General features: G+C 72.7%; 49 protein-coding genes and 1 pseudogene (1 of these 50 running past the window's edge). 16 read left to right on the top strand and 34 right to left on the bottom strand.

The genetic code is table 11. From position 1 onward, the window contains the following. Together ACFYW7_RS33950 and purB are read left to right on the top strand one after the other, a co-directional pair. Positions 1–35, top strand: partial view of a glutamine synthetase gene (locus ACFYW7_RS33950; protein WP_389509550.1) — the end only. The gene continues 1,459 nt to the left of window position 1, outside the view; 35 of the gene's 1,494 nt are visible here — the last part of the coding sequence; the start codon falls outside the window, past its left edge; its stop codon occupies positions 33–35. Positions 36–130: 95 nt separating this feature from the next. Then, entirely contained in the window at positions 131–1,420 is a 1,290-nt protein-coding gene (gene purB, locus ACFYW7_RS33945) for an adenylosuccinate lyase (protein ID WP_389509548.1), read from the top strand. An 18-nt stretch (positions 1,421–1,438) separates the two neighbouring features. Here purB and ACFYW7_RS33940 read toward each other — a convergent pair whose 3' ends face one another. Next, positions 1,439–2,671 carry an RNA-guided endonuclease InsQ/TnpB family protein gene (locus ACFYW7_RS33940; protein WP_389509546.1) on the bottom strand — a complete coding sequence of 411 codons (1,233 nt, stop codon included), beginning with the start codon at positions 2,669–2,671 and terminating at the stop codon, positions 1,439–1,441. Between the two features lie 28 nt (positions 2,672–2,699). Here ACFYW7_RS33940 and ACFYW7_RS33935 point away from each other — a divergent pair, with 28 nt between their 5' ends. The 4 genes from ACFYW7_RS33935 to ACFYW7_RS33920 all read left to right on the top strand — a co-directional run bounded on the left by ACFYW7_RS33935 (position 2,700) and on the right by ACFYW7_RS33920 (position 5,756). Further along, complete coding sequence (locus ACFYW7_RS33935) at positions 2,700–2,861, top strand: Arc family DNA-binding protein (protein WP_389509544.1); 162 nt, start codon at positions 2,700–2,702, stop codon at positions 2,859–2,861. A gap of 185 nt (positions 2,862–3,046) precedes the next feature. Then, positions 3,047–3,655 carry a GNAT family N-acetyltransferase gene (locus ACFYW7_RS33930; RefSeq protein WP_389509542.1) on the top strand — a complete coding sequence of 203 codons (609 nt, stop codon included), beginning with the start codon at positions 3,047–3,049 and terminating at the stop codon, positions 3,653–3,655. Next, on the top strand, positions 3,652–4,695 hold the full coding sequence (locus ACFYW7_RS33925; protein WP_389509540.1) for a C45 family autoproteolytic acyltransferase/hydolase: 1,044 nt from the start codon (positions 3,652–3,654) through the stop codon (positions 4,693–4,695). Before ACFYW7_RS33930 ends, ACFYW7_RS33925 begins: the two co-directional genes overlap by 4 nt. A gap of 137 nt (positions 4,696–4,832) precedes the next feature. Next, on the top strand, positions 4,833–5,756 hold the full coding sequence (locus tag ACFYW7_RS33920; protein WP_389509538.1) for a winged helix-turn-helix domain-containing protein: 924 nt from the start codon (positions 4,833–4,835) through the stop codon (positions 5,754–5,756). A gap of 133 nt (positions 5,757–5,889) precedes the next feature. On the opposite strand, the gene pcaB is transcribed toward ACFYW7_RS33920, so the two are convergent. The 4 genes from pcaB to ACFYW7_RS33900 form a co-directional block, all read right to left on the bottom strand. After that, positions 5,890–7,305 (bottom strand): 3-carboxy-cis,cis-muconate cycloisomerase, encoded by a 1,416-nt coding sequence (gene pcaB, locus ACFYW7_RS33915; protein WP_389509536.1) that lies wholly within the window; start codon positions 7,303–7,305, stop codon positions 5,890–5,892. Further along, positions 7,302–9,329: an FAD/NAD(P)-binding protein gene (locus ACFYW7_RS33910; protein WP_389509533.1), complete on the bottom strand. Its 2,028-nt coding sequence runs from the start codon at positions 9,327–9,329 to the stop codon at positions 7,302–7,304. Before ACFYW7_RS33910 ends, pcaB begins: the two co-directional genes overlap by 4 nt. 365 nt (positions 9,330–9,694) lie before the next feature. Next, positions 9,695–11,167, bottom strand: coding sequence for an FAD-dependent monooxygenase (locus ACFYW7_RS33905; protein WP_389509531.1), 1,473 nt, complete (start codon positions 11,165–11,167; stop codon positions 9,695–9,697). Between the two features lie 124 nt (positions 11,168–11,291). Continuing rightward, positions 11,292–12,785: an FAD-dependent monooxygenase gene (locus ACFYW7_RS33900; protein WP_389509529.1), complete on the bottom strand. Its 1,494-nt coding sequence runs from the start codon at positions 12,783–12,785 to the stop codon at positions 11,292–11,294. A 621-nt stretch (positions 12,786–13,406) separates the two neighbouring features. Here ACFYW7_RS33900 and ACFYW7_RS33895 point away from each other — a divergent pair. Continuing rightward, positions 13,407–14,489, top strand: a complete 1,083-nt coding sequence (locus ACFYW7_RS33895) for a methyltransferase (protein WP_389509527.1) — start codon at positions 13,407–13,409, stop codon at positions 14,487–14,489. 146 nt (positions 14,490–14,635) lie between these two features. On the opposite strand, the gene ACFYW7_RS33890 is transcribed toward ACFYW7_RS33895, so the two are convergent. The 10 genes from ACFYW7_RS33890 to ACFYW7_RS33845 all read right to left on the bottom strand — a co-directional run bounded on the left by ACFYW7_RS33890 (position 14,636) and on the right by ACFYW7_RS33845 (position 25,280). Beyond that, on the bottom strand, positions 14,636–16,156 hold the full coding sequence (locus ACFYW7_RS33890) for an FAD-dependent monooxygenase (RefSeq protein WP_389509525.1): 1,521 nt from the start codon (positions 16,154–16,156) through the stop codon (positions 14,636–14,638). Positions 16,157–16,283: 127 nt separating this feature from the next. Next, the gene (locus ACFYW7_RS33885; protein WP_389509523.1) at positions 16,284–17,810 is read right to left on the bottom strand and encodes an FAD-dependent oxidoreductase; all 1,527 of its coding nucleotides are present in this window, start codon (positions 17,808–17,810) and stop codon (positions 16,284–16,286) included. Positions 17,811–17,812: 2 nt separating this feature from the next. Continuing rightward, a complete protein-coding gene (locus ACFYW7_RS33880; protein ID WP_389509520.1) occupies positions 17,813–18,757 on the bottom strand; it encodes an aromatase/cyclase in 945 nt (314 codons plus the stop codon). Positions 18,758–18,857: 100 nt separating this feature from the next. Next, positions 18,858–19,646 carry a 3-oxoacyl-ACP reductase FabG gene (gene fabG / locus ACFYW7_RS33875; RefSeq protein WP_389509518.1) on the bottom strand — a complete coding sequence of 263 codons (789 nt, stop codon included), beginning with the start codon at positions 19,644–19,646 and terminating at the stop codon, positions 18,858–18,860. Positions 19,647–19,658: 12 nt separating this feature from the next. Next, positions 19,659–19,928 (bottom strand): acyl carrier protein, encoded by a 270-nt coding sequence (locus ACFYW7_RS33870; protein ID WP_389509516.1) that lies wholly within the window; start codon positions 19,926–19,928, stop codon positions 19,659–19,661. Between the two features lie 63 nt (positions 19,929–19,991). Further along, positions 19,992–21,206 (bottom strand): ketosynthase chain-length factor, encoded by a 1,215-nt coding sequence (locus ACFYW7_RS33865; protein WP_389509514.1) that lies wholly within the window; start codon positions 21,204–21,206, stop codon positions 19,992–19,994. Beyond that, the gene (locus tag ACFYW7_RS33860; RefSeq protein ID WP_389509512.1) at positions 21,203–22,474 is read right to left on the bottom strand and encodes a beta-ketoacyl-[acyl-carrier-protein] synthase family protein; all 1,272 of its coding nucleotides are present in this window, start codon (positions 22,472–22,474) and stop codon (positions 21,203–21,205) included. Before ACFYW7_RS33860 ends, ACFYW7_RS33865 begins: the two co-directional genes overlap by 4 nt. Next, complete coding sequence (locus ACFYW7_RS33855; RefSeq protein WP_389509510.1) at positions 22,471–22,800, bottom strand: TcmI family type II polyketide cyclase; 330 nt, start codon at positions 22,798–22,800, stop codon at positions 22,471–22,473. The genes ACFYW7_RS33860 and ACFYW7_RS33855 overlap by 4 nt, the downstream gene beginning before the upstream one ends. A 258-nt stretch (positions 22,801–23,058) precedes the next feature. Continuing rightward, a complete protein-coding gene (locus ACFYW7_RS33850) occupies positions 23,059–23,757 on the bottom strand; it encodes an antibiotic biosynthesis monooxygenase family protein (RefSeq protein ID WP_389509508.1) in 699 nt (232 codons plus the stop codon). A gap of 50 nt (positions 23,758–23,807) precedes the next feature. Then, positions 23,808–25,280: an FAD-dependent monooxygenase gene (locus tag ACFYW7_RS33845; protein ID WP_389509506.1), complete on the bottom strand. Its 1,473-nt coding sequence runs from the start codon at positions 25,278–25,280 to the stop codon at positions 23,808–23,810. Positions 25,281–25,446: 166 nt separating this feature from the next. Here ACFYW7_RS33845 and ACFYW7_RS33840 point away from each other — a divergent pair, with 166 nt between their 5' ends. After that, positions 25,447–25,917, top strand: coding sequence for a nuclear transport factor 2 family protein (locus ACFYW7_RS33840; RefSeq protein ID WP_389509504.1), 471 nt, complete (start codon positions 25,447–25,449; stop codon positions 25,915–25,917). Between the two features lie 89 nt (positions 25,918–26,006). Here ACFYW7_RS33840 and ACFYW7_RS33835 read toward each other — a convergent pair whose 3' ends face one another. The 11 genes from ACFYW7_RS33835 to ACFYW7_RS33785 all read right to left on the bottom strand — a co-directional run bounded on the left by ACFYW7_RS33835 (position 26,007) and on the right by ACFYW7_RS33785 (position 37,676). Beyond that, complete coding sequence (locus tag ACFYW7_RS33835) at positions 26,007–26,426, bottom strand: pyridoxamine 5'-phosphate oxidase family protein (protein WP_389509502.1); 420 nt, start codon at positions 26,424–26,426, stop codon at positions 26,007–26,009. Between the two features lie 298 nt (positions 26,427–26,724). After that, entirely contained in the window at positions 26,725–26,883 is a 159-nt protein-coding gene (locus ACFYW7_RS33830; protein WP_389509500.1) for a hypothetical protein, read from the bottom strand. Between the two features lie 34 nt (positions 26,884–26,917). Further along, a complete protein-coding gene (locus tag ACFYW7_RS33825) occupies positions 26,918–28,405 on the bottom strand; it encodes a condensation domain-containing protein (protein ID WP_389509498.1) in 1,488 nt (495 codons plus the stop codon). A gap of 195 nt (positions 28,406–28,600) precedes the next feature. Beyond that, entirely contained in the window at positions 28,601–29,422 is an 822-nt protein-coding gene (locus ACFYW7_RS33820) for a 4'-phosphopantetheinyl transferase family protein (RefSeq protein WP_389509496.1), read from the bottom strand. Positions 29,423–29,558: 136 nt separating this feature from the next. After that, positions 29,559–31,349: an acyl-CoA dehydrogenase gene (locus tag ACFYW7_RS33815; protein WP_389509494.1), complete on the bottom strand. Its 1,791-nt coding sequence runs from the start codon at positions 31,347–31,349 to the stop codon at positions 29,559–29,561. Continuing rightward, positions 31,346–32,302, bottom strand: coding sequence for an aromatase/cyclase (locus ACFYW7_RS33810; RefSeq protein WP_389509491.1), 957 nt, complete (start codon positions 32,300–32,302; stop codon positions 31,346–31,348). The genes ACFYW7_RS33815 and ACFYW7_RS33810 overlap by 4 nt, the downstream gene beginning before the upstream one ends. Before the next feature lie 545 nt (positions 32,303–32,847). Beyond that, entirely contained in the window at positions 32,848–33,096 is a 249-nt protein-coding gene (locus ACFYW7_RS33805) for a hypothetical protein (RefSeq protein ID WP_389509488.1), read from the bottom strand. 324 nt (positions 33,097–33,420) lie between these two features. Then, on the bottom strand, positions 33,421–34,686 hold the full coding sequence (locus ACFYW7_RS33800; RefSeq protein WP_389509485.1) for a ketosynthase chain-length factor: 1,266 nt from the start codon (positions 34,684–34,686) through the stop codon (positions 33,421–33,423). Next, complete coding sequence (locus ACFYW7_RS33795; RefSeq protein WP_389509483.1) at positions 34,683–35,957, bottom strand: beta-ketoacyl-[acyl-carrier-protein] synthase family protein; 1,275 nt, start codon at positions 35,955–35,957, stop codon at positions 34,683–34,685. The genes ACFYW7_RS33800 and ACFYW7_RS33795 overlap by 4 nt, the downstream gene beginning before the upstream one ends. Next, positions 35,954–36,760, bottom strand: a complete 807-nt coding sequence (locus tag ACFYW7_RS33790) for a thioesterase II family protein (RefSeq protein ID WP_389509481.1) — start codon at positions 36,758–36,760, stop codon at positions 35,954–35,956. Before ACFYW7_RS33790 ends, ACFYW7_RS33795 begins: the two co-directional genes overlap by 4 nt. A 94-nt stretch (positions 36,761–36,854) precedes the next feature. Then, the gene (locus ACFYW7_RS33785) at positions 36,855–37,676 is read right to left on the bottom strand and encodes a BTAD domain-containing putative transcriptional regulator (protein ID WP_389509479.1); all 822 of its coding nucleotides are present in this window, start codon (positions 37,674–37,676) and stop codon (positions 36,855–36,857) included. 305 nt (positions 37,677–37,981) lie between these two features. On the opposite strand from ACFYW7_RS33785, the gene ACFYW7_RS33780 reads away from it, so the two are divergent. Both ACFYW7_RS33780 and ACFYW7_RS33775 read left to right on the top strand, forming a co-directional pair. Then, positions 37,982–38,200: a hypothetical protein gene (locus ACFYW7_RS33780; protein ID WP_389509477.1), complete on the top strand. Its 219-nt coding sequence runs from the start codon at positions 37,982–37,984 to the stop codon at positions 38,198–38,200. 195 nt (positions 38,201–38,395) lie between these two features. Then, positions 38,396–39,328 carry a BTAD domain-containing putative transcriptional regulator gene (locus tag ACFYW7_RS33775; protein WP_389509475.1) on the top strand — a complete coding sequence of 311 codons (933 nt, stop codon included), beginning with the start codon at positions 38,396–38,398 and terminating at the stop codon, positions 39,326–39,328. A 115-nt stretch (positions 39,329–39,443) separates the two neighbouring features. Here ACFYW7_RS33775 and ACFYW7_RS33770 read toward each other — a convergent pair whose 3' ends face one another. From ACFYW7_RS33770 to ACFYW7_RS33760, 3 genes are all read right to left on the bottom strand, one after another. After that, complete coding sequence (locus ACFYW7_RS33770) at positions 39,444–40,298, bottom strand: BTAD domain-containing putative transcriptional regulator (protein ID WP_389509473.1); 855 nt, start codon at positions 40,296–40,298, stop codon at positions 39,444–39,446. A 618-nt stretch (positions 40,299–40,916) separates the two neighbouring features. Next, positions 40,917–42,527, bottom strand: a complete 1,611-nt coding sequence (locus ACFYW7_RS33765; protein WP_389509471.1) for an acyl-CoA carboxylase subunit beta — start codon at positions 42,525–42,527, stop codon at positions 40,917–40,919. Positions 42,528–42,651: 124 nt separating this feature from the next. Then, the gene (locus ACFYW7_RS33760) at positions 42,652–42,864 is read right to left on the bottom strand and encodes an acyl-CoA carboxylase subunit epsilon (protein WP_389509469.1); all 213 of its coding nucleotides are present in this window, start codon (positions 42,862–42,864) and stop codon (positions 42,652–42,654) included. Between the two features lie 284 nt (positions 42,865–43,148). Between ACFYW7_RS33760 and ACFYW7_RS33755 the strand changes: the two genes are divergently transcribed. Next, positions 43,149–44,144: a ScbA/BarX family gamma-butyrolactone biosynthesis protein gene (locus tag ACFYW7_RS33755; RefSeq protein ID WP_389509467.1), complete on the top strand. Its 996-nt coding sequence runs from the start codon at positions 43,149–43,151 to the stop codon at positions 44,142–44,144. Positions 44,145–45,346: 1,202 nt separating this feature from the next. Here the strand turns inward: ACFYW7_RS33755 and ACFYW7_RS33750 are convergent. Beyond that, entirely contained in the window at positions 45,347–45,985 is a 639-nt protein-coding gene (locus tag ACFYW7_RS33750) for a ScbR family autoregulator-binding transcription factor (RefSeq protein WP_389509465.1), read from the bottom strand. 782 nt (positions 45,986–46,767) lie between these two features. Here ACFYW7_RS33750 and ACFYW7_RS33745 point away from each other — a divergent pair. Then, positions 46,768–47,763: a ScbA/BarX family gamma-butyrolactone biosynthesis protein gene (locus ACFYW7_RS33745; RefSeq protein ID WP_389509463.1), complete on the top strand. Its 996-nt coding sequence runs from the start codon at positions 46,768–46,770 to the stop codon at positions 47,761–47,763. 79 nt (positions 47,764–47,842) lie between these two features. Here the strand turns inward: ACFYW7_RS33745 and ACFYW7_RS33740 are convergent, their stop codons facing one another. After that, complete coding sequence (locus ACFYW7_RS33740) at positions 47,843–48,694, bottom strand: NAD(P)H-binding protein (RefSeq protein WP_389509750.1); 852 nt, start codon at positions 48,692–48,694, stop codon at positions 47,843–47,845. A 199-nt stretch (positions 48,695–48,893) separates the two neighbouring features. Between ACFYW7_RS33740 and ACFYW7_RS33735 the strand changes: the two genes are divergently transcribed. Beyond that, positions 48,894–49,583, top strand: coding sequence for a ScbR family autoregulator-binding transcription factor (locus ACFYW7_RS33735; protein ID WP_389509461.1), 690 nt, complete (start codon positions 48,894–48,896; stop codon positions 49,581–49,583). On the opposite strand, the gene ACFYW7_RS33730 is transcribed toward ACFYW7_RS33735, so the two are convergent. Next, on the bottom strand, positions 49,576–51,105 hold the full coding sequence (locus ACFYW7_RS33730) for an FAD-dependent monooxygenase (protein ID WP_389509459.1): 1,530 nt from the start codon (positions 51,103–51,105) through the stop codon (positions 49,576–49,578). The two genes, ACFYW7_RS33735 and ACFYW7_RS33730, sit on opposite strands and share 8 nt — an antisense overlap. A 679-nt stretch (positions 51,106–51,784) precedes the next feature. Here ACFYW7_RS33730 and ACFYW7_RS33725 point away from each other — a divergent pair. After that, positions 51,785–52,366, top strand: a pseudogene (locus tag ACFYW7_RS33725) (IS6 family transposase); the annotation flags it as partial. Between the two features lie 19 nt (positions 52,367–52,385). Beyond that, complete coding sequence (locus ACFYW7_RS33720; RefSeq protein ID WP_389509748.1) at positions 52,386–53,279, top strand: IS5 family transposase; 894 nt, start codon at positions 52,386–52,388, stop codon at positions 53,277–53,279. A 25-nt stretch (positions 53,280–53,304) separates the two neighbouring features. On the opposite strand, the gene ACFYW7_RS33715 is transcribed toward ACFYW7_RS33720, so the two are convergent. After that, positions 53,305–53,712, bottom strand: coding sequence for a contact-dependent growth inhibition system immunity protein (locus ACFYW7_RS33715; RefSeq protein ID WP_389509457.1), 408 nt, complete (start codon positions 53,710–53,712; stop codon positions 53,305–53,307). An 18-nt stretch (positions 53,713–53,730) separates the two neighbouring features. Between ACFYW7_RS33715 and ACFYW7_RS33710 the strand changes: the two genes are divergently transcribed. Further along, positions 53,731–53,925 (top strand): hypothetical protein, encoded by a 195-nt coding sequence (locus tag ACFYW7_RS33710; protein ID WP_389509455.1) that lies wholly within the window; start codon positions 53,731–53,733, stop codon positions 53,923–53,925. 25 nt (positions 53,926–53,950) lie between these two features. Here ACFYW7_RS33710 and ACFYW7_RS33705 read toward each other — a convergent pair whose 3' ends face one another. Beyond that, complete coding sequence (locus ACFYW7_RS33705; RefSeq protein WP_389509453.1) at positions 53,951–54,472, bottom strand: hypothetical protein; 522 nt, start codon at positions 54,470–54,472, stop codon at positions 53,951–53,953. Positions 54,473–55,286 lie beyond the last annotated feature (814 nt).

Here is a 55,286-nt window from a genome sequence, read left to right as displayed (position 1 = left end):
AGTGGGAGCAGCGCGAGTACTTCGCGGCCTTCTGACGCCCGGCAGGCCACGACCGGACCGCCGCCCGCCCCCGACCACCGCAACCGCAACCGCAACCGCAACCGCAACCGCAACCGACGAAGGCTGTCCCATGATTCCTCGTTTCACCCTGCCGGAGATGGCACACCTCTTCTCGGACGAGTTCCGGTACGAGACCTACGTCCGCGTGGAGATCCTCGCGACCGAGGCACAGGTGCGGCTCGGCCGCGTACCGGCCGCGGTCCTCGACGACATGCGCGCGGCCACGGCCCCGCTGCCGTCCCGGGTCGTGGAGATCCAGAAGGAACGCGACCACGAGGTGATCTCCTTCCTGACCGCGTACACCGAGCAGATGCCGGAGTCCTCCGCTCGCTGGGTGCACCTGGGCATGACCAGCTACGACCTGGTCGACACGGCCCTCGGCCTCACCCTGGCCAGCGCCACGGACGTGCTCGCCTCTGCCGCCCAGCGGCTGCGCAAGGTGCTCGTCGACCGGGCCTTCGAGCACTGGGACACGGTGATGGTGGGCCGCACCCACGGCGTGCACGCCGAGCCCACCACGCTCGGCCACAAGCTGGGCGGCTACGCCTTCGCCGTGGAGCGGTCCCTGCAGCGGCTGGCCGCCGCCCGCGAGGCCGTCGCCGTGGGCACCGTGTCGGGCGCGGTCGGCACGTACTCGCTGATCGACCCGGCCGTGGAGGCGTACGTGTGCGAGCAGTTGGGGCTGGGCGTCGAGCCCTCCCCCAGCCAGGTCGTGGCCCGCGACCGGCACGCCCAGCTGATCCAGGCGGTGGCCGTGCTGGGTGCCTGCATCGAGCAGATCGCCCTGGAGCTGCGGCTGCTGCAGCGCACCGAGGTGCGCGAGGTCGAGGAGCAGCGCGTCGAGGCCTACCAGGGTTCCAGCGCGATGCCTCACAAGGCCAACCCGACGGGCAGCGAGCTGCTGTGCGGACTGGCGCGGCTGCTGCGCGGGTACGCCGGCACGGCGCTGGAGAACGTGGCGCTGTGGCACGAGCGGGACCTGGCCCACCAGGCGGTCGAGAAGGTGCTGCTGCCGGACGCTTTGACGGTGGCGCACTTCCAGACGGTCAAGGCCGCGGACCTGCTGGAGAACCTGCGTATCGACACGGACCGCATGCGGGACTCGATCGCCGCCACGAACGGGCTGGTGTGCTCGTCGTCGGTGCTGGTGGAGCTGCTGGAGGCCGGCGTCGAACGCGACCAGGCCTACCGGGCGGTGCAGGCGGCGGCCAGGCGCACCGCGGAGTACGGGCAGAACTTCGGCGAGGCCCTGGCCGAGGAGGGTGTGCGGAGCAGCCCGCGCGAGCCCGAGGACTTCCTCGTCCACCACGACGTGGTGCACAGCCGGTTGGAGAAACTCCTTGACTCCTCCCCCAGCTGAAGCAGGGGGATTCCTGGCTCAGGCTGCCTCCGGGAGCGGCGCTCCCAGAGGGCTTCTGCCATCAGCACCAACCGGGTTGAGACCAGCCCGGACGAGCATCACGCGGGCGGAGTTCTTGTCCCTGGGGGACACGGCTCCGCACGCGGTGCACGCGTAGGTTCGTTCGGAGAGGGGAAGTGCGTGCTTGGTTCTCGCATCACACTGTGCACAGTCCATGGTGGTGTGGGCCGGGTGCACCAGGTGCACGATGCGGCCGTGCTTGCGGGCCATCTCGGTCAGCGCGGTCTTTGTCGCGCCGATCGCGGCGTCGGCGGCCTTGCGGGCCATCGTGGACTTGGCGAGGAACCTGGGGCGGAAGTCCTCGACGGCGAACTGGTCGAAGTCGCGGGCGATGGTCTTGGCCCACTTGCGGCCGGTGTCCTGGCGCTGCCGGGCGACCTTCTTGTGGACCTTGGCCGCCGCACGGGACGCTGCCCGGTAGCCCTTCGACGCGGCTCTCCCGCGCGCGGGCTTCCGCCTGGCCATCTGCTTCTGGTATCGGGCCAGTTTCGCGGCGGCACTCTTCCCGTACTGCCGGTGGGGGAGGTCGTGTGCGTCGCTGGTGGTGGTGGCTGTCTCCTTGACGCCCCAGTCGACACCGATCACCCGGCCGGTCTCCGGCAGCGGCTCGACGGCCCTCTCGACGACGAACGAGGCGTACCAGTGGCCGAGGCTGTCCCGGTAGACGCGTACCGACGTGGGGCCGGCGGGCAGGTCGCGGGACCACACCACGGTCAGCGCGATGCCGCCCGCGAGGTGCAGGCGTCCGTCCTTGAGACGGAAGCCGCGCCGGGTGTAGTTCATCGACGGCAGCGCGTCGCGCTTGCGCTTGATGCGGGGCATCCCGGCGCGCTGACGCATCGGCAGTTTCGCCTTGATGTCCTTCAGCGCCTTCGCGCGGGACTTGCCGAAGTCGCGGATGGTCTGCTGCTGCGGCACCGAGGAGCCCTCGCGCAGCCATCCCAGGGCGGTACGGGCCTCGGTCAGCAGCTTGTCGAGCTGCGCCGGACCACACGTCACCTTGTCGGCATCCTCGGGAAGTCCCTTGTTCAGGTCGTTGACCTTGCGGGACATGGCCACGCACTCGTTCCACACCCACCGGCACCGCGCCCACTCGGCATCCAGGCCGGCACGGGCGGCCACCGACACGCGAAGGCGGTAGGTGTACCGGGCGTGCCCGGACTCCTCACCCGTTCCCTGTCGTGTCGTCATGCCACCACGGTACCACTACGATTGGGGTATGAATCATGAAGAAACACGCATCACGCTGCGCCTGCCCACCGACCTCCACGCCTGGCTCACGGCTCAGGCCAAGGACAACCGACGGTCCCTCAACTCGGAGATCCTGCACCGCATCGAGGGCGAGTACCGCGCCGCCGCGGCGGACGCCGAATCGCCCTGACGGCGATCCGACGTTCCCTGCCCTGCTCCGCAGGAGTCCTATCCCTCCCCGTCCTGAAGGCCAGGGCATCCTCGGAGGAACCCAGTGAGCTGACGGACTGATCCCGGAAAAGACCGACCCTGCTGTCCAGACCCGCCCCGCCCTCCTCCTGCCATCCCCTTCTTCGCCCTAGGGAGTCACCGACCATGAGCTGGTCCGAGAAAGCCGCCACCACGCTGGAGAACGAGCACGTCCTGCTGACCCCGCTCAGCGAGGCGGACCGCGAGGGCATCCGCGCCGTGGCCCTCGACCCCGAGATCTGGCGCTACTTCACCGTCGTCGTCGGCGACGACGCGGACTTCGAGGCGTTCTTCGACTCGAACCTCGCCGAGCACACCGCCGGCCGCCGCGCCGTCTACGTGATCACCGACAGGAAGAGCGGCCGGATCGCGGGCAGCATGAGCCTGCTGAGCTTCGCCGAGAAGGACCGCCGACTGGAGATCGGGGCCTCCTGGCTGGGCCACGACTTCCGCGGCAAGGGCATCAACCACTGGGCGAAGCTGCTGCTGCTGCAGCACTCCTTCGAGGTGCTGGAGGCCGAGCGGGTGGAGTTCAAGACGGACGAACTCAACGTCCAGGCCCGCAAGGGCCTGCGCAACATCGGCGCCACCGAGGAGGGCACCCTGCGCTCCTTCAACTACATGCCGGGCGGACGCCGCCGCGACGCGGTCTTCTACAGCATCCTGCGCGCCGAGTGGCCGCAGGTGCTCGACGCCCTCTCCCGGGGCCCGAAGAAGGCGGCCGCCTCCGCATGAGCGTCGCGTACGTCAAGGCCGCCGGCACCCCCTTCGAACTGGGCCGCGCCCACGGGGCGGCACTCGCCGGCCCGCTGCGCGGCTTCCTCCGCGACGGCCTGGCACGGCTGGAGCCCCTGGCCGACCGGCCGCTGACGTTCGCCGGGCTGCTGCCGTCGATCACCACGTACCGCGCGAAGATCACGGCGGCGGTCCCGGACCTCGCCGAGGAGGTCGCGGGGCTGGCGGCGGGGGCCGGGATCTCCGAGGACGAGGCGTGGCTGCTGCAGCTGCGCCGCGAGGTCATGGGGTACACCGGGGTGCCGAGCGCCGGGGACTGCACGGCGTACGCGCGCACCGGGCCGATCGCCCGGCCGGTGCTGGCGCAGACGGTGGACCTCAACGCGGACATCGACAGCCACATCGCGGTGCTGTCGCTGGCCCGGGCGGGCGGGCCGCGCCGGGTGACGGTGCTCAGCTTCGCGGGCCTGCTCGGGTACCTCGGCATGAACAGCGACGGGCTCGCGATCGGGCTGAACCTGGTGACCGACGGCCTGTGGCGGCCCGGCGTCACGCCGTACCTGACCATCCGCCACCTGCTGGACCGTGCCGGGAGCGTGGACGAGGCCCTGGAGATACTGGCCGGGCTCACCCTGTCCAGCTCGCGCAACCTGGTGCTGTGCGACCGGCGGCGCGCGGTGTACGCCGAGGTGTGCGGGACCGGGCTGCGGGTGACCGAGCCCGCCTCGCGGGAGGCCGTGCACACCAACCATTACCTGCACGAGGACTTCACCCCGTTCGACCGGCAGTCGGCCCCCGACCGCGTCAACTCCGACGACCGGCTGGAGGCCGTGACGAAGGGGCTGGCCGGACTCGGCCCACAGGCCACTGCGGAGGAGCACTTCGCGGTGCTGTGCCGGCCACCGGTGTGCATCGCCGACCACGGCATCTACCGCCTGGAGAGGACGGTGGCCTCGGTGGTCATGCTGCCCGGGTCGGGCGAGCTGCACCTGCGGGCGGGCGACCCGAACCACGGCGCCACCGAGGTGTTCGCGGTGTAGGGGGCGGCCTGCCGCGGACGGCGAGCGGCCGGGCGGACCCTGGACCGGCCCTGCACCAGGATTCGACCGCACACCGCTAGCGTCGGCGCGGGAGGCGGCCGAACCGGTCCGGCCCCGCCACGACCCCCGGGGGAGGCATGAGTCAGGTTCAGGCGCAGGCACTGCCGGAGCACCCGACGTCCGCTCCACACCCCGAGCACGATGAGCCGCGGGCCCGCACGCCGGTGCGGGAGGCGTGGCCGCCGCGCCCCGGATCCTCCGGCGCGTGGCCCCCCGGCCAGCACGCGCCCGGCCACAGGAGCCCCGTCCAGGGCGTGCCCGGACCGGGCACCCCCGGTCGGACGTCGCCCCGTGACGGACTGGGCAGGGCCGCGCCCCGGCCGGCGCCCGCGGTCTCCGGTCGGCACATCCTGGTCGTGGGCGCCGACGCCGGGGACGGGCTGTCGCATCAGCTGCGCCGACACGGCCACACCTGTACCAGGGCGGCCCACGGCGGTGCGGCCCTGCAGGCCTACGGCAGCGCCGACCTCGTCCTGCTCGACCTCGAACTGCCGGACCTGGACGGGCTGGAGGTGTGCCGGGCGATCCGGTCGGTCAGCCGGGTGCCGCTCATCATCGTCACCTCCCGCGAGTCCGAGATCGACTGCGTGCTCGGGCTCCAGGCGGGTGCGGACGACTACGTCACCAGACCCTTCGGGATCCGCGAGCTGATGGCCCGGATCGAGGCCGTCGTGCGCCGCACGCAGTGGCAGCCGGCGGCGGCCGCGGGCCCGGCCCGGGAGATCCGGCACGGCCGGCTGCGCATCGAGGTCGGCTCCCGCGAGGTGACCGTCGACGGCACGCCGGTCACCCTCACGCGCAAGGAGTTCGACCTGCTGTGCCTGCTGGCGCAGCATCCCGACACCGTCGTCCCGCGCAGGCAACTGCTCCAGCAGGTGTGGGGCGACTCCTGGTCGCGCCGCACCGTGGACACCCACGTCAGCAGCGTTCGCGGCAAGCTGGGCGACCCGGGCTGGATCATCACCGTCCGCGGCGTCGGCTTCCGCCTCGGCACCGGCTGACGCCTCGCCCCCCGCGCCCGTGGAGCGGATTCTCCGGTACCAGAGGTCCGGGATCCGCGCTGCTCCTGCGTCGTTTCGACCGTCCAGGAGGAACAGCCGGGCGCGGGGCGGGCGGGACCGTGCGGACAGTCCCTCAGGTATCGGCGTCGAAGCGGCCGAGGGCCAGCGCCCGGTCGACCAGCGGCCCGGCCGCACCGGTGTAACCGGCCGGGTCGAGCAGCGCGGTCAGTTCCGCGGGCGTGAGCACCCCCCGCAGCGCGTCGGACTCCGCCAGCACGGCGGCCAGCGGGCGGGCCGTCCGGGCCGACTGCAGCGACGCCCGCGTCAGCAGTTCCTTCGCGGCCACCTTGCCCAGCCTCGGGGCGAGCACGGCGGAGACGCGCTCGGAGACGAGCCGCCCGCCGGTGGCCTCCAGGTTGGCCGCCATCCGCTCGGGGCGCACGGTGAGCCCGCGGACCAGCTCCACGGCGGTGTGCGCGGCCCCGCCGGTCAGCCGCAGCGCCTCGCGCAGCGGCTGCCACTCGGCGTGCCAGACCCCCGCCGACCGCTCGTCCTCGTGCGGCAGGCACTGCACGAGGACGGCGGCCAGCGCCGGGACCTGGAGGGCGGCGGAGCGGATCAGCGTCGAGAGCACCGGGTTGCGCTTGTGCGGCATCGCCGAGGAGGCGCCCCGCCCGGCCACCGCCGGCTCGGCCAGCTCCCCGATCTCGGTGCGGGCCAGAACCAGCACGTCGACGGCGATCTTCCCCAGTGCCCCGGTGGTGTGCGCGAGGGCCGCGCCCAGGTCGGCGACCGGCGTGCGCAGCGCGTGCCAGGGCAGCACCGGTGCGGCCAGCCCGGTCTCGTCCGCGAAGGCGTCCACCAGCTCGGCCAGGACGGTCGCCGCCTCGGCGCCGTCGCCCGCGTACTGGAGGTAGCCGGCCAGGGTGCCGGCCGCGCCGCCCAAGGAGACCGGCAGGCCGCCCTCGGCCAGCCGCTCCAGGCGCTCGATGGATTCCAGGACCAGCTGGCGCCAGCCCGCCGCCTTCAGCCCGAAGGTGGTGGGTACGGCGTGCAGGGCGAGGGTGCGTCCCGCCATCGCCGTGTCCCGGTGGTCGGCCGCCAGGCCGGCGAGGGCGTCGGCCACCGTCCTGAGGTCCGCGACGATCAGCCGCAGGGCCCGGGTGGCCACCAGCATCGCGCCGGTGTCGAAGACGTCCTGGCTGGTGGAGCCGCGGTGCACGTACTCGGCCGCCTCCGGTGAGCGGGCCGCGACCCGCGCGGTGAGGGCCGCGACCAGGCCCACCACCGGATTGGCGGTCTCCCGCGAGGCCAGCGCCAGCTCCCTGGTGTCGAAGTCCGAGGCCCGGGCGGCGGCGGTGATCGCGGCGGCCGCCGCCGGCGGGACCGTGCCGCACCGCGCCTGGGCGCGGGCCAGCGCGGCCTCGGCGTCGAGCATCGCCTGGACCCAGCTGCCGTCGGCGACGGCAGCCTCGACGGGCGTGCCGGCCCGGACCGGGGACAGCAGCCCCGTGTCCGGGCCCGCGGTGCGGACGGCGACCCGGTTCACGCAACCGCTCCCGCACCCGCGTTGCCGGACATCGCCGGCCCCGCCGCGGCCTGCGGCGTCCCGGGCAGCCGCAGCGCGGGGCGCGGCTCCGGCAGCGCCAGCACCGCCGCCGCGATGGCGTCGGAGTCCTCCAGCGTCACCGAGCCCACGCCCGGCCGGATGCCGGCCGCGGTCACCCAGTGCACGCCCTCGGTGGGCACCCCGTACGCGAACCGTCTGAGGTGCGGCACCCCCTGCCCCTGGAGCAGGTGGTACGGGCGCTGCGAGACGGCCAGGCCTCCGGTCTCGTAGGACGAGCCGTCCGCGCCCGCGATGCGGTGGATCCGGGCCTGACCGGTGCTCAGCAGCCGGTCCATGAGCGGATCGGCGGTGCGCCGCACGTCGATCTCCGGCAGTCGGGCCTCGATCAGCACCGTGGCCCGCACCCGCAGGTCGGCCAGGTCCGGGGAGGTGCCGACGAAGGCCGCGCCCGCGGGGTCGAGGGGGTCGGTGGCCACCCGCAGCCCCGGACCGGTCACGTCGAGGATGCCCGCGTCGATCAGGGCGGCCATCTCCTCGATGCGGGAGGCCGGCGGGCCGATCGACAGGTAGGCGTTGAGCGGCGTGTACCAGCGGTCGAGTTCGTCGCGGTGCGAGTCGGCGTCGAGGCCGCCGTGGTCGATGGCCAGGCGCAGCTCGTTGCGCAGGTCCCGCAGCAGGTCCAGGGCCGCCTTGAACGGGCCGCCGACGTTGCCCTCCCGGGCCCGGCGCACGTCCTCGTCGAGGTAGCCGCGCAGCCAGCCGCGGAAGGAGGCCAGGTCCCGCAGGACCTGCTTGTCGTACGGCCGGGCGACCGTGTCCCAGTCCCAGCGTTCGCCGTTGCCGATACCGGCCGCGCCGAGCAGCAGGTCCTCGGCCTCGTCGTCCGCTGCCTGCAGGAACGCCTCTGCGAAGGCGGCCACCGCGGCCGGCTCCGCGCGCTGCGCGAGGAGCGTCTCGTAGTAGAGGGTGCGTACTTCCTTGGAGATCAGCGGCCACAGTTCGGTGCCGAAGCGGATCGGCTCCCCGCCCCGTGCCCGGGCGCGCAGGGACGCCACGAAATCGGTGGTCAGCAGCCGCGGGTGGTGGCGGCCGTGCGCGCCCTTCTCGTTCTCGCCGCGCGCCTGGTACGGCACGCCGCGGCGGGAGCCCGCGTACAGCCGCGGCTCGCGGCCCGAGGGGCGGTACACCAGGCGGCCGTCGACGCGTTCGAACAGCCCGCCGCGGGCGTGCGTGAACAGCGCCATGTAGTCGAAGAAGTTCAGGCCCAGGCCGCGCAGCAGCACCGTCTCGCCGGGGGCGACGGCGGACAGGTCGACGTCCGCCGGGTTGCTCGGCGCGATGTAGGTCAGTGCGTGCCGGGCGGCGTACGCGGCGAACTCCCGCTCCCCGTCGGTCGGCCGCACCTGCACGTGGCCCTGCGCGAGCACCACCGCGCCCAGGCCCGTCAGCCGGGTGCCGTCCTCCAGGAGCACGGTCTGCGCCCCGCCGGGGCCCGTGCCGGGCTCGGCGTCCTCCAGGGCCACGGCGCGCGAGGCGTGCACACGGACGGTGGTGTTCGTGGACGCGCTCGCGGTGACCCGGCCGAACACCCAGGTCAGGTACTGGCCGTACAACGCGCGGGTGGGGTAGGTGTCCGGCCCCAGGTCCCGGGCCTCGGCGAGGGTCTCGTCGTCGTACGGCGTGCCCGTTCCGGGCGTCAGGGCGCTGGGGCCCAGCGCCTTGGCCCACTGGTAAAGGCTCGGGCCTTCCTCCAGCGGCCCTTCGATGGCCACACTGGCGTCGGTGTAGACCGTGACCTGGCAGGAGACGGTGTTCATCAGGAGGTGCCGGGACTGGGAGGGCCGCCAGACCCGGCCGGAGCCCGGTGGGTCCGGTTCCACGATGTGCACGGTCAGCCGGTCCCAGCGGGGGGACTTCCGCTCCTGCGCACAGAGTCGTTCCAGTACGGACAGCCCGCGGGGTCCGGCGCCGACAAGGCACACTTCCATACGTCCGCTAGTCACGAAGCACTCCGCTCAGGAGACGGGGGACGGCTGGACCGCGGGGCCGACGCGTCGGCCCCGCCGGTGTGCCTGCCCGGCCTGCCCCGGGGGTCAGGGTGGTGTCCGCCAACGGTCGGTCCCGCCGCTCAACCAGTGCTCGGATCCGGGTGGAAGACCGGTCCTGGACCGGTCTCGGACGCCGTCCGGGCCGGTCGGGCACGCGGACGGGCGCCGTGACACGCGAGGAACACCCCTCGCGTGGAGCGGGGGGTGCTCTCGGGCCGGGCCGGGGCCGCGCCTGGGTGCCGGGGCCGCCTGGGTGCCGGGGCCGCGCCGGGGCCGCCGCCTCCAGCGTGCAGACGGCGGATCGCCGCCGGAGAACTCGCTCAGACGGCTCCGAACCAGCGCTCCAACGCCTCGTGCGGGCCGGCCTCGTCGGGGGCGGCCCAGGCGATGTAGCCATCGGGGCGGACCAGCAGCGCGTGCGGGGCGTCCGGTGCGATCTGCTCGCCCTGGGCCCAGTCGCCGGTGACCGTGTCCACCCGGTCGCCCCAGCGCGCCGCGGTGGCGCGCAGCGCGTCGGAGTCGGCCGCCGCGGGGGTCACGAACAGCACGCCGCGGGCCGGCTTGAGCAGGTCCCGCACGGTGGCGGGGCTGCCGTCGGTGAGCTTGAGCGGGGTGTCGGGGCGCAGCCGCAGGCCGAGCCGCGGGTGGCTGCCGGGGCCGACGTCGTAGCGCACGTCGAGGCCGGAGACCTGGCCGGCCAGGTGGCGGGCCACCGCGGCGTCCTGGACGAGTTCCTGCATGACCGCGCGCAGCGGTTCCATCTCCTCGCCGGAGAGGTAGAGCTTGGTCTGGGCGCGGGTGTTGCGCATGAGCAGCTCCCCGACCGGGTGCCGCTCGGACTGGAAGGTGTCGAGCAGTCCCTGGGGCGCCCAGCCGTTGATGGTGGCCGCCAGTTTCCAGCCGAGGTTGACCGCGTCCTGCACGCCCACGCTCATGCCCTGCGCGCCGGCCGGCATGTGGATGTGGGTGGCGTCGCCGGCCAGGAGGATCCGGCCCTTGCGGTACTGGGCGGCCTGGCGGGTGGTGTCGGTGAAGGAGCTGACCCAGCGGACCTCGGCGTCGTGCAGGCGCTCGCCGGTCATGTCCTGCCAGGCGTCGGCGATGGTCTCGAAGGTGAGGCCGCTCTTGTCCTCCGGCGGCCGCAGCGATTCGTTGTGGATGACGATCCGGTGGACGCCGTCCTCCAGGTCGAAGGCCATGACCATGCCGCCGGGCACGCGCTCGCCGATGGGGCGCTGGCGTACGTCCGCCCCGACGATGTCGGCCATGTACATCCCGCGGGTGGGCTCCCAGCCGGGGAAGTCGATGCCGGCGAGTCGGCGGACGATGCTGCGCGCCCCGTCGCAGCCGACCAGGTAGCCGGCGCTCTCCTCGCCGCGGCCGGCGGGGCCCTCATACTCGACGACGACGCCGTCCTCGTTCTCGCGAAAGCCGAGCACCTCGTGTTCGCGGCGGATCTCGACGCCCAGTTCCTTCAGCCAGCCTTCGAGGATCTCCTCGGTGCGGAACTGCGGGATGCCGCGGACGCTGAAGTGGTTGTCGTCCAGTTTGGAGAAGTCGATGTGGACCCCGCCGAAGTGGCCCTGGGCCCATTCGACGTCGCCGAAGCGCTCCAGCAGGCCGCGCTGGTCGAAGACCTCGGCCGCGCGGCGGGTGAAGCCCACGCCGCGGGACTCGCCGCTGGGCGCGGGGAGTTTCTCGAGGACGACGACGTCCACGCCGCCCAGTTTCAGTTCGCCGGCGAGCATCAGCCCGACCGGCCCGGCGCCGACGATGATCGCGCCCTTTGCCATGTCCTACTCCTCAAACATCAGAGCTGCCGCGCAGGGGGCAGCGCCAGGTCGGCGGTGGCCGGCCGAAGAAGACCGGCAGGTACCGGCCGATCGGCTCCGGCCCGGTGCGGGGTGGAGCGGGGTGTCATGCGGCGGGCTGTCGAACGGCCGCGGGCGTCCCGAACCAACGGGTGAGGGCGGCTTCGAGGTCGCCGCCCGCCGGCGCCGCCCAGGCGATGTGGCCGTCGGGGCGGACCAGCACGGACTGTGGGGCGCCCGGGTGGTCGGCCTCCTGGTCGGCCCAGGCGCCGGTGATGACGTCCACGCGGTCGGCCCAGCGGGCGGCGAGTTCGGCCGGGCCGCCGTCCCCGTCCGTGACGATGAGCACGCCGCGGCCCTGGTGCAGGAGTTCGGCGACCTTCGTGCGGCTGCCGTCGGCGCGCTCGACGGCTCGGTGCGGGTCCAGCCGCAGCCCCAGGAAGGGGTGTCCCCCGGCGCCCATGTCGTACTTGATGTGCAGGCCGGAGACGCGGCCCGCGAGCCGCCGGGCGGCCTCGGGCAGGGTGACGAGTTCGCGCACGACGGCGCGCAGTGGCTCCATCTCCTCGCCGGCGAGGTACAGCATCGACATGGAGTGCACGTCGCGCATCAGCTGCTCACCGATCGGGTGGCGCTCGGTGTGGTAGGTGTCGAGCAGGGACTCGGGCGCCCGGTCCCCGAGCACGGCGGCGAGCTTCCACCCGAGGTTGACGGCGTCCTGGAGACCGACGCTGACGCCTTGGGCGCCGAGCGGGGCGTGGTCGTGGGCGGCGTCGCCGGCGAGCAGGACGCGGCCCTTGCGGTACTGGGCGGCCAGGCCGGTGGCGTTGGTCAGGGCGCACATCCAGGAGGCGGAGGCGCCGTGGATGTCCTCGCCGGTCATGCGCTGCCAGGCGTCGGCGAGTTCCGAGAACTCCAGCTCGCCCTCGCCGTGGTGCGGGCGGACGCCGGGCTCGTGGATGACGATGCGGTCCACCCCCGGCTCCAGGGTGACGGACAGCACCATGCCGCCGCCCTCGATGCGCTCGCCGATGGGCCTCATGCGCAGGTCCGCGCCGACGACGTCGGCCAGGTACATGCCGCGGGTGGCCTCGTCGCCGGGGAAGTCGATGTCGGCCAGGATGCGCACGGTGGACTTGCCGCCGTCGCAGCCGATGACGTACGTGCCGGTGGCCTCGGTGTACCCGTCGGGGCCCTGGAAGCCGAGGACCACGCCGTCCTCGGTCTCGGTCAGGGTGGTCAGGTCGTAGCCGCGGCGCACCTCGACGCCGAGCTCGTCGACCCAGCGGCCGAGCATGTCCTCGGTGACGGACTGGGCCAGGCCCATGATGCCGAAGTGGCTCTCGTCCAGGAGGGAGAAGTCGATGCGGATACCGCCGTAGTGGCCCTGCTTGCCCCAGCGGATGTCGCCGAGCCTGCCGAGCAGCCCGCGCTGGTCGAGGACCTCCGCGGTACGGCTGGTGAACCCCAGGCCGCGCGACTCGCCGCTGGGGGCGGGCAGCCTGTCGTAGACGACGACGTCCGCGCCGCCGAGCCGCAGCTCACCCGCGAGCATCAGACCGACCGGCCCGGCGCCCACGATGATCGCGCTCTTTGCCATTTCGATTCCTCCATGCAGACGGTTTGATCCTCAGAAAAGACCAGGGGGGTCGAGGGGCGGTGCAGCGGGACCGCAGGATCGCTCAGGCGATCCTCGAGGTCCGTTTCTCACCCGCGTGAGGCGACTGCCGGTGTGCGGCGGGGCCGCCTGCGGGGCGGTGGGGACGGTGGTCACGGCAGCTTCTTCGGGCCGTGCTCCGTCAGCAGGTGGCGGGCGAAGGCGAGTTCGGCGGCCGTGGCGTCGGCGGGCCGGCCGGGGAGGGTGTTCCGGGGCGGGGTGCGCACGGCGCGCCGGTCTTTGGCGAGGGGGGCTCGGTACGGACGGACACGGACGGCCTCCAGGGGCGTCGGACTGCGCAACGCGGTGCCGGGCCCAGGATGCCGAGTGCCTCGTCCTGAACGAACCGGTCTCCGGTCCACGTCGAGCGGGCGCCGAGCGGTTCTGGGCCAAGGCCGTCCGGGGCCGTGGCGGAACTCCCGGGGCGTGCGAGGCGTCCGCCCCGCTCCAGACAGGTACAAGTCGCTTTCCAGGGCGGGTCCATCCCTCGTCCTTACCGTGGCGGGACGGGTCCCTTCCGGCGGTTGGGACGGAGTTCTCGCTCTTCTGTCATGGAGGAACCACATGTCCGCTGTACCGCCCCCCGAAGTCGTCCGCGCCGCGGAGAAGGCCCGGGCGGACCTGCAGAAGCAGGTCCGGGAGCTGGCCCCGCCCCCGTTCGCCCTGCTCGAACTGGCCATGGGCTCCATGGTGACCCAGGCCCTGTACGCCGCCGCCGAACTGCGCGTGGCCGAGGCGCTGCAGGCCGGTCCGCGACCGATCGAGGACCTGGCCGCCGAGGTCGGCGCGGATGCCGAGGCGCTGGGCCGGGTGCTGCGCCTGCTCGCCTCCCAGGGCGTGTTCACGCGCCAGGACGACGGCCTGTGGGCGCTGACCCCGATGGCCGACGCGCTGCGCGCCGAGCACCCGGTGACGATGCGCGACCTGTGCGTGCTGATGGGCCACCCGACGCACTGGGACGACTGGAGCGGTTTCCTGGACTCGGTGCGGACCGGGGAGCCGAGCCTGCCGAAGCGGCGCGGCATGGGCGCCTTCGAATACCTCACGCGCAATCCGGAATACGGTGCGGTGTTCATCGGCGGGATGGGCAACATGTCCTCCACCGAGACCGCACCGGTCGTCGCCGCGTACGACTTCTCGCAGTTCGGCACGGTCCTGGACTTCTGCGGAGCCGACGGCGGGCTGCTGGCCGGCATCCTCAACAGCGCGCCCGACACCAAGGGCATCCTCTCGGACCCGCGCATCGCCGTGAACGGCGCTGCTCAGTTCCTGGCGGCGCAGGGTGTCGCGGACCGTGTGACCCTGGCCGACGGCGACCTGTTCGAGCCGATGCCGTCGGGTGCGGACGCGTACGTCCTCAAGCACATCGTGCACGACTGGCCGCAGGAGCAGGCCCTGCAGATCCTGCGCAACGTGCGCGCCGCGATCAAGCCGGGCGGCAAGCTGCTGCTGGTGGAGATGGTGGTCCCGGAGGGTGAGGAGCCGCACTCCGGCAAGCTCGTCGACCTGTGGCTGCTGCTGCTCGTGGGCGGCAAGGAGCGCACCCGGTCGCAGTACGCGGAGCTGGTGGCGAAGGCCGGGTTCAGGCTGGAGCGGGTCGTGGAGACCGCTGCGGCCGTCTCGGTCGTGGAGGCCGTCGCGGTCTGACGCGCCGTCCTTGAGCCGCCCCGGTTCCGTGTTTCCCCCGACACGGAGCCGGGGCTTTGCGCGTGCCCGCCCCGTGCGCCGCCCCCGCATGCCGCAGCCCCCGCCCCGCCGTCCGGCGGGGCGGGGGCTGCGGCGCCCCGGGGTGGTCAGGCGGAAGCGGCTCCCAGCCACCGCTCCAGCGCGGCCGCGAGCCCTTGCGCGGGCTCGCCGGCCCAGGCCACGTACCCGTCGGGACGGAGCAGCAGCGCGGGGACGCCGGCCAGTGCGTCCGGGCCGTCGGCCGGCTTGGCGGACACGGTGTGAACGTCGAGGCGGCCCTGCCAGCCGGCTGCCGTACGGCGTGCCCGGGCATCGTCGGCGAAGTCGAGCAGTACGGCCCGGCCCGGGTGCAGCAGTCGCGCGGTGCGCTGTTCGCCGTCGGCGCCGGCCAGCAGCCGCGCCGGCATGCGTCGGCCGACCAGCGGGTGGGCGTCCTCGTCCGCGCCGAGGTCGTAGCGGATGTCGAGGTGGCTGACGGCTCCGGCCAGGTGCCGCTTGACGTCGTCGTACCGGACCAGCTCGCCCAGCAGCTCGCGCAGCGGGTCCGACTCCGCGCCGCCGAGGAAGACGATCCCCTGGGCACGGGTGTTGGCCAGCAGGCGGCGGCCGACCGGCCACCGCTCGGCGTGGTAGGTGTCCAGCAGCGCCGCGGGGGCGTCGCCGCGGACCGCGGCGGCCAGCTTCCAGCCGAGGTTGGCCGCGTCCTGCACGCCGGTGCTCAGGCCCTGGCCGCCGGCCGGCAGGTGGATGTGCGCCGCGTCGCCGGCCACGAACACCCGGCCCCGCCGGTACTCGCGGGCCTGGCGGGTGGCGTTGGTGAAGGAGGACACCCAGTCGGCGCCACCGTGCGAGATGTCCTCGCCGGTGATGCTCTGCCAGGCTTTTGCGACCTCCTCGAAGGTGACGGTCCGCTCGCGGTCGTGCGCCGGCCGGCCGTCGGGGCAGACGATGATGCGGTCCACGCCCTCGGCGAGCGGGGCCGCCATCACCATGCCGTTGCTCAGGCGCTCGCCGAGGAACCGCGGCCGCAGCGAGCAGCCGGTGACGTCGGCGAGGTACATGCCCTGGGTGGCGTCGGTGCCCGGGAACTCGAAGCCGGCCGCCTTGCGGACGCGGCTGGAGCCGCCGTCGGCGCCCACCAGGTACGCGGCGCGCAGCCGTTGCTCGTCGCCCTCGCGTGTACGGACGGTGATCTCGACGTGGTTTCCGTCGAGGAAGCCGTCGGCGAGCGAGACGAACTCCCAGCCGCGCCGGATGTCGGCGCCGAGTTCGGCGGCCCAGCCCTCCAGCACGGCCTCGGTCTGTCCCTGGGGGATGCCGCGGGCGCCGAAGTGGGCGTCCTCAAGGACGGTGAAGTCGAACTGGGCCCCGCCGAAGTGTCCTACGGGGCTGGTGGCGAGGGTCTCGCCCTGGCCGAATCGGGGCAGCAGCCCGCGCTCGTCGAACACCTCCATGGCACGGGCGGTGAAGCCCAGGCCGCGGGACTGTCCGGTGGGCGCCGCCAGTTTCTCGATCACGACGACGCGGGCTCCGCCCAGGCGCAGTTCGCCTGCGAGCATCAGTCCGGTCGGGCCGGCGCCGACGACGATGACGTCGGTGTCCGCCGCTGTCCCTTCGCTCCCTTGCATGGGGTGTCCTTCCTGACAGTGGGGATCACTGGAGAGTGGGTGGTGGGTGGGTGTGCGGCGGGGTGCGGACGTACACGTGGGGACGCACTCGTGGGGGGATCGCGTAGGTGCCCCGGTCCGGGGACGCTCAGGGGGTCGGTGGGCGGGCCGGGCCGAACCAGCGGTCGAGGGCTTCGGCCAGCCCGTCCTCGTCCCGGCCCACCCATGCCACGTGGCCGTCGGGCCGTACGAGAACGGCCCCCGGCTCACCGGGGAGCGAGCCGGGCTCCGGGTCGCCGGCGACCGCGGTGACCCGGTCGGCCCAGCCGGCGGGCACCCGTACGCCGGTCCGGTCCACGTCGAGCAGCAGACCGCCGCGGGCGCGCAGCAGCTCGGCGGTGCTGCCGAGCTCGCGTCCGCCGGACCGTACGAGGGTGTGCGGCAGCCGGGCGCCGAGCAGCGGGTGCGCGGGGCCGGGCACCGGGTAGCGCACGTCGAGTGCGCTGATCGTCCCGGCCAGGTGGGCCCGTACCTCCTCCAGGGCGGTCAGCTCGGCCACCAGCGCGCGCAGCGGCTCCGTCTCGGGGCCGCCGAGCAGCAGCAGGGTCTGGGCCTCGATGTTCGCCAGGACCCGGCGGCCGACCGCGTGCCGCTCCTGGTGGTAGGTGTCCAGGAGGCTCTCGGGAGCCTGTCCGCGCACGGTGAGCGCGAGCTTCCAGCCGAGGTTGAAGGCGTCCTGCAGGCCGAGGTTGAGGGCCTGGCCGCCGACCGGCATCTGCCGGTGGGCGGCGTCCCCCGCGAACAGGACGCGCCCGTGCCGGTAGGAGGCGAGCTGCCGGGAGGCGTCGCCGAAGGAGTTCACCCACAGCGGGGTACCGCCGCTGATGTCCTCTTCGGTGACCCGCTTCCAGACGGTGGCGACCTCCTCGAACGGAGCGTTTGCGGTGCGCGGGCCGGCCGTCGATCCGAACTCGTGGACCATGACGCGGGTGACGCCCTTGTCGTTGCGCCAGGCGATGGCCAGCCCCCGTTCCAGGCGCTGGAAACGCCGGTCGGGGATGTCGATGCCCTCGACGTCGGCGCGCAGCAGTTCCCGGCCGGCGTCGTGGCCGGGGAAGTCCACCCCGGTCAGCCGCCGTACGGTGCTGTCCTCGCCGTCGCAGGCGACCAGGTAGCGGGCGCGCAGCCGCAGGACTCCGTCCCGTCCGAGGGCCTCGGCCTCGACGTACTCGCCGACCTCGCCGGCGGCGACCAGTTCGTGGCCGCACCGGATGTCGACGCCGTGCGAGATCGCCCACTCCTCCAGGACCGCCTCGGTCCTGGTCTGCGGCACCTTCCACTGGCCCGGATGGGTGCTGGGCAGGTTGAGGTCGAGCGGGAGGCCGCCGAAGTGGCCGCGCGGCTCGTGGGGCGGTGTGCCGATGTCGGGCAGCAGTTCGCGCGCGTCGAGGATCTCCATGGTGCGGGCGTGCAGCGTGGAAGCGCGGGACTCGGTGGAGGGGGCCTTGCGTTTCTCGACCACGACCACGTCCACGCCGCCGCGTGCAAGTTCGGCGGCGAGCATCAGCCCGACGGGGCCGGCGCCGACGACCAGGACCTCGGTGCCGAGCCGGTCCGGGCGGCCCGCGCCGTCCGGTGCCGGCTCGGCACCGCCCGTTGCAAGGTCGGGCGCCATGCTCAGGATGCCTTCGACTCGGCGTAGGCCTTCGCGTGCGCGAGGGTGGCGCAGCTGTTGGTGGACAGTGCAGTGTGCACGTACGCGCGGGCGTCGGCGACGGTGGCTTCGTCTCCGAGGATGCGCGCGATGTTCTCCGTGTTGAGGCTGACGGTGTGCTGCGAGGACGCGGTGGTGCCCTCGTCGGTCTCGACGAACGTCCACTCGCCGGTGTGCAGGGTCATCAGGGCCGGCAGGGTGACCTGCTTGTAGGCGATCTTGTCGTGGGGGAAGACCACCCGGTACGACTTGGTGGTGTGCACCGAGCCGTCCTTGGCGCGGGTGTCCATCTCCAGTTCCTGCAGGCCCGGGGTGTCCTCCTCGAGGCGCACCACGGCCACGTGCGGGAGCCGCTCGGCCCACAGCTGGGCCTCGTTGATGAAGTCGAACACGTCCTTGGCGGAGCCCGCGACCTGGACGGTGTCGGTGAAGGAGAAGGTCAGTTCCTCGGTCTGCGCGGCGTGCGCCGCCTCGACGTTGACCTTGAGCGCGGCCAGCTCGGAGGTGCTGTTCTTGTCCACCGCCTGCGCGATCCACAGCAGGTCGTGCGCATCGTCGTTGATGGCGCTGTAGTCGTGCAAGAGCCGGACGCGGGACTCTGCCTCGCCGAGCGGCTCGATGATCCAGGTACCGCTCATGTGCTTGACGGGCTCCGCCGGGACCTCCTGGCGGAAGGTGATGCGCAGGCCGGCCGGGTCCAGGGTGCGGCGCGAGGTCCAGTTCTTCGGCCGGCCGTTGGCGGTCGCCCAGATCCGGATCTTCTCCTCGGCGCCCTGGGCCTCGACCCGGTCCACGTGGATGGTGGGCGGGAAGATGCGCGGCCAGTTGCTGACGTCTGCGAGCAACTGGTACACGGCGGCGGCCGGGGCGCCGACGGTGATCTCGTGCTCGACCTCACGCGTGGTCATGACGGGTTCTCCTCAGGTGGTGTTCGGGGGTGCGTGGGGGCGGGCCCTGCTGGGCGGTGTCCGCAAAGTCCCGCCTGCTCCTCGACTTTGCGGACACGACCTAGAAGTTGCCCAGGCCGCCGCAGACGTTGAGCGCCTGCGAGGTGATGGAGGCGGCGGTGTCCGAGGCCAGGTAGCCGACCAGGCCGGCGACCTCCTGGGGGGTGGAGTAGCGGCCGAGCGGGATCTTCGCCTGGAACTTCTCGAGGATGGCGTCCTCGGAGGTGTCGTAGGCGGCCGCGTAGCCCTGGCGGACCTTCTGGGCCATCGGGGTCTCGACGTACCCGGGGCAGACGGCGTTGACGGTGATGCCGGTGGGGGCCAGCTCGTTGCCCAGCGCCTTGGTGAAACCGACGACGCCGTGTTTGGAGGCGGAGTACGGAGCGCCCAGGACGACGCCCTGCTTGCCCGCGGTGGAGGCGATGTTGATGATCCGGCCGCGGTCCTTGTGCCGCATGCCGCCGGTGCCGAGCACGGCGCGGGTGACGCGGAAGACGCTGTTGAGGTTCGTCTCGATGACGTCCTGCCACAGCTCGTCGGTGATGTCGGCGGTCGGTCCGCCGCCGGACCGGCCGGCGTTGTTGACCACGACGTCGACGGTGCCGAAGCGGTCGACGGCGGCCTGGACGAAGGCGTCCACCGAGGCGGTGTCGCGGACGTCGACGACCGCGCCGTCCACGTCCAGGCCCTCGGCCTGGAGCTCCTTGACGGTGGCGGCGATGTTGTCGGCGCTGCGGGCGCCGATGAACACCTTGTGGTTCTGCGAGGCGAGCAGCCGCGCCGAGGCGAGGCCGATGCCGCTGGTGGCGCCGGTGACGACGGCGACCCTGGGGGTGGCGTGCTGGGTCATGTCCGGATCCCTTCAGGCAGCCGTGGCAGGCGCGAGCTGCATGTTGACGACGTCGATGAAGGTCCGCGGCGTGTGCGCGTCGTTGACGGCCTCCTCGTCGAGGGAGATGCCGCACTCGCGCTCGATGAGGCTGCCGGCCTCCAGCAGGGCGAGGGACTCGTAGCCGAGCACCTCGAATTCGGTGTCGAGGATGTCGCCGTCCAGGTCGACGCCGTCGGCCACGCCCGCGGCCTCCTTCAGGATGCGCTTGAGGTCGTCGAGGGTGAACGCCTTGATGGCCATGGTGGAAGTCCCTTTCCTCAGTGGTGCTGCGTGGGTGGTGGCGTACGTGCGGACGAGGCCGCCCTACTCGGTGGCGCGCACGACCATGGCGGAGTTGAACCCGCCGCTGCCGCGGGCCAGGACCAGCGCGCTGCGCACCGATGCCGGGCGCGGCTGGTCCAGGACCAGGTCGAGCAAGTGGTCCGGGCACGGGTCGACGTGCACGGTGGGCGGGATGACCCCGTCGCGGATGGCGAGGAGGGCGGCGGCCAGGTCCAGCGGGGCCGCGCCCGAGTACAGGCGTCCGGTCATCGTCTTGGGCACGGTCACCGGGACGGCCCGGGCTCCGAAGACGGCGGTGATCGCTTCGGCCTCGATGCGGTCCGGCTCGGGGTCGCCGGCGCCGTCGGCGAAGACGACGTCGATGTCGCCGGGGTCGGCGCCCGCGTCGGCGAGGGCGAGCTCGATGGCCTTGCGCAGGCCCGGGTCGCGGCCGCTGCCGGGCCTGGGGTCCATCGTCGAGCCGTGGCCGGCGATCTCGCCGTAGCTGCGGGCGCCGCGGGCGCGCGCCGCGTCGGCGTCCTCGGTGATGAGGATCGCGCCGCCCTCGCCGGGCACGTAGCCGCGGCAGTCGCGGTCGAAGGGCAGGTAGGCGCGGGCGGGCTCGTCGCTGGTGGACAGCTTGCCGGTGGACAGCTGGGCCACCCAGCCCCACGGGCAGATGGAGGCGTCGACGGCTCCGGTGACGATCAGCGAGGTGCCCTTGCGGATCTGGCGGCGGGCGTGGGCGACGGCGTCGAGGCCGCCGGCTCCCTCGCTGACCACGACGCCGGCCGGGCCCTTCATGCCGTTGCGGATCGAGATCTGGCCGCTGTTGACGGCGTAGAACCAGGCGAAGGACTGGTACGCCGAGACGTACTGGCTGCCCCGGCCCCACAGGTTCTGCAGCTCACCCTGGCCGAACTCGAAGCCGCCCGCGGCCGAGGCCGTGATGACCCCCATGTCGAACCCGGACATCTGCGCGGGGTCGACGTCCGCGTCCTGCAGTGCCCAGTCCGTGGCCACCAGCGCGAGCCGGGTGACCCGGTCGGTCTGCGGCAGGAGGCGGGAGGGCAGATGGTCCTCGGCGACGAAGCCGGGGATCTCGCCCGCCAGGCGGGCGGGGTAACTCGACGGGTCGAAGCGGGTGATCCGGCCGATGCCGTTCTTTCCGCCAAGAGTCGCCGACCAGTAGTCCTTGACACCCAGCCCGTTGGGGGAGGCGATGCCGAGGCCGGTGACCACTACCGACGCGGTCATACGAGATTCCTTTCCGGGCTGGCCAGCACCATGGCGCTCTGGAAGCCGCCGAATCCGCTGCCGACCGTGAGGACCGCGTCGACCAGCTGTTCCCGCGCGGTGACGGGGACGTAGTCGAGGTCGCACTCGGGGTCGGGCGTCGTCAGGTTGGCCGTGGGCGGTACGAGGTCGTACTCCATGGCCAGGGCGGACGCGGCGATCTCGATGGAGCCGATCGCGCCGAGCGAGTGCCCGACCATCGACTTGATGGAGCTGACCGGCGTGCGGTAGGCGTGGTCGCCGAGACTGCGCTTGAAGGCGGCCGTCTCGTGCCGGTCGTTCTGCTTGGTGCCCGAGCCGTGCGCGTTGATGTAGTCGATGGTCCGGGGGTTCATGCGGGCCTCGCCGAGGGCGATGTCGATGGCCTCGGACATTTCCAGGCCGTCGGGGCGCAGGCCCGTCATGTGGTACGCGTTGGAGCGCGTGGCGTAGCCGGCGATCTCGGCGTAGATGTGCGCGCCGCGCTTCTTGGCGCTCTCCAGCTCCTCCAGTACGAAGAAGGCGGTGCCCTCGCCCAGTACGAACCCGTTGCGGGTGCCGTCGAAGGGGCGCGAGGCGCTGTGCGGATCGTCGTGGCGGGGGGTGGTGGCCTTGATGGCATCGAAGCAGGCCATCGTGATCGGGGAGATGGGGGCGTCCGAGGAGCCCGCGATCACCACGTCCGCCGACCCCTCGCGGACCAGCTCGACGGCGTAGCCGACCGAGTCGAGGCCGGAGGTGCAGCCGGTGGAGACCACGGTGGAGGGGCCCTCGGCGCCCACGGCCCAGGCGACCTCGGTGGCGAAGGAGCTCGGCACCATGTGGTCGTAGAGGTGCGGGATGGCGTAGGCGTGGTCGACCAGGTCGAGCCGGCCGCCGTCACTGACGACCCGGTACTCCTCGTCGAGGCTCATCGTGGCGCCGACCGCGGAGCCCACGGTGACACCGATGCGGTGCGGGTCGATCCCGCCCAGCTCGATGCCGCTGTCGGCGACCGCGCCGCGCGAGGCGACCACCGCGAACTGCGCGGTCCGGTCCAGGCGGCGCACCTCCTGCGCGGTCAGCCCGTGGGCGTACGGGTCGAAGTCGATCTCGGCGGCCACCCGGGAGCGGAAGGGGGCGGGGTCGAAGAAGGTGATCCCCCGGGTGGCGGTGCGGCCCTCGCTCAGCAGGTTCCAGAACCTCTCCTTGCCGACACCACCGGGGGCGAGCACCTCGATTCCGGTGATGACGACGCGTCGGCGGGTCATGCGGACGCTTCCCAGTTGTAGAAGCGCGCGGCCATCGCGTCGGCCGGTGAACGCCAGGTCTTGGGGTCGTAGGCCTCGATGAAGGGCTTGAGGTCCTGGCTGATCCCGACGAAGCGCGGGTCGCCCTTCGCCTGCTCGATCAGCTCGCCCCCGTTGTCCTCGTCGAAGTCCTGGAGGTGGAAGTACAGGCCCCGGTACGAGAACAGCTGGCGGCGCCGCGTTCCCATGCGCCGGGGCATGTCCGTCGCGTCGAATTCGGAGAACAGTTTTGCCACATCGGCGGACGAGGTTGCTGCCATCCGGGCGACGATCAACGTGCTGTGCATAAGGTTTGGCTCCTCAGCGTGTGCGCGGGAGAGCGCGGTGCAGACGCGGCCTGTGTGGCGGCCTGAATTCGCCACTGGCTTGACGGTCCCGCCCGGCGATAGCGCGCCGCACGGGGGATTCTCGAATTCCGCCGGAGCGGGTGCACAGCGCGCCTTCTCGTGGACGGGGGGGCACGTACGCGGGACGCCCGGCGCCCTGAGCGGGGTGCCGGGCGTCCGGGGTATTGCGGTGCGTCGCGCCGTAAAAAGCGCGCCGGTTCACTCGCCGGCGGAGCGGGAGTGCACCACGGTGTACGAGTTGATGTACGGGGCGCCGGTGGAGACGGCGCGGATGCGGTTCTGGGCCTCCTTGCGCGCGGCGGACTGCTGCTCCGGGGCCTGGTCGCGGTAGGAGTCGAAGGCCTCCTTGCTGTCCCACTGCGAGTAGGAGACGACGAACTTGCCGTCCAGGCCGCGGGCGCGCAGGCCCTTGAGGACCACGTGCGAGCGGAAGCCGGGGACCTCGGCGAAGAAGTCCTGGCCCTTGCCGAGGGCGTCGATGGCCTCGTCCTGGCCGTCGTCGGTCACGGAGAAGACGCCGAGGACGGTGTAGTCGTCGCGGTGCGGGCCGACCTCGACCCTGCCCTCGAGGGCGCCCGAGGTCAGCGTGTAGGCGACCTCGTTCTGCAGCAGCTTGATCGAGGTGGTGATCTCGCCGAAGACGGGGAGGGTGCGGTGCTTGAACTCCTCGCCCTCGTACCGCCGTTCCAGGTCCTCGCCGCTGCGCCACTGGATGAAGTTGGCGGTGCCCAGGCTGTCGACGCCCGCGTGCACGGTGCTGTTCATCCAGCCGTCGTACGTCGCCGCGTCGACGATCTTCCGCATCTCCTCGATCAGGCTGTCCTGCTTCTCAGGCGTGTCGGTGGTGAAGAGGTTGAGGACGGTCAGGTGTTTGTCCTCAAGGGAGATGAAAGGCATTCTTCTTCGCTTCCTGTGGAGGGTACGGACGGAGCGGGACCAAAAGGCGCTCAGTTGGCGGGACCGAACCAGCGGGTGAGAGCGTCGGTGAGGCCTTGGGAGCCGGCGCCTTCGGGCGCGAGCCAGGCGACGTAGCCGTCGGGGCGGACGAGGATGCCGTCCACCGGGGCGTCGCAGTCGGGCTGGTCGGCGCGGACCGCCTCGACGCGGTCGGCCCAGCCGGCGGCCGCCTCCCTCAGGCCGTGGTCGGCGCCGAGTTCGAGGAGCACGGCGCGGCCGGCGTTCAGCAGCGCGAAGACCGAGGTCTTCTCGCCGTCGACGAGGAGTTCCCTCTCGGGCAGGCGCCGGCCGAGCAGCGGGTGGTCGCCCGCGCCGACGTCGTGGCGGATGTCGAGGCCGGTGACCATGCCGACGAGGTGGCGGCGGACCGATTCGTGGTTCTGTACCAGCTCGGTGAAGACCTCGCGCATCGGGGTGATGTCGTCGCCGCCGAGGTAGAGGATGCGCTGGGCGAGCGTGTTGGTCAGGATCCGGGCCCCGACCGGGTGCCGCTCGGTGTGGTAGGTGTCGAGCAGGCCCTTCGGCGCCCGGCCCTGGATGTCCAGGGCGAGCTTCCAGCCGAGGTTCACCGCGTCCTGGATGCCCGCGCTCATGCCCTGCGCGCCGATGGGCAGGTGGATGTGCGCGGCGTCACCGGCCAGGAGGACCCGGCCGCGCCGGTACGCGGTGGCCTGGCGGCTGTTGTCGGTGGTGGAGCTGACCCACAGCGGCGTGGCGTCGCTGATGTCCTCGCCCGTCAGGCGCTGCCAGGACGCGACCACCTCCTCGAAGGTGATCGCCTCGGGGCTCCTGCGCAGAGGCTCGGCGCTGTCGAAGTAGATGACGCGGCTGCGGTCCGGGCCCATGGGGATGACCATCACCATGCCGCCGGGGACGCGCTCGCCGCTGAAGCGCGGGCGCAGCGGTACACCGGCCACGTCCGCGAAGCGCAGCTCGATGGCCGGCTCGGTACCGGGGAAGTCGATGCCGGCGAGCTTGCGCACGATGCTGCGGGCGCCGTCGCAGCCCACCGCGTAGCGGGCGCGCAGGGTGAGGGTGCCGTCGGCGCCCTGCGCGGTGAGCGTCACGCCCTCGGCGTCCTGGGCCAGGCCGGTGACCTCGACGCCGCGGCGGACCTCGGCGCCCAGTTCGCGCGCCCAGCCGCCGAGGATGCCCTCGGTACGGGCCTGCGGGATGCCGCGGGCGCCGTACGAGCCGCCTTCGAGCACCTGGTAGTCGAGCCCGACGCCGCCGAAGTGGCCGACCGGAATGACGCCGACCTCGCCGAAGCGGGCGATCAGGCCGCGCTGGGCGAATTCCTCGATGGTCCGCGCGGAAAAGCCGAGCGCCCGGGATTCCATAATCGGCTCGGCAAGTTTGTCAAGGATTATCACCGAGGCTCCATTGAGCCTCAACTCGCCCGCGAGCATGAGTCCGGTGGGCCCGGCTCCCACGACAATGGCATCTGCATCAAAGGTGCTCATCCCGCCTCTTCCCACTGGTGTTCGGCCAGTATCACGAGGATCCGGGCGGGGCGTAAAGACGGATCGATACAGACCTTCGACAATCAATGACAGGAAAGCGTCAGCAATGTCAGATCCTTGTCAGGCGGGGTTGCCCGGACGGGACAGACAAGGCGCATTCTCAAGGATGACCTCCACCGAAATCCTCGAGGAATCCGGCACCGCAAGCCTTCTTGTGGCGGCCCTTTTGAACCGCTATCTGGTCTCCCTCGACGACGAAGAACTCGACGACGCCTGGGCGGCGGAGCTGTTCACCCCGGACGCGGTGGTGGCCTTCCCGCCGATGAGCCGGCACGAGGGCGCCGAGGGCATGGCCGGGTTCCACCGCAAGGCCCTGTCGTCCTTCGCCGCCACCCAGCACCTGGGCTCCCCGGCCGTGGTCGTCCTGGACGGGGATCGGGCCGCCCTGCGCGCCAACCTGATCTCCACCCACGTGCACCACCCGCGGCACGTCCCGCCGCAGGGCGTGCTCGCGCCGCTGTTCACCACCGGCACCTTCGTCGACGGCGAGGCCCTGCGCACCCCCGTCGGGTGGCGGCTGGCCCTGCTGTCCTTCCGCCTGCTGTGGGCGGACGGCACTCCCCCGCCCCTCGCGTAGGCGCGCGACACGGGTGAGCGCGCGGCGCAGCCGGGAAGGCTGCCGCCGCGCGCTCGGGTGCCGGGGCCGCGGTGGTGCGCGGGTACCGCTCAGGTGTTGAGGGTCAGTACCCGGTCGACCTCGATCTCGATCACCACCCGGCCGGGCGGGTCCGGCGGCGCCGAGCGGTACCGCTCGGCGTACCGTCTGACTCCCTCGGCCACCCGCCCGGGTTCGCGCACCACCGTGGCGGAGCCCTCCAGCGTGACCCAGGTGAAGCCCTGCACCTGGCAGATCGCCACCCGGCCGCCGGGGTCGGTCAGCAGGTTGCGCGCCTTGCGCGAGGAGGCGACGGTCAGGACCCGGACAAGGCCGGCCGTCCTGTCCCAGGTGAACCGTACGGGCGCCGTGTGCAGCGTCCCGTCGGGCCTGGCGGTGGTGAGCACGCCCACGTGCTCGGGGTCGTTGAGAAACGCCTCGACCGAGGGCGACACCCTCGGTGCGCCGGCGCGCTGCTTCGACAGCGACATCGGGTGATTCCTTCATCTCTCGCCGGTGCTCGACGGCCGCGGCGGGGCCGACGGCGCTGCCGGGCACGGGGGGGGCGGACCCGGCGGTGACCGACCCGCTCCACCGGGCGGCCCGGGTCCGGGCGGGCAGCGTGCAAAAGACCGCTCGGCCGGGGCTGGAGCGGCGCTGTGCGATGGATCGGGTTCCGCCGGGAACCATCCGGTTTCGGCCATGGCCCCCCGGGGGGGGGCGGGCCGACGGGGCGGCCGACGGCCCGATCCGCACCCCGGGTCCGGGGCATGATCCGCCGGACAGGTCCTAGTCGATACCGCGGACGATGGTGGACTCCTCGAGGAACTCCGTGTCGTCCTCGTCCACACCGGCCAGCCGCAGCGGCGGCGCGAGCCCCATCGGGACCAAGCCGAAGAAGAACATCTCGACCTCCCGGAAATCTTGCCTGATGTCGTAGGTGAACATGGGCGGCTCCTTCACGATGAGTCGCCCCACGGTGTCAAGACCCACTAGGGATCCACTCGACGTCGGATCGCTCACCGATCGAGTGAAGGCGCAAGCGGGCCGCGCGCTGAGCGGCGGAGCCGCGCCGCCGGGCGATCCGCGGCGGCTCGTCCCCTTCGAGGACGGCGAGCACCTGGGCGAGCGTCGTCCGGGCGCCGGTGGCGGGCAGTTCGCGCAGCAGCCGCGCGCAGTGGCCGACCAGACGGACCGCGTCGGCTCCGGACATCCGGGACCGGTCGTGCGCGGCGGTCAGCGTCAGCGAGCCGTCGGGCCCGCGCTGCGTGAGCAGGGCCACGGGGAAGGCGGTGTGCGCACCGCTCGCGTGCAGCGGCTCGAGCCGCACGCCGTGGTCGGCCAGATCGGCGCGCAGCTCCCGCGGGGGGCGCGGCACGCTCGCGACGGCCACCAGGCTCGCCAGCAGCGGCCCGCCGCCCGTGGCCCGGCCGGTCCACTCGTGGATCTGCCCGGCGGAGACCCACTCGTACGCCGCCATGTCCAGCGCGCGGTCGCGCAGCGCCGTCAGCAGCCGCCCCAGCCGGTGCGCCGGATCGACCTGGACGGACATCGGCAGGCAGTTGCGCATCGGCGCGGGCAGCCGCTCAACGGCCTCCAGGGCGATGCCGCGCCCCGAAACGGTGACGCCGAACCCGACCTGCGCGGGGCCGCTCAGGCCCGCGCCGCGATACAGCAGCATCGCCCAGACCGCCTGCAGTGCACTGGAGTCGGGCACCGCCTGGGCCGCGGCCCAGCGGTACAGCCGCTCGGCCTCCTGGGCCGACAGGCGCGCCTCGGCGCGGCCGCAGCCGCTCTCCAGGGTGTCCGGGCCGGGCGCGGCGGGCAGCACGGCAGGCGCGCCCTGGGGTACCGTCCGGGTCCAGAACTCCCGTGCCGGGCCCGGGTCCTGGTGCTCCAGCCAGCGGGCCCAGTCGCGGATGTCGGGCCGCCGCTCCCCTCCGGGCAGCGCGCCGCCGGCCAGATAGGCCCGGTAGAACTCGTCCAGGAGGACGAACACGCTCCAGGCGTCCAGCAGTGCGTGGTGGAAGGTGAGCAGCACGCGCGTGGCGGGCGCGGCGGGCGCCGGGTCGTCGACCAGGGTGACCCGCAGCGGTCCGGGGCCGCGCAGGTCGAAGCCGCGCAGCCGGTCGCGTTCCACCAGCTCGTCCCAGTCGACGCCGCCGGCCCGGTGGCGTACGACCTCGAGGGCGGCCCGGTCGTGCAGGACCACGCGCGGCCACGGCTCCCAGTCGACGGCGGCGCGCAGCACCGTCTCCCGGTCGGTGACGGACTGCCAGGCCGCGGTGAACCGCTCGGTGTCCAGCGGTCCGCACCAGCGCCAGGACAGCTGCTCGACGTGGCGTCCGGTGCCGCGGTGCTCCAGTGAGTCCAGCAGCAGGTCGTGCTGCCACCAGGTCAGCGGCAGGGCGGAGTCTGCCTGGCGACCGCCTCGTCCCCGGCCCGCGCGCGGGCGGCTCGGCCTGGCCATGGGGTCGCCCTCCTCCGGTGCGGATCATCGGCTGCGGGGCGCCCGGAACGCCGGAGGACCCGGAGAGCGGGCGCCCGAGGGCGCGGTGCTCCCGGTTCCACTGTGGAGCAACCCGCTGCCGGGGACCTGGCAGGGCGCTGGTACGCCTCGAAGTCCGCCGCAGAGCACCTCGAGCCCCGGCCCCGGGGCCGCGGGTCAGCTCGCGCTCTGGTTCATCGCCGACAGGAACCCCTGGTCGAGCATGGTCCCCACCGATGTGTCGTCCGCGGTGTACAGCCCCGCGTCGTGGCAGGCCGTGCTCAGCAGGTAGCGGCCCATCACCGGATGCGTGGCAAATCCCCACTCCCCCCGGGTCGCCGCGCTGCCGTCCGCGGCGTGCAGCCGTGCGCCCGTCGGGCCGGACTCCTTGAAGCCGAACTCCTTGAAGCCCAGCCGCAGCCCCTGCCCGAGCGCCTTGCTGTACGCCTCCTTGAGGGTCCACAGCTTCAGCGCGTACGGGACCCGCTCCGCCTCCGGCAGACCGGCGATCTCCGCCACCTCGGCCGGGGTCAGGATCTGCGCCTCCAGCAGCTCCAGCCGTACGTTGCGGCCGGCCGGCTCCACGTCCACACCGATCCGGCCTGTGCGGCTCAGTCCGACGGCCATCAGGTCGCCGGTGTGGGACAGGCTCAGTTCGATCTGGTCGAAGCCGCGCAGATAGGGGCGCCCTCCCAGCCGGTAGGCCAGGTCGAGGTACTCCGGCGGGATGCCGAGCGCCGCCGCCGCCGTGTACTTGATGAGCAGCCGGGCGGCCGCGAAGCGGTAGCGCACGGTGGCGTCGGGGGTACGCCGGTAGCGGTCCCAGTCCGGCCCGAGCAGTTCGCGCAGCCGGGGTGTGGTCAGCACGCTGGGCAGCCATTCGCTCCAGGTCGTGTGGACCACCGCGTTGCCGAGCCCGGTCAGGTTCTCCTTCACCCCCTGCCACGGACCGTGCGGCCGCGGCACACGAAGGGGGGCGGCGCATCTCACCTGGTCCATCGTCGTCTCCTGCGGGTAGTGCCGTCCGTCCCGGTCCCGCGGGGCGGACGGCAATCTGGCCGAGGCGTTCGTCCACCGCCCCGACACGTCTTCGGTGCCCCGGCCCGAAGGCGGGCGGGCGAGGTCACCGCACGTCTCAGCCCGCCAGCGCCGTCCCGTACAGGTCCAGGCTCCGCCCCTGTCGGTACCGCTCCAGCACCTCACCGAGCATCGAGCCCACCACGCTCTCGGGAGGGTCGGGCACCACCGCACCCAGCCGCCGCGCGATCCGGCTCAGCGCGAGCACGGCCCAGGCGGGCTCCTCCAGGAACGATCCGGTCCCGGCCTGCCCCTCCCACATGCCCAGTACCGCAGCCGCCGCGAGCACCAGCGCGTACCGGTCGGCCAGCGCGCAGGCCTGCGCGTCGAATCCGGTGCCGCCGGCCGGCGCGCTCAACGCGGCGCACCGCGCCCTCAGCACCCGCAGCTCCGCCACGAACGCCTGCGCGAGCCTGGCCAGCGCCGCGTGCGGCGACCCGTCGGCGTGCCCTGAGCGCCCCTTCGCCAGCCGGCCCGCCGCGCCGACCAGGGTCGCCGTCAGCAGGTCGTCCGTACCGGAGTGCGCGAGGCGCCGGTGGTCGAAGGGGGGCAACGGCGCCCCCGGTTCGAACAGCCCCGCCGGCGGCTCGGGTGTGCGGAACCACGCCGTGCGCGCCAGCGCCGGCAGCTGCGGCACCAGCACCGCCTGGCACACGGCCGTCCCCGCGTGTCCCAGACCGGCCACCGGCAGGTCCCGTACGAGTTTTTGAAAGCCGCCGTGCAGCGGCCCGCGGTCGTACCCGCGGGCGCCGAGCACGGTCGCCAGCTCCTCCAGGTCCTCGCGCAGCAGGTCCGGCATCGTGTACTTGACCGCGGCGGCCAGCAGGTAGGAGTCCTCCGGCAGCAGGCTCATCGCCCGCAGTCCGGTGACGGCCATGCTGTCGCAGGCCAGCAGGTCCGCGAAGACCCCGGCGAGCACCTTCTGCCACCGGCGGGCGGGCCATCCGTCGGGCCGGTTCTCCACGGCCGCGCGCACCGCCTGGCGCAGCACGCTGTCCACGCCGGCCAGCACCACGCCCGGGATCAGACAGTGGCTGATCTGGAAGCTGCGCAGCGCCAGCGACACCCCTTCGCCGACCTCGCCGACCAGCGCCTCGGGTCCCGCGGCCACATCGGCGAATTCGAGTCCGGAGAAGTGGGCGCCGCGCATGCCCGGCATCTCGACCCTGCCCAGCCGGCGCACCTCGCCCGAGGCGGGCGGCCGGGGGCCGAGCAGCAGCACGGAGTGGCTGCGCGGACCCTCCTCGCGCGCGGTGCGCGCGTACACGACGAAGGCCTCGGCGCGGTGGGCGTTGATGACCGTGTCCTTGCGCCCGTTGAGCACCCAGCCGCCGTCCGGGCCGGGCTTCGCCCCGACCTCGTTGCGCAGGATGGCGTTGGCGTGCGCCACCTCGCGGTGCACGATCGTGACCCGGCCGCCGTCCAGGAGGTGTGCGGCCAGCGCCCGGCGCTGCGGCTCGTTGCCCGCGGTCCACACCGCGCAGGCGGCGAAGAGCGAGGTGATGCCGAATCCGTAGCCGAGCGCGAGATCGCGGCGGAACAACGGGCGCAGTACCCGGGCGAGTTCCTCCAGATCGGTGAGCCGGCCGCCGAGGTCGCGGGGGACGAACTCGGCGCCCAGGCCCGCCTCGGCGAGCAGTGCCTCGGTGGCCGCGGGCGCGTCGCGGGCCTCGTCGGCGCGCAGCAGCGCCAGGTGTCCGTGCGGGTTGTCCGGATCGAGGGGGTCGCCGAGGGCCGCCTCCAGCCGGGCGGCGCGCTCGGACGCGGCGGCGGGCGCGGCCTCACCTTCGTCCCGTACGGGGGCGCGGGTGTCCCGTACGGGGGCCGTGGTGTCCTGGACCGCGGTCACAGGACGGGGCTCGAGTCGATGGCGTACTGCGCGGCGTGGCGCATTACGGACAGGCTTGCCTGGCCCATCGCCTCGCGCACGTGCCGGCCGGCGGTCACCGCGTCGGTGCCCTCGCCCAGCACGCTCTCCATGTTCTCCTCGCACAGCAGCACGCTGTGCCGGGCCGTCAGGTTCACCCCTGACTCGTCGGGCTCGATCGACCACTCGCCGGTGTGCGCGGTCAGCAGGGGCGAGGTGCGGGTCTGCTTGTAGCAGATGCGCTGGGTGCCCGGGAAGCAGATGCGCACCGATTCGGTGCTGTGCGCGCCGCCGTCCAGGGACAGGCTGCCCATGGACAGCAGTTGTACCCCCGGCTCGTCCTCGACCAGGTCGGCCCGGTTGACGTGCGGGAGTTCGGCGGGCCAGTCCCGCGCCCGGTACAGGAAGTCGAACATCGGCTCGCCGGGGGCGTTGACCCGTACGGTGTCCTCGAAGGACCACACCAGGTCGTCCAGACGCGTCCAGCGCTCGGCGAGCTCGGCCAGCCGGTCCAGCTGGGCGCGGCTGTTGTCGCGGGTGACCTGCTCGACCCAGGCCACGTCCGCCGGCACGTCTTGGGTGACGGTGAAGGCGTGCTGCAGGGTCACCTTGGAGGCGTACTCCCCCAGCGGCACCACCGTCCACACGCCGCTCATGGACCGTGTGGGCGCGGCGGGCAGGTCATGGGTGAACTCCACGCGCAGCCGCTCCACGTCCAGGTGCCGGCTGGACACCCAGGACTTGACGGTCTCGCCCGCGGTGACCCACATGCGCAGCCGTTCCCGCTGCCCGTCGAAGTCGAGCTGCTCGACATGGACGCAGGGCTGGAAGAACAACGGCCACCGGGTGGCGTCCGCGATCAGCCCGTACATCACTCCGGCCGGGGCCGCCGCGATCACTTCGTGGACCGTGCGGTGCACGCGCGCATCCGACATCTTCCACACCCTCCTCTTTGGTACGCCGGCCGGCTCCGACCGGCGGCGTCCGGGCTGCGGCGGGACTGCGGCCTCCGCCCGGCACGGTGCCGTCACTGCGCCGGTGACCTCTCACCGCACGACCCCGTCCGCCTGCCGCCGGGGCGGCCGGCAGACGGGGTCGTGCGGCGCTGGGTCGACGGCCGTGTCCACGACACTGTCCGGAACCGCTCGCGGAACGCACGGGCTCGGCTGGAGCGCGGCTCGAGCCACCCGCTGCGTCCGCCTCGATCCGAAGGCCCGGCCTCCCCCTTTGGACGTACGCCGCTCTCGCGGGAGGGCTGCGAGCCCCGCCGCTCGAGCCGTCCTCCAGCCCGGCCGCCGAGACTCTCCGGGCGAGAGCTCAGGCGGCGTCGGCCTGACGGACAACGCCTCCGGCGTCCCGGGCGGCTCCCCTTCCCCGGCCCGTGACCGCCGCCCACCCGGCCACCCCCGTCCTGGTGGGCGGCTTCGGGCCGCGCGCCGCCGGGGTGTCCAGGACTTCCGCGGCACGGCGCAACAAGGGCTCACGCTTCCTCCTGGTGTGTCCAGCCGGCCCCGAAGCCCGCGGCCGGCGCGCCCTGCGCCTCGTCCCGCCGCGCAAAGGCGGCCGGCCGCAGCCGCGCGGCCGGCTCCGGGTCGACGGCGAGCCGCTCGCGGCCCGGCCGATCCGGGTCGCGCGGAACGACCGCCGCGGCCTCGGCCGCCTGCGCGTCCAGCCCGCGACAGTCCGACGCGCCGTGCGGGACGGGCTGATCGCCCTCGGGCTGCTGCATGCCGGGGGACAAGCGGTAGGGACGGCTGCCCGGCCCCCGGCCCGTTGGGGGGCGCCCTCCGCCGGGGCACCCGGACCGGACGCGGCCCGGTCTGCCGCCGACCTTGCTGGAGCGCCGGCCGCGGCGCGAGCCGCACCCCGTGCCCGCTCCACGGGGGCGGCGTACAGGCGCGGGGGCCCGAGACTCCGCCCTCCTCGTCAGCGCTCGGCCGGTCCGAAGCGGTCCGTGCGTTCTGCCTCCTGGGCGTGTGCGGTCCCCGCGGCGCCGGTCCGTCGAGCCGCCGGTCCGCGGACGACCGGCCTGCCCGCCCGTCCGCGGGCCGGCTCAGGCATCGGGCGCCCGCAACACCGCGGCCGAGTTGAAGCCGCCCCTGCCCCGCGCCAGCACCAGCACGGTCCGCAGTCCGGGCAGCTCCCGCGCCGCGCCCCTCACCAGATCCAGCGGGCAGTCCGCGGCGACCCGCCGCGTCCCGGTGGTCGGGGGCACCACCTTGTCGCGCAGCGCGAGCGCCGCCGCCGCCAGGTCCAGTGAGGAGCCCCCGGCGCCCAGCCGGCCCGTCATCGACTTCGGCGCGGTCACCGGCACCCCGCGCGGTCCGAACAGCGCGGCCAGCGCCTGGGCCTCGGCCCGGTCGGCGGCCCGCTCCCCGGCTCCGTCGGCGAACACCACGTCCACCTGGTCCGGTCTCACCCGGGCATCGGCCAGAGCGAGTTCGGCCGCCTCCTTGAGCCGCTCCTGGCCGGGCTCGCCGTCGAAGGTGGCCGCGCACCCGGCCACCACGGCGTACCCGCCGACGCCGCGCGCGGTGGCGGCCGCCGCGTCCTCCAGCACCAGCAGCGCGCCGCCCTCCCCCACGACATGGCCGCGGGCCTTTGCGTCGAAGGGCCGGTAGGCCCGCGCCGGATCGGGGTCGGTGCTCAGCCGGCCGTCCGCCAGGTGCGCGGCCCAGCCCCAGGGGCACAGGGCCGAGTCGACGCCTCCGGTCACCATGAGGCCCACGCCCTTGCGGATCTCGCGCCGGGCGCGGGCGAGCGTGTCGATCCCGCCCGCCTGCTCGCTGACCATGGCGGAGGCGGGGCCGCGCAGCGTGTGCCGGATGGAGATCTCGGCGGTTCCCGCCGCGTGGAACCAGGCGAAGGACTGGTACGCGCTGACGTACCGGGCGCCCTTGCCCCACAGTGCCTCCAGCCCTCGCTGGCCGAACTCGGTGCCGCCCGCGGAGCTGGCCGTGATCACGCCCGCCCGGTGGCCGGGCAGCGCGGCCGGGTCGGCACCCGAGTCCTCCAGGGCCTCCTTGGCCGCGACCAGGCTCAGGCGGGTCACCCGGTCGGTGGAGGGGAGCAGGCGGCTGGGGATGTGGTCCTCGTCGACGAAGCCGCGGATCTCGCCCGCGATCCGCACCGGGTAGCCGGAGGCGTCGAAGCGGGTGATCGAGGCGATGCCGCTGCGGCCCTCCAGCACGGCGCTCCACCAGGCCTGGGTACCCAGCCCGTTGGGCGCGGCCACGCCGATGCCGGTGACCAGCGCCCGGGTCCGGGCCCGGCTGCGCACGTCCCCGCTCGCGCCGCCCGCGCCGCCCGCGCCGCTCATGCCGTCTCCCGCAGCCGGGGGCGGGTCAGCACGGTGGCGGCGTGGAAGCCGCCGAAGCCGCTGGCGACGCTGAGCACCGTACTGGTGCGCTGCTCGCGGGCGAACAGCGGTGTGTAGTCCAGGTCGCAGGTCGGGTCGGGCTCGTGCAGGTTGGCGGTCGGCGGCACCGTGCTGTGCTCGATGGCCAGCACGCTGGCCACCACGTCCAGGGCTCCGGCGGCGCCGAGCGCGTGTCCGATCATCGATTTGATGGAGCTGACCGGGACGCGCCGGGCGTGGTCGCCCAGTCCCTGCTTGAAGGCGTGCGTCTCGTGCCGGTCGTTGTGCAGGGTGCCGGCCCCGTGCGCGTTGATGTAGTCCACGTCGACCGGGTTCAGCCGCGCCTCGTCGAGTGCCGCCCGGATGGCGTCGGCCATTTCCCGGCCGCCCGGCCGCAGCCCCGTCATGTGGTGCGCGCTGCTGTACGAGGCGAAGCCGGACAGCTCCGCGTACGCGTGGGCGCCCCGGCGGCGCGCGTGCTGCGACTCCTCCAGGATCACCACGGCCGCGCCCTCGCCGAGCACGAAGCCGTCGCGGGTGCGGTCGAAGGGGCGCGAGGCGGTGGCGGGGTCCTCGTTGCGGGGGCTGGTGAGGCGGATGCGGTCGAAGCAGGCCATGGCGATGGGAGAGATCGGGGCCTCCGCCCCGCCCGCGATCATCACGTCGGTGCTGCCCTCGCGGATCAGCTCGGCGGCGTGCCCGATCGCGTCCAGGCCCGAGGTGCAGCCGCTGGAGACCAGGCTGACCGGGCCCTGCGCGCCGCTGTCGCGGGCCACGGCGGCCGCCAGCGAGCTGGGCACGAAATAGTCGTAGAGGCACTCGGCGGCCCGGGAGTGGTCGAGGGTCCAGGTACTGCCGAAGTCGCTCAGCAGCGCGTACTGGGTGGCGAGCCCGGTGGTGCAGCCTGCCGTGTTGCCCAGACTGACCCCGGTGCGCAGCCGGTTGCCCGCGGCCAGTACGGCGTGCAGGCCACTGTCGGCCACCGCCTCGCGGGCGCTGACCAGCGCGAACTGGGCGGCCCGGTCCAGGCGTTCGGTGTCGGCGAGGGTGAAGCCGTGCGCGGCGGCGTCGAAGTCGACCTCGGCGGCGACCTGCGAGCGGTGGCCGGCGGCGTCGAAGAGGGTGACGCCCCGGGTGGCGGTACGGCCCGAGGTCAGCAGGGACCAGAAGTCGGCGGTGCCGACGGCTTGGGGGGCCACCACGCCGACCCCGGTGATGACCACGCGCTTCACCGCGCACCCCCCGCGCTCGCGCTCGCCGCTGCCGCGGCGGCATCCGCCGCCTCGTACTCGCGGCAGGCCTCGCCGACCAGGGCCGGCAGTACGTCCGCGCCCGCGAAGAAGTGGTCGCCGTCGACGGTGCGTACGGTGATCGGCCCGGTGGTCCACTGCCGCCACTCCTCAAGGGCGGCGGGCACGGCGAGCGGATCGTCACTGCCCGCGAAGACGAGCAGGGGCAGGTCCACGGATCCGCCGGTGACGGGGTCCAGGGCCGCCTGGCGCAGTGCTCGGGCCAGGCGCAGGTCGTCGCGCAGGACAGGCAGCACACTGCGGTGCCACAGCCCGCCGGGGTGGGCGGCTGCTCCCTTGGGCAGCGAGCCGAGCTCGCCCAGCAGGGGCAGCAGCAGTTCGTCGGAGTGTTCCGCCGCGGCCACCAGGGCGGCACTGGCGTGCGGGGGCAGGCAGGCGCCCACCGCGAGGAACAGGGGCTGCGGCACCCCGGCGTCCGCCAGCGCCCGGGTGAGCGTGTACGCCACCAGGGCGCCCAGACTGTGACCGTACAGCGCGTACGGTCCGGACCGGGCCGCCTGCAGCAGCGGAGGCAGCAGATCCTCCAGGAGTCCTGCGCGCTCGGTGATGCGCGGCTCCCGCCGCCGGCTGTCACGGCCCGGCAGCACCAGCGCCGCGACGTCCACGCCCGGCCCGGCCGCGACGGGCCAGCGACGGTAGCTGGCCACCCCCGCGCCCGCGTGGGCAAGGCAGTGGAGCCGTACCCGCCGCCCCACCACCCCCTCTACCGCCGTCAGCGAAGCCATCGGTCGCCCTCCTCAGGGAAGCTGTGCGGAAACGTTCGTCGTACGGCGCCGCCGCGGCTTGAGCGTCACCTGTGTGGCTTGAGTGGTGCTCGATTCAGGCTGCGTACAGATCGAAGGTCGAGGTGCGCCGCGGCCCGCTGGCCACGTCCAGGCGCGGGTCGACGGCGAGCATCGCCTGGTGCAGCCGCTGGAGTTGCGGCGAGGGCTCCACGCCGAGCTCGGCGATCAGCCGCTGGCGCAGCCGGCGGTAGACGTCGAGCGCGCTGGCCTGCCGGCCCGACCGGTAGAGCGCGACCATCGCCTGCGAGTGCAGCCCTTCGTGCTGGGGGTGGCGGGCGATCAGGTCGGTGAGCTCGGCGATGAGTTCGATGTGCCGGCCCAGCCGCAGGTCGGCGTCGATGCGGCGCTCGCGGGCCACGAGCCGGCTCTCCTCCAGCCGCATCACCTCGATGTCGAGGATCGGGCCGACGCGTACGTCCACCAGCGCGGGCCCCTCCCACAGGTCCAGTGCAGCGCGCAGACACTTGGCCACCCGGGCGTCCTCGCCGTCCTCGTGCGCCTGCTGCCCCTCCGCCACCAGGCACTCGTACGCGCGCACGTCGACCGCCTCGGCCGGGATCTGGAGCAGGTAGCCGCCGTACCGGGTGGCGAGCACGTCCTTGGCCGAGCCGGGCGCGTCCGGGCCCATGGCGGTGCCCAGCCGGCGGCGCAGCTGGAGGATGTAGGTCTGCAGCGTGGTCAGCGCGCTCTGCGGCAGGTGGGTGCCCCAGATCTCTTCCATCAGCGTGGACACGGGCACCACTCTGCCCGGGTAGAGCGCGAGCAGCGCCAGGATCTGGCGCGGCTTGCCCGCAGTCGGGACGACCGATATACCGTTGACTTCGACATTCAACGGACCCAGGACCTTGATCTTCATGATTCCCCTCCGCGTTTTGCCGGCCGACTTCGGCAACAAGTCGGTGTTCGAGTTTTCAATAGTGTCGCCTTCCGGCCCTTCTTGTCTTTTCTGTCGACGGCGGACGAGTGGCACCGTATCGGCCCCCGACCGTCGCATATGCGGAAATTGAGTGCGTCTTGAGCGACCTTCCAATGAGGCCGCCGGACCCGGCGTACAGGCAGCCCGCATAGCACCGGGAAAACACCGGCGTGTCAGGTAAAGGCCCGTATCGGCCGACCGAGTTCTCTTCCGGCGCCCTAGGCGGCGCTGTTAGGTTTCCGGCCATGGCAACGGATTCGACGGCGCGCAGCGCCGACCCGCTCACGCGCGGGCTGCTGAACCGGCTCGCCCGGGACCGGGCCGCAGGCCCTGCGGCCCGGACTGCAGGGCCGTCCGGGCCGCAGGGCCTGCCCGATCCGACGACCCTGCTGCGGCTGCTGAGCGCCTGGCATCGGCGCGGGGTGCAGGTGGGCTTTCCGGACCTGACCGGCGAGCAGCCGTGAAAACGCGAGGCACCTGAATTTCCCTCGAGGAACACTTCACGACTCCCCGCGTACGGCTGACAAATCTTCCACCGGCACCGAGAAGCGCCTAGAGTCCGGTAAGAGCGAAAGGATCTGTCCGCGGCCGTTTCCGAGTGAATGCCGAATACGGATCTGCGGTCGCGCACTTGCCGACTCTCCCCGTGCGAGGATGAGATGGAGTTTGGGATCCTGGGTCCCGTCCAGGTCTTCGACGAGCACGCCGATATGCGGATCACACCGGCCGGAGCCAAGCAGCGCGCCCTTTTGGGCACGCTCGTCGTGAAAGCCGGCCAGGTCGTTTCCCCGGACCGGCTCGTCGACGAATTGTGGGGTGAACATCCGCCCGTCAACGCCGCCAATGCCCTCCAGACCCATATCGCCCGGCTGCGCCGGCTGCTGCCCGTCCACCCACCCGGTTCCGGTTCCGGGGAGAGCCACCACGAGTGGCTCGTGACCCGCCCGCCGGGCTACGCGCTGCGCCTGGGACGGGCCGGCACCGACGCCCAGCGCTTCCACCACCTCACGGCCCGGGGCCGCTCGCTGGCCGCCACCGACCCGGCCCGTTCGGCCGAGGTCCTGCGCGAGGCGCTGGCGCTGTGGCGCGGCCCCGCGCTGGAGGGCGCGGGCCGCGGCACCATCTGCTCGACCGAGGCATCGCTGCTGGAGGAGAGCCGGCTGATCGCCCTGGAGATGCTGTACGACGCCTGCCTGCGGGCCGGGCGGGCCGGGGAGGTCGCCGGCGAGCTGGCGGAGCTGACGGCCTGTCACCCGCTGCACGAACGGTTCTACGAGCTGCTCATGACCGCGCTGCACCGGTGCGGGCGCCAGGCCGAGGCGCTGGGCGTCTACGACCGGGCGCGACGCCGGCTCGTGCACGACCTCGGAGTGGAGCCAGGGCCCGTACTGCGCGGCCGTATGGAGTCGATCCGCCACCAACAGGACCCGGCACCCGGGGGGACCGGAGAAACGGAAGGGGCGGCGGGCCCGCACCCGCTGGGCGCCGAGGTGGCCCGGCTGCGCCACCGGATCGAGGTCCTGAGCCGGCAGCAGCGAGAACTGGCCGACCGCTTCGAGCGGCTGGCCACGGACCGCGCGGCGAGCCGCTGACGGCCCCCCTCGAGGCCCGTGCACAGCACTGAAGCCTTTCCCCCGGGCCCTCGTTCGAGGGGTCGGGGGAAAGGCTTCAGTGCTCATGCCGCCGGCTGCCACGAGGCCGGGGCGGTCAGTTCGTCCGCGCCACGAGCCGCCCGCCGCCGGCCCCCGCCGGAGCGGTCACCGGGAGAGCCGCCTTGGGCGGGGCCGCGCTCTCGGGGTGCGCCATCAGGATGGAGCGCTGCAGCCTGCTCAGCGCGGCCGAGGGCTCAAGGCCCAACTCGGAGACGAGCATGGTGCGCAGCCGGTGGTAGACGTTGAGCGCCTCGCCGCGCCGGCCCGAGCGGTGCAGCGCCAGCATGAACTGGCCGTGCAGGCTCTCGTGCAGGCGGTACTGCTTGACCAGGACGGTCAGCTCCGACAGCAGCTCGCGGTGGCGGCCCAGGCGCAGATCCGCCTCGATGCGCTGGTCGAGGGCGCACAGGCGCAGCTCCTCCAGGCGCCTGACCTCCGTCTCGATCCGGCTCCCGGCCTGTACGTCGGTGAGCGCGGGACCGGTCCACAGCGAGAGCGCGTCCGCCAGCCGGCGCGCGGCGCCCTGGTAGTCGTCGGCGTCCATCGCCCGGTAGCCGGCACCGGCCCTGCGCTCGAACTCCCGGAAGTCGACGCTTCCGCCACGGGTCTCCAGGCGGTAGCCGCCAGGGAGAGTGGCCAGGATGTCCTTCGCGGTGCAGCGCTCGTTCTCGCCGTACGCCAGTGCCCCGCCGATGAGCTCGCGCAGTTGCAGGACGTAGGTCTGCAACGTGGTGCGCGCACTGCGCGGCGGGTTGTGCTCCCACAACTCCTCGATCAGCGTGGCCACAGGGACCACATGGTCGGCGTGGAGCGCGAGCAGGGCCAGGACCTGCCGCGGCTTGGGTGCCGTCAGCGTGATCGACACCCCGTTTTCATGAACGGACAGCGCACCAAGCACTTCGATGTCCACGTTTTCCCCAAAGGTCGCCCGGAGCCGTTCCCGGCCTGCGCGTGTCCCGCGTTTCCCGCTGCCGGGGCCCGGGTGTGCAGCCAACCGGACCCCTTGATAAAAAAACAGCACGGTCGGTTTGTCAATCCCAGACGCCCGTCCGGGGGGCCGGGCAGACCATTTCCGGCCACTCCATGACTCCACGACCACCCCAAGTGATCCCATCCGGCCGCCAATTGACCTGTATTTTCAGGCAGGTCGGCGTACCGATCCAGCCGGACACCGAGGAAAGGGGGGCACCACGACATGTCCGAAACCTTCCCCGCCGCCGCACGCAAGCGGCCCCCGGCCCCTCGCATCGTCGCGAAGAGCGGGGGCCCTCCGCCGCACCCGCCCCCACCTGCCGAAACGCGGTACCTGGGCAGCCGGGGCCGAGATTTCAGCAGCGAGCGGAAACAAACCGACTGGTCTTTCCCGGCCACGGGAAGTGCAGCGCTGCGCCGCCCACTCCGGCCTGTGCGCCGATCACGGAGAGGGACGCCGCCGCGAGGCCCGCGCGGCGAAAGGTCGGGGCGGCGGATCCGACCCGCCTCTGCCGCGTTCGCACCGCACGTTCCCGTCCGGCCCTCGAGTGCTCCGTCACTGCGGGGGGTTGCCGTGCTTGCGGGAGGGCAGGTCCGCGTGTTTGCTGCGGAGCATCGCCAGCGAGTTGATGAGGACCTCGCGGGTCTCGGCGGGGTCGATGACGTCGTCGACCAGGCCGCGCTCAGCGGCGTAATAGGGGTGCATCAGCTCGGCCTTGTACTCCTTGACCATGCGCTCGCGCATCGCCTCGGGATCGGCGGCGTCGGCGATCTGGCGGCGGAAGATGACGTTGGCGGCGCCCTCGGCGCCCATCACCGCGATCTCGTTGGTGGGCCAGGCGTAGGTCAGATCGGCGCCGATGGACTGGGAGTCCATGACGATGTAGGCGCCTCCGTACGCCTTGCGCAGGATGAGCGAGATCCGCGGGACGGTGGCGTTGCAGTACGCGTACAGCAGCTTGGCGCCGTGGCGGATGATGCCGCCGTGCTCCTGGCCGACACCGGGCAGGAACCCGGGCACGTCCAGCAGCGTGATGATCGGGATGTTGAAGGCGTCGCACATCTGGACGAACCGCGCGGCCTTCTCCGAGGCCTCGATGTCGAGCACACCGGCCAGCGACTGCGGCTGATTGGCCACCAGGGCGACCACCTGGCCGCCCAGCCGCCCCAGGGCGCAGATGATGTTGCGCGCCCAGCGCTCGTGGACCTCCAGGTAGTCGCCGTCGTCGACGAGTTCCTCGATGACCTTGGTCATGTCGTAGGGGCGGTTGCCGTCGGCCGGCACCAGGTCCAGCAGCACCTCGCCGCGCCGGTCGGCCGGGTCCGCGGACTCCGCGCGCGGCGGGTGCTCGCGGTTGTTCTGCGGAAGCATGGACAGCAGGTAGCGCACCTCCGCGATGCAGGTCTGTTCGTCGTCGTAGGCGAAGTGCGCCACGCCGGAGGTCTCCGCGTGGACGTCGGCGCCGCCGAGGCCGTTCTGGGTGATCTCCTCGCCGGTGACCGCCTTGACCACGTCCGGTCCGGTGATGAACATCTGCGAGGTCTCGCGGACCATGAAGACGAAGTCGGTGAGCGCCGGGCTGTAGGCGGCGCCGCCGGCGCACGGGCCGAGCATCACCGAGATCTGCGGGATGACCCCGGAGGCCTTCGTGTTGCGCTGGAAGATGCCGCCGTAGCCGGCCAGCGCCGAGACGCCCTCCTGGATCCGGGCACCCGCGCCGTCGTTCAGCGACACCAGCGGCGCCCCGGCCGCGATGGCCATGTCCATGATCTTGTGGATCTTCGTGGCGTGGGCCTCGCCCAGCGCCCCGCCGAAGATGCGGAAGTCATGGGCGTACACGAAGACCGTGCGGCCCTCCACCGTGCCCCAGCCGGTGATCACACCGTCCGTGTACGGCTTCTTCGCCTCCAGACCGAACCCGGTCGCCCGGTGCCGGCGCAACTGCTCGACCTCCTGGAACGAACCGGCGTCCAGCAGCAGCGCGATACGCTCCCGGGCCGTCAGCTTGCCCTTGGCGCGCTGCGCCCCGGTCGCCCTCTCGCTGGGCCCGGCCAGCGCCTGGGCACGGATCGCGTGCAGTTCCGCCACCCGGCCGCGCGCGTCCGAAGGCTCGGCGGTCCCTGGGAGAATGTCATTGAGGACTGTCACTGTGCCTGCCTCCCTCATGAGCGCGGCCGGACCGCACCCGGTCGACAAACCGCATCTACGGTCTGCATGAGGTGAGGGCTGGCACGCGCGTGGATCAGTGCTGGAAAAAGCGCCTGCCGAGGCACGGCCGGCGCCCGTGGCTCTATCGCCAGCCGTGGGGGGAACGCCACTGCCTGCCGGGGACCCCGGGACGGCGCCACGACGGGACGGCAAAAAGCGACTCCTGCTCACAGGTCACCGCCGTCCGCCCGGCCAGCAGTGCGCACAGCACGACGGCGACCGCGGCGAGTTCGTCGTCGTCGGCCCGTCCGCGCTCGACCCGCAGCGCGAGGGGTGCGAGGTCCGCTTCACCCATGTCCGCTCCTCTCGGTTGCGGCCACCGTCCGATACCGCGCTACAGAGGCACCTCAGTGCCGCTCAAGAGACGCCGGAACGCACGGCCCGGACCGCCCCGCCCGCGCGCCGTACGCCGAAAAAGCGCCGGGGAAGCGCCGGGGAAGGGGCGGGCCGCGCACGGCAGTGCCGCGGGCGGCGACAGCGGGGCGATCCGTACGGAGGCTCCGGTTCCTCTGGAGACCGAACCGGTTGCCCTCTATTTTTTTCCCTCACAGCCATCTCCGATCTCGTCCAGGGGGAGCGATGACCGCGAGCACGTCCCGGTTCGAAGGTCCGGCGATCGAGCACACGACGGCGCGAGCCGCTGCGCCGCCTTCCCGGCCGGCCGGACCGCTTCACGGGCACCTGACCACCACGGTCCCCAGGGAACTGGTGCACCGGGCAGCCGTCGCCGAGGTCGTGCTCACCGGCTGGCAGCGCCTGGGGGAGGCCCGCTTCGCGATGACCGCCCAATGGCCGCGGGGCCACAGCTTCTTCACTCCCGTGAACGGAACCCACCACGACCCGCTGATCGCCGCCGAAACGATCCGTCAGGCCGGTGCCCTGCTCGCCCACGCCGAGTTCGGCGTTCCCTTGGGCCACCGGTTCCTGCTGGAGGAGCTGGCCTTCACCGTGTGTCCCGAGGCGATACGGGTCGGCGGGGCGCCCGCCGCGCTGGACCTCGACGTCACCTGTCCAAAGATCAGGAAGCGAGGCCGCCGGCTGGCCGGCCTGTGCGTCGAGACCAGGGTGCTGCGCGAGGGGCGGCTCGCCGCGTCGGGACGGATCTCCTTCAGCACCATCACCGCGGCCGCATACCGGCGGCTGCGTCCGCAGCGCGTCCTGGAGGCCGGGTACCGCCCCCTGACGCCGGCGGCTCCGGTGGCCCCGGCCGCCGTGGGGCGCCTGTCACCCGCCGACGTGGTCCTCTCCCCCACCGGCGAGCCGGACCGCTGGCAGCTGCGCGCGGACACCTGCCACCCCGTCCTCTTCGACCACCAGGGCGACCACGCTCCGGGCATGGTGCTCCTCGAGGCCGCCCGCCAGGCGGCGACCGCGGTCCTGGACAGAGCCCCGGTCCTGCCGCTCGGCCTCGACTGCGCGTTCATGAGGTACGTGGAGCTGGACCTGCCCTGTTCGATCGACGCCGTGCGCCTGCCCGGGGCCGCACCCCAGGGCCCGCAGGCGGTTCTCGTCACGGCCCGCCAGGAGGGCCGGCCCGTGTTCACCTCGACTCTGCGGGCCGCCCCGCTCGACTGACCGCGCGAAGAAGGAGCGCCCCCTGGCGCCCGTGGCACCGGGGAGGTTGGGTGCCGACTGACCGCGCGAAGAAGGAGCGCCCAAAAAAACTTCCCCTCCCCGCCGCGGCCGAAGGGCGCGGCGGCGCACGCCGGTCCCCGGACAGGCAGGGCACCCGTCCGCCGCGGCACCGCGCCGCATGCCGCGAGGCGGTCCTCGGCCCCCGGTCCGCGAAGGACGGGGCCCAACAGCCGGCCGGGCGGCCGGCGGCCCGGCCGCGCGCCCTGCCCCCCTGCCCCCGCACGCTGGCGCCCCGCCGCGGCCGGCAACGCCTCGGCGACGGCCGCGGGACGGCGCTTCGCCGGCAGGACGCGGGCCCGGTCCGGGACAGTTCCGCCGGGCGCAGGGGGTGCCGGGCAGCCGGCCGGGCTGTTGTGTCCGCTCGGGCGCGCCGATCGGCTCGAATCCGGTCGGGGCGGGGACCCGCCCTTCGTGCCCGTCCTGACCGGCACGCCCGCGGCCTGGGGCGTGCCGCGGGTCGCCGCACGCGTGGGCCGGCGTGCCCTGCAGATGCGTTTGCGGGGACGCGGAGGCGTCCCTCGCCGCGGCAGCGCTCGCCGCGGCGGAGGGACTCGGCGGGCGAGGCAGTGCCGTGCCGCAGCCGGCCCGGGCGCGGCGGCGAGGACCGGCAGTACCTCGTCGGGCAGCGCTCTGTCGCCGCGCGGGACCGCCGCGTCGATGCGGCGGTGCGGCCGGGTCCGGGCGCCCCGCGCGTCGCCGCGGCCGAACAGGCGCCGCCCCAGGGGGTGTTCGAAACGGGGGTGCTCCGGTCGCCCGGGGTGAGGACACCGTGGGCCGGGGCCGGCATGCCCCGCGCCCGGCCGGTCCCCCGCCCGCCGCCCGCCGTCCGGCGCCGCGACGCGCTCGACGACGGCGTGCCCCACGCCGCCCGGCGGCGGGCCCCGGACCGGCCGCCGGGCGGCGTGGGACCACCAGGGCGCCGGTACGGGGCCGGCGGCCGTTGCCGGCCGGCTGTGCGCGGGACCGCCGGCGGCGGGCGGAGCCGGGTGGCCGGAGCCGAGGTGAGCGCCTCCCCGCTCCGCTGCGGTGTCCGGCAGCGCCTCGGCAGAGAAACAGCGCTGACGGCCCTGCCGGTCGGAGCGTGCCCGTCCGGCCGGCGGGCAAGGCGGTTCGCCAACCCGTGGCAGAGGGGTACGTGCCGTTCATCCCCGGCGGGACGCCGCAGCCGCCGTACCACCGGGCTCCAGTGCGCTCAGGACGTCGGCCGAGGCCAGCCGGGGCAGCAGCAGATCCCAGAACTGCACCAGCGTCTTCGCCGACGTCCACGTACGGTCGTCCGCGCCGAGCTGCTCGAAACCGACGGTCGCCGCCACCACCGTGACGCAGGCGTCGGCGGCGGACACCCCCTGGGCGAGGACGCCTTCGCGCTCGGCGTCCTCGAGCACCTCCTCGACCCAGCTCTGCCACCGTCCGCGCAGATCCACGGCCCCCTCGCGGCGCGGCGGGCCGCTGCCCAGCTCGAAGCCGGCCCGCACCACGACGTCCTGGTCCAGCCGCTGCATCAGGGCATGGGTGGCGTCGATGAGCCGCTGCAGCGGATCGGGGCTGCCCGCCCGCGCCGACGCGGCGATCGCCCGGACCGCGGCGACCGCCTCGTCCTCGACCCCGCGCGCCAGGGCCTGCTTGCTCTCGAAGTGGAAGTGCAGCGCGCCGTTGCTCACCCCGGCCCTCTTGCTGATGGAGGTGAGCGAGGCCAGGGCGAAGCCCTCTCGTGCGAACACCTCGGCCGCCGCTCGCACCAAGGACTCGCGCGTGCGCGCGGCACGCTCCTGTTTCACCATCGGCGGATCTCCCCTGACTGCGGTCGGCCGGCCGCACCGCGGACCGGCTCTCACGTTCGTTCCTGCACGGCGGCCTGCCGGGGGCGGGCCGCCGTGCCCGCGCGGGCACGGGAAGGCGGACCGGCGTGAGCCGCAGGAGGCCTCGCGAGGGACCGGGCGCGTACGTGCAGGTGCGTCCGGGCGGTCGGCGCGGCCGTCCACCGGGCCGTGCGACACGGGCGCACGGGATCAGACGGGGGCTCCTCACTCATGGACCTTCGCCGCTCCGGTGGACGAAGAGGATCATAACAAACCGCACACGCGGTCTCTATTTTACTTGCGAAGTTCTCGCGAGGCCAGTGCCGCTCCGACATCGTTTTCCGGTGCGCCAGCCTGCAGATCCGGCCCGGCGGCCGGATCCGGAGGCCGGCCGCCTCCTCGCCCACGGCCGCCGGCCCGCTCCGCCCGGGCGCCGACGACCCGCATTGATCAGGGTTTTTCCTTTCCCCGCGAGACACCGTCGGACAGTCCCCTCGAGGGCGGCTCGAGAGGCGGGCGGGCGGCGCCTCCCGCGCACCCCGCGGGCCGCCGGCGGTCCGCGGCGCCGCGACCGCGGACGGCTTGCCCGTTCCGGGTGGACATGAGGGGATACTCGCCCTCCTCTGTGCATTTGGAACCACTCGGTCCACATATTGCCCACGGGAACTTCGTATTCCTTCTAGGAATTAAACCGGGTGGTATGTATCTTCACTGTCCTCGGAGATCCACCACCCACATTCAGGCCACGGCGGCTCGGGGGAACCATGTCGACGAGTACGAGCACGTACCGCATGCACCGCGTGATACCCGGCATGACGGGTCCGGGGGCCCAGGCGGCCCCCGCAGGGAAAGGCGCCCTCGCCTTCCAGTCCCTGACCAGCACCGTCCCCAAGGAACTCGTCCACCGCGCGAGCGTCGCCGAGGTCATGCTGACCGACTGGGCGCGCAGGGGCGATCACCACTTCGCCCTGGCCGCCCAGTGGCCTCGCGGGCACAGCTTCTTCACCAACGTCGAGGGCTGTCACGACCCGCTGATCGCCGCCGAGACGATCCGTCAGGCCGGCCTGCTCCTGGCGCACGCCGAGTACGGGGTCCCGTTCGACCACCGCTTCCTCGTGAGCGATCTCGGTGTGGCGGTACGGCCCGCGCATCTGCGCGTCGGCGAAGCTCCCGCCTCGCTGGAACTCGACGTCAGGTGCCGTGACGTGAAGGAGCGCCGCGGCGAGGTGACGGGGTTCGGCATCGAGGTGGAGATCCACCGCGACGGCGGCCTCGTGGCGACCGGAGGCGGCACGCTGACGTGCGTCGCCCCCCGGGTCTACCAGCGGCTGCGCGGCGCCCGCGGCCCGGGCCCCGCGCCCGTCCTGCCGCTGACGGCCCCGGAGCCGCCGCAGACCGTGGGGCGCATGTCCCCCATGGACGTGGTCCTCTCCCCCGTCGGCGAGCCGGACCGGTGGCAGCTGAGGGTGGACACCCGCCACCCCGTGCTCTTCGACCACACGGTCGACCACGTGCCCGGCATGCTGCTCCTGGAGGCCGCCCGCCAGGCCGCGGCGGCGACCCTGGGAGACGCCCGTCTGCCGCTCTCCGTCGCCGGCGAGTTCCTGCAGTACGTCGAGCTGGACGCCCCCTGCACGATCGGGGCGCGCCTCGCCGCGGGGACGGGCCAGGAGGGCGTAAGGACCGTGCTCGTCACCGGCCGGCAGGGCGGGGCGAGCGTGTTCCGGTGCACCGTGACCATGGCCCCGCCCCCGCGGTGACCGCCCCCGGGCACCCGCTGTCCCCCGGGAGCCGCGGCTCCCGGGGGACAGCGGGTGCCACCGGGGTCCGCCCGCCCGGTCAGCCCTGCGGCGCGAAAGCCGCCAGATGGTCCTCGGCCCACGCGCGAAACGTGCCCGCCGGGCGGCCGGTCAGCGCGGCGACGGTGTCCTCCACCCCGGCCTTCGCGCCCGCGCGCTGGCGTTCCGCGCTCTGCAGCAGCGCTTCGACCACCGGCGCCGGATAACGGCTCGCGAGCGCGGCGCGCGCGGCGTTGGGGGTGAGTTCCTCAAAACGCAGCGAAACGCCCAGCAGCCGGCCGAGCTGCCCGGTCTGCCCGACCGCGGTGAGGGCCTCGGGCCCGGTCAGCGTGTAGGCGCGGCCGGCGTGCCCCTCCTCGGTCAGGACGCGCGCGGCGGCCTCCGCGACGTCCCGCGGGTCCACACAGGCGTTGGCCGAGGTCCCGTACAGCGCGCGGACGGTGCGCGCGCAGCGGACGGACGGCGCCCACGCCAGGGCGTTGGAGGTGAACGCGCGCGGGCGCAGCAGCGTCCACTCCAGGCCAGAGGCGCGCAGCAGGTCCTCGCCCGCGCGCTGCCAGCGGGTGATGAGGTCGTCAGCCCGCTCGTCCAGCACCGCGGCGGCGGAGAGCTTCACCACCCGCCGCACTTCGGCCGTTCGCGCCGCGCGCAGGAACCGGTCGTCATCGTCACCGGCGACGTCGGTCGTGACGAGGAACGCCGTCCGTACGCCTTCCAGCGCCCTGGCCAGCGACCGCGGATCCCGGTAGTCCCCGGCGACCGTCTGCGCCGTCGCGGGGGCCCCGGTCACCTTCGCGGGGTGCCTGGCCATGATGCGGACCCGCCGGTGGGCCGGAAGCCGCCCGAGCAGCTCCCGGCCCACCGTCCCCGTGGCCCCGGTCACCAGGATCACCGGGGAATCCCCGTCGCCCGCCGGTCCCGCGCCACCGTGTGATCCGTCCATGGACTCCCGCCTCCCGGGCGATGCTTTTCCGCAACTCGTTGAACGCCGTACGGCTGAAGGGGGTGCGCGAACACCGAACAGCTGTAATATACAAACTGGACGGTTTTTTTATTGGGTCTCCGGGCTCATCGACAACGAGGAGGCCGACATGGCGAAGCAGGAGCGGGCGGTCCGGACCCGGCACGCGATCCTCTCGTCGGCGGCCAGGGTCTTCGAGGAACGCGGCTACCAGGCGGCGACCGTCAGCGAGATCCTCGCCAGCGCCGGAGTGACCAAGGGAGCCCTGTACTTCCACTTCCCCTCCAAGGAACACCTCGCCGAGGGCGTCCTGCACGCCCAGGACCTCAACGTGCCCGTCCCCGACCGCGCCTGCAAGGTGCAGCAGATGGTGGACACCGTGGTCCTGCACGCCTACCGCCTGCAGACGGACCCCATGGTCCGGGCGGGCGTCCGCCTCTCCCTCGACCAGCAGGCCCAGGGCCTCGACCGCAGCGGACCCTTCCTGCGCTGGAGCGAAGTGGGGGCCGACCTGCTGGACAGGGCCAAGGCCCAGGGCGAGCTGCTGCCCCACGTGATCTCGGCCGAGACCGCCGACGTCCTGGTGGGATCCTTCGCCGGCGTGCAGGCCATGTCCCAGGCCCTGGGCAACTACCAGGACCTGCCCCCCCGGGTCAGCGCCCTGCTGCGGCACGTGCTGCCCAGCGTGGTCGTCCCCTCCGTCCTGGCCTCGGTGGACCTCACCGCGGCCAGGGGAGCCTCGGTCTACGCCGAGCTGCAGGCCCTGCACCCCGCCCTGCAGGCCCTGCACCCCGAGCCGGAGCCCGCACCCGTCAGCTGACCGCCCCGGCCAGGACACCGGCCGCCCGCACCCCCGCGCCCCGGCCCAAGCACGCCCTCAGGGCGGCGGCCGGCCCGCCCGCCCCCGACGCCCAGGCGATGTAGCCGTCGGGCCGCACCAGCAGGGCGTCACAGGCGAGCTGGGGCACCGGCTCGGCATGCACCACCCGCACCAGCCCGTCCCAGCCCCGGACCTGCTGCGCATAACCGCCGCCCGCCTCCCCGAAGAGCAGCAGCAGCAAGGACCCCCCGCGCAGCAGACCGATCACATCGGTCAGACCCTCCCGGGTCCGCAGGACGGCGTTGTGCAGGAACGTCCCCTCCCAGGCGGAGGACACCGTGCCGCGCGCGGGCAGCACGGTGTCCTGGGCACTGACCATGGAGGCCAGCACCCCGCTCTCCCCTCCCTTGGCCAGCAGCTCGCCGAACAGGGCCCGCAACGGGTCCAGTTCGGGTCCCGGCCGCATCAGGGCGAGCTGGGCACGCGTGTTGTCGATCACCCGCTGGGCCGCGGGCCGGCGCTCCTGGTCATAGGTGTCGAGCAGCCCCGCACCCGCCCTGCCGCGCACCGCAAGCGCAAGCTTCCAGCCGAGGTTGACGGCGTCGAGCACCCCGGTGCTCAGCCCCTGGCCGCCGACCGGGAAGTGCACGTGCGCGGCGTCCCCGGCCAGCAGGATGCGCCCCTTGCGGAAGGAGGCCGCCAGCCGGGAGAAATCACTGAACCTGCTCAGCCACCGGGGATCACGCATCACGACGTCCCCCCCGGTGATCCAGCCGACCTCGCGGCGCAGCTCCTCCAGCAGCAGCGGCAGATCACGCCGGGCGTGCGCACCCTGGCAGTTGAGAGTCCGCAGACGCACCCTTCCGCCGCCCACATGCCTGGCCACCACCCAGCCGCGCTCGGTGCGCCGCCACCCCTCCTCCAGACCCGCCCCCTCCTCGACACCGACCTCGCCCGCCATCGCCGAGACGGTGGCGGGACAATCCCGGGAGACGAAGCCCGCCTGACGGCGCACCAGACTGCGCGCCCCGTCGGCCCCCACCAGGTAACCGCCCCGGCAGACCACCACCCCGCCCGGCCCCCGCGCCACAACCCGCACACCCCCCGGCCCCTGCCCCACCTCCGTCACCCGGTGCCCCCGCAGGATCCGCGCCCCCGCAGCCCGCGCCCGCCGCTCGAAATGACGCTCGAGCTCCTCCTGCGAACACTTCAAAACCGGCTGCGGCTCGGCAGCCGGAGCCGAGATGACCAGCCCCGGGATCCCCGCGAAATGAAACGCACCACCCGCCGGCACCCCAACACCGCCCTCCCCCCCGCCCACCAGCCCGGCCAGATGCCCGCACCGCGCAAGACTCTGCACCGCACGGGCATGCAGCACCGTCGCCCGAGGACACCGCGAGACCCCGGTCCGCGACTCGACCACCACCGTACGCACCCCCCGCCCCGCCAACTCACAGGCCAGAAGCATCCCCACCGGCCCCCCACCCACAATCACCACTTGCCCCTGCACACAGCGCACCATCCCGGACCTCCCCCAGACGTGGACCAGCACACGAACAACAAAACGAAAACCCAACACCCCGAACCCCGAACCCCCACACACCACCCCCACAGACCAGCCCCCCACCCCCAAGAAGCCACCCCACCCCGCCCGCACAAGCAAAGAAAATATACCGGATGGGCGGTTTCTTTGCAAGAGCGGCACCCACCCCACCACCCCCCACCAAAGACAACAGACCCACACCCCCAGACAACAGCCCCTGTCACCTTTTCCGTGACTCCGCAACGAGGCCCCCGGCCTCCGGGTCCGCCATGACTCCCCCTCCCGCTGCTGACGATCCGAAGGGTGGCGCCACCGGGCCCGAAGGCACCGACGGACCGCTGACGAGACCGAACCGGATGACGACGAAACAGAGATGCCCGTCATTCCGTTCGGCGTCTTCAACCCCGCGGAAGAGGAAGGACAGCCCTTGCGGTGACACCGCCCGCTGCAGACGACGCCGAGCACAACCCGCTGACCACGAAAGACGGCTGGCGCCGGTTCGCCCTGGACGCCCTGACCCGCCCGCCGCTGTTGCCCGCCAAGGAGTTCAAGGACCTCAGCGACGACGGCCGTCTCGCCTGCAACGAATCCCGGCCCTGTCACGTTGTCCGACTGGGTGGGATGATCTTGTGGCTGGTCATGCTGGGAGGGGGCGTCCGTGGTGAGTGCATCGCCGTCATACAGGGGGCACCGGTACCCGGTCGAGGTGATCTCCCCCTGCGTGTGGCCGTACTTCCGGTTTCCTCCCAGCTTCCGCGAGGTCGAGGAGCTGATGCTGGAGCGCGGTGTCCTCGTCTCCTACGAAACGATCCGCCGCTGGTGCGCCAAGTTCGGCCAGGCCTACGCGAACGGACTGCGCCGCCGCCGGCCCCAGCCTGGTGGCAAATGGCACTTGGACGAGGTCTTCATCAGGATCAACGGCGAGTTGAAGTACCGGTGGCGGGCTGTCGACCAGGACGGCAACGTCCTGGACATCCTCGTGCAGGACCGCCGGAATACTGCCGCGGCCAGGCGGTTCTTCCGCCGCCTGATGAAGAAGGCCCCTGCGGTGCCCCGACTGGTCGTCACGGACAAGCTCCGCTCCTACGGCGCCCACCGCGAGGTCATGCCCTCGCTCGAGCACCGGCAGTCGAAGTACCTGAACAACCGGGCGGAGAACAGCCACCAGCCCACCCGCCAGAGGGAACACGCGATGAAAGGCTTCCGCAGTGCCGGCGCGGCCCAGCGCTTCCTGGCCGTCCTGAGAACGCGTTTGAGATCTGCCGTGTCGCGGGACTGGGGTGGCCGTTGGGGACTGCGTGAGCGGTTCTGGGGGTGCATATCCGTCGGACCTGACGGACGAACAGTGGGCTCTGGTGGAGCCGTTACTACCGGCCGCGAGGGTCGGGCCGAAAGGCGGGCGGCGGGAGAAGCATCCACGGCGGCGGATCGTGGACGCCATCTTCTATGTCGTGCGGACCGGGTGTGCCAGGCGTCAGCTGCCGAAGGATTTTGCGCCCTGGCCGACCGTGTACTGGTACTTCACGCGGTGGCACGATGACGGGACCGTGGAGCGACTGCACGACGCGCTGCGTGACCGGGTCCGAGTGGCCGACGGCCGCAGCGTCGAACCTAGCGCGGGGCTGATCGACTCCCAGTCCGTGCGCACGGCCGACACTGTCCCCGCTTCCACCAGAGGGTTTGACGCAGGCAAGAAGGTCAAAGGACGCAAACGGTTCATCGTCACCGACACGCTCGGCCTCCTGCTGGCGGTGCACGTGGTTGCCGCGAGCATCCAGGACCGTGACGGCGCGAAACGCTCTCTGCTCTGGACCCGCCTCGATCATCCGAGCATCCTGAAGGTCTGGGCGGACCAGGGCTTCGCCGGCAGGCTGGTCGATTGGAGCGCTTCGACTCTCGACCGCGACCTGGAGATCGTCCGTAAAGTGCCTGACCAGCGAGGATTCCAGGTCCAGCCCAAGCGCTGGGCCGTTGAGCGGACGTTCGCCTGGATGACCGCGCACCGGCGGCTTGCCCGTGACTACGAGACCGATCCCGCCCGGTCCGAGACCATGATCCGGTGGGCGATGATCGGCATCATGGTCCGCCGGATCACCCGGGGTCGCCCGGCCAAACGGCGAGGACCACGGCGTCTTCGGTGGACAGCCCCGTAGTAGAACGCCAGGCACCTGCAACGCGTCAGGAACTCTGGGCGGCACCTACGAACCGCTCGACCTCGCTTCGCAGGTCTGGCGAGAGGTCCGAGAGGCCGCCGACGATGAAGGTCAGTTGCCTTGCAAGGTCCGGGTAAGCGCTCCAGACCGCCGAGGTCCTGGTCAGGACTGCGCGCAGCAGGTCGCCCTCGTACATGTGGCCTTCGGCCAGCGGGTTGCCTCGAAGCACCTCCACCGCGAGCGGAAGAAGCACCGCCAGCCCGATGTCCTGCCCGATCAGCAGACGCAGGTCTTCAACGGTCAGAGTCCCGACCGGCCGGCTCCGCAGGGCATGCGCCGTCGCAATGAGACGGGTGGCGTCAGGTGGGGGTGGCGGCCAGTGATCACGTTCAAGCTCATCGAGGGACCGACCACGGTCGATAGATACAGTCACCAGACGATTCTCTCGTAGATGCGAGATCTCAAACACGGTCTGAAAGCAGAGATCGGCACGACCGTCTGGGAGACCCGGGCGCAGGCTCGGCAGGACGTTTTCCGGTGGATCGCGGAACATCACAACCGGGAGCAGCTCCACTCGACCATCGACTACATCACGCCGTACCAGGCGAGGGCCCGCTGCAATCAACGGCTGTACCTCGCGACATAAAACGGAAGCGTCGGGACCTGAGGGGTCACTTCACCCGCGCTCGTTCCCCATCCCGGTCCCTGGCCAGCGGGAACGGGTTGACTAACGGCCCCGTGCCCAGTTCCAGGTGAAAGGCGTAGAAACTACGCAGCACTGTCTCGCTGTGCGCTCGCGTCCGCGGCGCGTACTGACGGCCAGGACCGCTCTTGCCGGTCACCGGGTTCACACGCCCCTGCGAAGCCACGCCGCCCCTGGTCGGCTTCGCGACCATCAGCAGCCACCTGCTGAAGTCCCGCGCCTCGACGCGGGTGGCCTGCCCCCACGGCACCCCGACGGTCCATAGGAACCAGAACCAGCGCAGCAACGCCAGCGCGTACGAACGCTGCGTCGTCGCCAGCCGCCCGATCGCCTGCAGGTCCTGCAGATACTCCGTCACCGGGACAACAACCTCGCCGCCGGCATCCAGGAGCCGGTACGGCTGCCAGGGATCATCCGACTCCACGACGGATCCGGCCGACGGCACCACCAGCCCCGCGAGATCACGGGAGGCGTCACTCGTCTCTGTCATGGTCCGGGACGGTAGTCCTCTGCGATACGACCTGGACGCTGAACTGCAGAGATCTGTCCGGTAGTTCAGTCAACAGTCACCTACCGCCTCGACATCACCGGCGCCCGCTGGGCACTCGCCGGGGCCGAAGCCGTCCTCCGGCTCCGCACGGTGATCACCAACGGCGACTTCGAGGACTACTGCAGCCCCGGGGAAGGGTGTGTCAATTTAACGGCTGATCTTGGTTGTTGAGTGGTCAGTTGTTGCTCGGGATCAGAAGGGCTTACGAATCGGAGGGTTGCGGTCGACCGTCGGAGCTGGCTCTTGGACAGGAGCGGTCTGTTACGCCTGTGAGGCACGCTTGATGCGCTCACTTGTGCGAACGACTGTGACGTTCTTCTCTGACCCTGGCCAGATGGTGAGCAAGTACTTCTCGACAGGCTCCATGCTGGTCTTGTCGTGAAGCAATTCTCGCCCGTAAGCGTGGACCCGGAGTCTGTACCACCCAGATGTTGACGGGGGCAGAGGAACCAGGGCGTCGGTGACCGGCCCGAGCTCCAGCGACTCCAGCTTCAGGTTCCCGCTCTGTGTGCGGACACTGACCTCGACGATCTCATCCCAGGTCTCCGCCAGCACCGCCGCAGAAGCGTTTTCCTGGGCTGTGACGGTGGCTTAGACATATCCGGTGTTGATACCGGTAACGATCAGGGCGCCCTGCGACATCGGCGCTACGAGTCCGTTAGGCCGTTTCGTTTGGATCATCGGATCGTTGGTCCGGATGTGTCGTTAACTGACGCGCAGTGGGCGCGGATCGAGCCGTTGCTCCCGGACCGGA

Source organism: Streptomyces sp. NPDC002580, assembly GCF_042889485.1.
Taxonomy (GTDB): Bacteria; Actinomycetota; Actinomycetes; order Streptomycetales; family Streptomycetaceae; genus Streptomyces.
Note: the sequence above shows the minus strand (reverse complement) of the source record. Positions and strands in the feature narration are given on the sequence as shown.

What these genes read in the sequence shown, in the direction of transcription:
- purB (WP_389509548.1), top strand. Translation starts at nt 131, where the DNA reads ATGATTCCTCGTTTCACCCTGCCGGAGATGGCACACCTCTTCTCGGAC.
- ACFYW7_RS33940 (WP_389509546.1), bottom strand. Translation starts at nt 2,671, where the DNA reads ATGACGACACGACAGGGAACGGGTGAGGAGTCCGGGCACGCCCGGTAC.
- ACFYW7_RS33935 (WP_389509544.1), top strand. Translation starts at nt 2,700, where the DNA reads ATGAATCATGAAGAAACACGCATCACGCTGCGCCTGCCCACCGACCTC.
- ACFYW7_RS33930 (WP_389509542.1), top strand. Translation starts at nt 3,047, where the DNA reads ATGAGCTGGTCCGAGAAAGCCGCCACCACGCTGGAGAACGAGCACGTC.
- ACFYW7_RS33925 (WP_389509540.1), top strand. Translation starts at nt 3,652, where the DNA reads ATGAGCGTCGCGTACGTCAAGGCCGCCGGCACCCCCTTCGAACTGGGC.
- ACFYW7_RS33920 (WP_389509538.1), top strand. Translation starts at nt 4,833, where the DNA reads ATGAGTCAGGTTCAGGCGCAGGCACTGCCGGAGCACCCGACGTCCGCT.
- ACFYW7_RS33905 (WP_389509531.1), bottom strand. Translation starts at nt 11,167, where the DNA reads ATGGCAAAGGGCGCGATCATCGTCGGCGCCGGGCCGGTCGGGCTGATG.
- ACFYW7_RS33900 (WP_389509529.1), bottom strand. Translation starts at nt 12,785, where the DNA reads ATGGCAAAGAGCGCGATCATCGTGGGCGCCGGGCCGGTCGGTCTGATG.
- ACFYW7_RS33895 (WP_389509527.1), top strand. Translation starts at nt 13,407, where the DNA reads ATGTCCGCTGTACCGCCCCCCGAAGTCGTCCGCGCCGCGGAGAAGGCC.
- ACFYW7_RS33890 (WP_389509525.1), bottom strand. Translation starts at nt 16,156, where the DNA reads ATGCAAGGGAGCGAAGGGACAGCGGCGGACACCGACGTCATCGTCGTC.
- ACFYW7_RS33885 (WP_389509523.1), bottom strand. Translation starts at nt 17,810, where the DNA reads ATGGCGCCCGACCTTGCAACGGGCGGTGCCGAGCCGGCACCGGACGGC.
- ACFYW7_RS33880 (WP_389509520.1), bottom strand. Translation starts at nt 18,757, where the DNA reads ATGACCACGCGTGAGGTCGAGCACGAGATCACCGTCGGCGCCCCGGCC.
- fabG (WP_389509518.1), bottom strand. Translation starts at nt 19,646, where the DNA reads ATGACCCAGCACGCCACCCCCAGGGTCGCCGTCGTCACCGGCGCCACC.
- ACFYW7_RS33870 (WP_389509516.1), bottom strand. Translation starts at nt 19,928, where the DNA reads ATGGCCATCAAGGCGTTCACCCTCGACGACCTCAAGCGCATCCTGAAG.
- ACFYW7_RS33865 (WP_389509514.1), bottom strand. Translation starts at nt 21,206, where the DNA reads ATGACCGCGTCGGTAGTGGTCACCGGCCTCGGCATCGCCTCCCCCAAC.
- ACFYW7_RS33860 (WP_389509512.1), bottom strand. Translation starts at nt 22,474, where the DNA reads ATGACCCGCCGACGCGTCGTCATCACCGGAATCGAGGTGCTCGCCCCC.
- ACFYW7_RS33855 (WP_389509510.1), bottom strand. Translation starts at nt 22,800, where the DNA reads ATGCACAGCACGTTGATCGTCGCCCGGATGGCAGCAACCTCGTCCGCC.
- ACFYW7_RS33850 (WP_389509508.1), bottom strand. Translation starts at nt 23,757, where the DNA reads ATGCCTTTCATCTCCCTTGAGGACAAACACCTGACCGTCCTCAACCTC.
- ACFYW7_RS33845 (WP_389509506.1), bottom strand. Translation starts at nt 25,280, where the DNA reads ATGAGCACCTTTGATGCAGATGCCATTGTCGTGGGAGCCGGGCCCACC.
- ACFYW7_RS33840 (WP_389509504.1), top strand. Translation starts at nt 25,447, where the DNA reads ATGACCTCCACCGAAATCCTCGAGGAATCCGGCACCGCAAGCCTTCTT.
- ACFYW7_RS33835 (WP_389509502.1), bottom strand. Translation starts at nt 26,426, where the DNA reads ATGTCGCTGTCGAAGCAGCGCGCCGGCGCACCGAGGGTGTCGCCCTCG.
- ACFYW7_RS33830 (WP_389509500.1), bottom strand. Translation starts at nt 26,883, where the DNA reads ATGTTCACCTACGACATCAGGCAAGATTTCCGGGAGGTCGAGATGTTC.
- ACFYW7_RS33825 (WP_389509498.1), bottom strand. Translation starts at nt 28,405, where the DNA reads ATGGCCAGGCCGAGCCGCCCGCGCGCGGGCCGGGGACGAGGCGGTCGC.
- ACFYW7_RS33820 (WP_389509496.1), bottom strand. Translation starts at nt 29,422, where the DNA reads ATGGACCAGGTGAGATGCGCCGCCCCCCTTCGTGTGCCGCGGCCGCAC.
- ACFYW7_RS33810 (WP_389509491.1), bottom strand. Translation starts at nt 32,302, where the DNA reads ATGTCGGATGCGCGCGTGCACCGCACGGTCCACGAAGTGATCGCGGCG.
- ACFYW7_RS33805 (WP_389509488.1), bottom strand. Translation starts at nt 33,096, where the DNA reads ATGCAGCAGCCCGAGGGCGATCAGCCCGTCCCGCACGGCGCGTCGGAC.
- ACFYW7_RS33800 (WP_389509485.1), bottom strand. Translation starts at nt 34,686, where the DNA reads ATGAGCGGCGCGGGCGGCGCGGGCGGCGCGAGCGGGGACGTGCGCAGC.
- ACFYW7_RS33790 (WP_389509481.1), bottom strand. Translation starts at nt 36,760, where the DNA reads ATGGCTTCGCTGACGGCGGTAGAGGGGGTGGTGGGGCGGCGGGTACGG.
- ACFYW7_RS33785 (WP_389509479.1), bottom strand. Translation starts at nt 37,676, where the DNA reads ATGAAGATCAAGGTCCTGGGTCCGTTGAATGTCGAAGTCAACGGTATA.
- ACFYW7_RS33780 (WP_389509477.1), top strand. Translation starts at nt 37,982, where the DNA reads ATGGCAACGGATTCGACGGCGCGCAGCGCCGACCCGCTCACGCGCGGG.
- ACFYW7_RS33775 (WP_389509475.1), top strand. Translation starts at nt 38,396, where the DNA reads ATGGAGTTTGGGATCCTGGGTCCCGTCCAGGTCTTCGACGAGCACGCC.
- ACFYW7_RS33765 (WP_389509471.1), bottom strand. Translation starts at nt 42,527, where the DNA reads ATGAGGGAGGCAGGCACAGTGACAGTCCTCAATGACATTCTCCCAGGG.
- ACFYW7_RS33760 (WP_389509469.1), bottom strand. Translation starts at nt 42,864, where the DNA reads ATGGGTGAAGCGGACCTCGCACCCCTCGCGCTGCGGGTCGAGCGCGGA.
- ACFYW7_RS33755 (WP_389509467.1), top strand. Translation starts at nt 43,149, where the DNA reads ATGACCGCGAGCACGTCCCGGTTCGAAGGTCCGGCGATCGAGCACACG.
- ACFYW7_RS33750 (WP_389509465.1), bottom strand. Translation starts at nt 45,985, where the DNA reads ATGGTGAAACAGGAGCGTGCCGCGCGCACGCGCGAGTCCTTGGTGCGA.
- ACFYW7_RS33745 (WP_389509463.1), top strand. Translation starts at nt 46,768, where the DNA reads ATGTCGACGAGTACGAGCACGTACCGCATGCACCGCGTGATACCCGGC.
- ACFYW7_RS33735 (WP_389509461.1), top strand. Translation starts at nt 48,894, where the DNA reads ATGGCGAAGCAGGAGCGGGCGGTCCGGACCCGGCACGCGATCCTCTCG.
- ACFYW7_RS33730 (WP_389509459.1), bottom strand. Translation starts at nt 51,105, where the DNA reads ATGGTGCGCTGTGTGCAGGGGCAAGTGGTGATTGTGGGTGGGGGGCCG.
- ACFYW7_RS33710 (WP_389509455.1), top strand. Translation starts at nt 53,731, where the DNA reads ATGCGAGATCTCAAACACGGTCTGAAAGCAGAGATCGGCACGACCGTC.
- ACFYW7_RS33705 (WP_389509453.1), bottom strand. Translation starts at nt 54,472, where the DNA reads ATGACAGAGACGAGTGACGCCTCCCGTGATCTCGCGGGGCTGGTGGTG.